The organism is Sphingopyxis indica (assembly GCF_900188185.1).
Taxonomy (GTDB): Bacteria; Pseudomonadota; Alphaproteobacteria; order Sphingomonadales; family Sphingomonadaceae; genus Sphingopyxis; species Sphingopyxis indica.
The window spans coordinates 1-53929 of sequence record NZ_FZPA01000010.1 but is presented as its reverse complement, the minus strand read 5'-3'; the positions used below and the strand labels follow the sequence as shown (position 1 = coordinate 53929).

Below are 53929 nucleotides of genomic sequence, written 5' to 3'. Positions count from 1 at the left end.
TGTTTTCCCTGTCGTCACCCCGGACTTGATCCGGGGTCCACTCCGGCGCCGTTGGAAAGGATGCCGGATCAAGTCCGGCATGACGAAGTGGGGGAAATTGACTTGCGCGCCCCCGAGGTGTATTATATTCATAACTCACCAAGGAGACATCCCATGCGCCTCGCCTTCCTCATCCCCCCGATGCTCCTCCTCGCCGCGTGCGGGCAGGGCGAGGACAAGAAGGACGCGACCGAAATCGCGATCAACGCCGATGGCGACGACGGTGGCGTCCAGATCAAGACCGGGCAGAATGGCGGCAAGCTGACCATCGGCGGCAAGGACGGGACGGCCGTCAACATCAACATCCCCGATTTCGTCGATTTCGACATCGAGGGCGATTTCGACATCGACGGGGTCAAGCTCTATCCGGGCAGCAAGATCACCAGGGTCGACATCGATGCCAGCGACAAGGGCGGCAATGACAAGGCGACGGTGAAGCTCGGCTTCACCTCCCCCGCCGCGCCCGCGAAGGCCGCCGACTGGATGGCAGGCGAGTTCGCGAAAAAGGGCGTCAAGGTCACGCGCGACGGCGACACGCTTGCGGGCAAGGACGAGGACGGCGACGATTTCACCATTGCCTTCGCTCCCGACGGCGCGACCAGCAAAGGCACGGTGAAGATCGTTTCGAACTGACGGCGCGCAAACACACGTCGTCATTGCGACCCCGGCGAAGCCGGGGGAAGCAATCCAGAGCGGTTTACGCACGCTCTGGATTGCCGCGTCGCCTTCGGCTCCTCGCAATGACGGGAGAAAGAATCAGCCGCTGTTCCTGAGCGCCGTCGCGATCGCGTTGATCGTCAGCTGGATGCCCTCGGCGATGCGCGGGTCGGTTTCGCCCGCGCGGTGGCGCTTCATCAGCTCGATCTGGAGCAGGTTCAGCGGTTCGATATAGGGCAGGCGCAGGCGGATCGACGCCTCGAGCGCGGGGCTCTTTTCGAGCAGCCGCGACTGGCCGGTGATGCGCAGCAGCCCGTCGTGCGCGCGGTTCCAGCCGTCGCGGATCGCCGAAAAGATCGCCTCATGCCCGTCGACCTCGCCCGCGAGCGCCGCATAGCGCGCCGCGATCCCCATATCCGACTTGGCGAGCACCATCTCCATATTGCCGAGCAGCGCGGCAAAGAAGGGCCAGCTTTGCGCCATGTCGGCGAGCAGCGCCTGGTCCTCGAACGCCGCGAACGCCTCGCCGGTCCCGTACCAGCCGGGCAGCATGGTGCGCGCCTGCGCCCAGCTGAATACCCAGGGGATAGCGCGCAGATCCTCGATCGCGGTGCTTTTCTTGCGGCTCGACGGACGCGACCCGATTTTCAGCGTCGCAATCTCGGCGATCGGCGTCATCGCGCGGAAGAAGTCCTTGAACGCCGGCGTGTCGTACACCAGCCCGCGATAGGCGCCGAGCGCGCGGCCCGACAGCGCATCCATGGCCTGCGTGAAACGCCCCGCGTCCTTCTCGCTCAATTTCTCCGGCTCGAGGCTCGCGAGCAGGCTCGCCGATACCATCGCCTCGAGGTTCGTCGCGGCGCTTTCGATCGTCCCGAACTTCGCGGCGATCACCTCGCCCTGTTCGGTGATGCGGATGCGCCCCTGCACCGTGCCGGCGGGCTGCGCGCGGATCGCGGCGAAAGCGCTGCCGCCGCCGCGCCCGACCGCACCGCCGCGGCCGTGGAACAGCTGCATCGCGTTGCCCGCCGCCGCGAACACCGGGGTCAGCGCCTGCGACGCCTGATAAAGTCCCCAGGTCGAGGTCAGATAGCCGCCGTCCTTGTTCGAATCCGAATAGCCGATCATCACTTCCTGATGCCCGCGCGCCGCGACCTGCGGGCCGACCTCGGGCATCGCGAAATAGCGCGCCATGATGTCCGGCGCGCGGCCGAGATCGTCGATGGTCTCGAACAGCGGCACGACCATCAGGTTCGTCGCCCCCGCCTCGGCACCGCCGCGCCACAGCCCCGCTTCGCGCGCCAGCACATGGACTTCGAGCAGGTCGGAAAGATCCTGCGCCATCGAGATGATCCACTGGCAGATCGTCTCCTGCCCCAGCCGCTGCCGCACCTCGGCGGCGGTGTGGATGATCGCAAGCTCGCCCGCGGTCTCTTCGCTCCATTCGTGCCACGCGGCGGCAAGCGGCCGGTCGCTCCTCAGCTCGGCGGTGAGCAGCGCGACACGCTCCGCTTCGGACAGCGCCGCATAGTCGTCGCACACGCCCGAGACGCTGAGCAGTTCGGCGAGCACGCGCTCGTGAACCGCACTGTTCTGCCGCATGTCGAGCGTCGCGAGGTGGAAGCCGAACACCTCGACCGCGCGGATCAGCCGCCCGAGCGCGCCGATGCTGCCGAGCTGGCCTTCGCCGCTCGCCGACAAGCCGTTCGCGATGACGACAAGATCGCGCCGGAAATCGGCGGGCGCCGCATAGGCTTCGCCCGCGAGCCGCGACGGACGCGGCGGCGGCTGGCCGACGATCCCGGCATAGGTTGCGCACAGCCGGGCATAGATGCCCGACAGGGCGCGGCGATAGGGTTCGTCGCGGCGGCTCGGCGCTTCGTCGCCGCTCGCCTCGGCGAGCGCCTCGACCGCGTCGGGGACCGTCGCGAGACCCGACGACACCGACAGCTCGGCGCCGAGCGCATGGACCGCGTCGATATAATGGCCGAGCACCGCGGCGGCGTTGCGGCTGGTCGCAAGGCGCAGCGTTTCGGCGGTGACGAAAGGGTTGCCGTCGCGGTCGCCGCCGATCCAGCTCCCGACGCGCAGGAAGCTCGCCGGACGCTGCCCCAGCTCCTTTTCCCAGCGCGCATAGAGTTTGGGCACTACGGGCAGGAAGACGTCGCGCAAATAGGTCAGCGCATTGTCGATCTCGTCGGCGACGAACAATTTTTCGGTGCGCAAGGGGCGCGTCTGCCACAAGAGCACGATCTGGCGCCGGATCGCCTCTTCGACGATATCACCCTGCGGCGTCTCCTCGACCCCGGCATCGCGCAGCTGCATCAGCTCGGCGATGCGGTTCTTGTGGTCGAGCATCGACTTGCGGCGCACCTCGGTCGGGTGGGCGGTCAGGACCGGCGCGATCAGCGCGGCGTCGAGCAGCCCGGCGACGGCCGCCGCGTCGATGCCGTCGGCGTCGAGCCGCACCAGCGCCGCGGCGACCGTCGCCTCGGGCTCGGCGGCGACCCCCTGCCGGTCCTCGGCGAGGTTGGCGAGCATCGAAAAGAGCATGAAGCCGCGCACAAAGGCTATCGTGTCGTCGAGGCTCAGCGCCTCGAGCCCCGGGTCGATCGCGTCGGCGCCCGCAAGGCCGCGGTGGCGGTCGACGCTCGCCGAACGGATATATTCGGTCTGGCGGAACAGCTTGTCGCCGCCATAGGCGCGAATGACGTCGCCGAGGATACGCCCGAGATAGCGAATATCGGGATTTTGCGAAATCTGGATCGGAGGGCCCATGGCCGCGAATGCTGCACCTGCGAAGATGCGGGGTCAAGGGCGGGGCAGGCGCATAGCTATGCGCCGCGCAAGATTCAGCGTGTCATAACGAGCATCAGCGTGCCCATATCGACCGTCGCCCCCGTATCGAACGCAACGCTGTTGCGCGTGTCGGTGACGAACATCAGCTTGCCCTCCCCATCGCTGATCCGCGCCGCGACGGCATAGCTGTGGCGCGGGTCGATTTGGGCGCGATCGACGGTGAGCGAAAAGGCGAAGGGCACCTGCTTGCCGTCCGCGGCGAATTCCTGCCGCGCGAGCGTGCGCGCGGGCGCGTCGGCGAGGCTGACATCGTCGAGCCGCACCTCGATCCGCGCGCTCGGCGGCAGCGCGACCCGCTCGCGATAGGCGATGCTGCCGGTAAGGGTGATCATGCCATCGGCGGGCGGCGTCGAGGCGCAGGCGGCGAGAGGCAAGCCCAGGGCGAAGATCGCGGCGAAACGGAGCATCCTCTTCTCCCCCTTCGGTATCTCAGCCCTCCAGCTCGACGTCCCAATAGAGCCAGTCGATCCAGCTTTCGTGCAGATAATTCGGCGGAAAGGCGCGGCCATTGTCCTGGAGCTGCCAACTCGTCGGGCGCCACGGCTGGCGATAGAGCGGCATATGCGCCTGTTGCGGCGTGCGGCCGCCTTTCCTGAGGTTGCACGGCGCGCAGGCGGTGGTGACATTTTCCCAGCTCGTGCGCCCGCCGAGGCGGCGCGGCACGACATGATCGAAGGTCAGGTCCCGGCCAGACCCGCAATATTGGCACGCGAAACGGTCGCGCAGGAACAGGTTGAAGCGGGTGAAGGCCGGATGCTCCGACGGCTTCACATATTGCCTGAGCGCGATCACGCTCGGGATCGGCATCGAGCGCGTCGGCGAATGGATTTCGCGCGCGTAATTTTCGACGATGGTGACGCGGTCGAGGAAAACCGCCTTGACCGCGGTCTGCCACGGCCACAGGCTCAACGGGTAATAGCTCAGCGGCGTATAATCGGCGTTGAGGACGAGCGCGGGACAGCTATCGGGATGCCGGGCGAGATCGGGATGGAACATGGCTTGGTAACGCTGCCCCTCATGCTGCGCGGGATGGCGCGCCACTGCCTTTCCCGAGTGACAGCATCATTACATGCCGAATCCGATTCGCACGTCAAGGGGGGTTTTGTCGCAAGATATGGAAGGATTGCGGCTTTCAGGACACAGTATCTGGATTCGGCCCCCGCGCCATGCTGACCCGCTTCGCCCCCAGCCCGACCGGCGAACTCCACCTCGGCCACGCCTATAGCGCGGTTCTGGCGCACGATGCCGCGCACCGCGCCGGCGGCGCGTTCCTGCTCCGCATCGACGATATCGACGGCGCCCGCTCGCGCGAAGAGCATGTTGCCGCCGCGATCGCCGACCTCGACTGGCTCGGGCTCGAGCGGGATGGCGCGCCGGTGCGCCAGTCGCAGCATCTCGGCGACTATGCCGCGGCGCTCGACCATCTGCGCGCGCGCGATCTCGTCTATCCCTGTTTCTGCACCCGCGCCGACATCGTGCAGAGCCTCGCCGCGCCGCACGGCCCCGCCGGGCCGGTCTATCCGGGCACCTGCCGCCATCTCGGCGCCGACGAACGCGCGCTCCGGATCGCCGGCGAGCCGCATTGCTGGCGGCTCGACATGGCGCGCGCCGCCGCGCTCGCCGGGCCGCTCGCATGGGAGGAGGCCGGGCAAGGCCTGCGCGCCGCCGATCCCGCCGCACACGGCGATGTCGTGCTCGCGCGCAAGGATGCGCCCGCGAGCTATCATCTCGCGAGCACGATCGACGATGCCGCGATGAAAGTGACCGAGGTGATCCGCGGCGCCGACCTGATCGCCTCGACCGACGTCCACCGGCTGCTCCAGGCGCTGCTCGGCCTGCCGACCCCCGCCTATCGCCACCACGCGCTCGTGTGCGGAGCGGACGGGAAAAGGCTCGCGAAGCGCGACGCCGCCGCGACGCTCGCCACCTTGCGTGAAGCGGGCGTCGACGGGCACGCGCTCGCCGCCGATTTGCACGCCGGGCGGCTTCCGGCTGGATATTCGCTGCGAAATCCCTAAATAGGACCGATGCAAGTTCTGCTCATCCTCGCGGTGGTCGCTGCCGCCGGCCTCGTCCTCTTCGCGCTCGCGCGCGGCCTCTTCTATTTTTCGCAGGGACATCGCGCGGCAATGGAGGGCAATGCCCACGAAAATCAGCTGATGCAGAACCGGATGATGATGGCGCGCATCAAATGGCAGGCGATCACGATCATCCTGCTCGTGCTGATCGGCCTCCTCGCCGCGGGCAGCTAGGGAATGATTCGCGTCATTGCGAGCGAAGCGAAGCAATCCAGAGCGGTTTGCCGGCCGCCTGGATTGTTTCGCTTCGCTCGCAATGACGAAGTTGGTCGATCCACGGCGCGCCAGATCGCCAGCCGCCACCCTTGATGGTCAAGCTCAACAAGATCTACACGCGCACCGGCGATGCCGGCACGACCGGCCTCGTCGACGGCTCGCGCATCGCCAAGTCGGCACCGCTGATGGCAGCCGTCGGCGACGTCGACGAAGCGAACAGCTGGGTCGGCCTCGCGGTCGCTGCCTTGCCCGAAGGCGCCAGCGAAGCCGCGATGCTCACGCGCATCCAGAACGAGCTGTTCGACCTCGGCGCCGACCTTGCGACGCCCGCGGATGCCGAGCATGGCTTTGGTCCGCACGACATGGCACTGCGCATCGTGCCACGCCAGATCGAGCGGCTCGAGGCCGAAATCGACGCGATGAACGAAACGCTCGCGCCCTTGAACAGCTTCATCCTGCCCGGCGGGACCGAGGCGGCGGCGCGGCTCCACCTCGCGCGCGCGGTCGCGCGCCGCGCCGAACGCGCCGCGGTCGCAGCCGCCGAAACGCGCGACCTCAACCCCCTCGCGCTCGCCTATCTCAACCGCCTCTCCGACCATCTTTTCGTGATGACGCGCGCGATCAACGCCGCGGCGGGCTGCGACATTTTGTGGAAACCCGGCGCAACGCGCTGAGCTTCTGCCCACCCGCACATCGTCGTCTTTCAGGCAGGCTTCGCCTCGCGGCTGAAAATCGTTCCCGAAATGTTCTGGACATCGCGCCGCGGCGTAACCATAATCCCCCTGTCCCCGAAACCGAATCGTCGCCGGAGGATTGCTCGAACATGGCCAGCCGAACCGATGCTTCGCCGATTGTCGCTCGCACCGATCCGGCCGAAGCGCTGAGCCGACGCTTCGCCGCGCTGCGCCGCCTGTCGGCCGATCTCGCGGCGCCGCTGTCCGACGCCGACGCGAGCGCGCAGTCGATGGACGACGCCTCGCCCGCCAAATGGCATCTTGCGCATACGAGCTGGTTCTTCGAAACCTTCGTGCTGCGCGATCATCTCGCGGGCTATTCCCTCTACGACGATCGTTTCTCCTATCTGTTCAACAGCTATTACGAGGCCGAAGGGCCGCGCCACGCGCGTCCGCGCCGCGGGCTGCTGACCCGCCCGTCGCTCGCCGAGGTGCTGCGCTGGCGCGCGCACGTCGATGCCGCGCTGCTCGACGCGCTGCCCCGCCTGTCGCCCGCGGCGCTCGCGCTCGTCGAACTCGGCATCCATCACGAGCAGCAGCATCAGGAGTTGCTGCTCACCGACATCAAGCATCTCTTCGCGCAGAACCCGCTCGGCCCCGCAATGTGGCGCGACGACGGTGCAATCGCGAATGAAGTTGCGCGGCTTTCCGCCGACAAGCTGCGCTGGGTCCGCGGCGCGGAGGGCATGGTCTCGGTCGGTCATTCGGGCGAGGGTTTCGCCTTCGACTGCGAAGGCCCGCGCCATCCGGTGCTGCTCGCCCCGCACGCGCTGGCGCACCGGCCGGTGACCAACGGCGAGTGGCAGGAATTCATCGCCGACGGCGGCTATCGCACGCCCTCGCTCTGGCTCAGCGACGGCTGGGCGTGGGTGCAGGCGGATGCGATCGACGCGCCCGCCTATTGGCGGGACGGGCGTTATTTCACCCTGTCGGGCTGGCGCGCCATCGACCCCGCCGCCCCGGTGACGCACATCAGCTTCTATGAAGCCGACGCCTTCGCAAACTGGGCCGGGGCGCGCCTGCCGACCGAATCCGAATGGGAAGCGGCCGCCGCGGCGCTCGATCCGTCGGGCGGCGACCAGCTCGATGCCGCGGGGCCTGTCCAGCCCGCCGCAGCGGACGACGACGCGCCGCTGCAACAAATGTTCGGCAGCGTCTGGGAATGGACCGGCAGCGCCTATCGCCCCTATCCCGGCTTCCGCGCTGCGCCCGGCGCGGTCGGCGAATATAATGGCAAGTTCATGAGCGGCCAGTTCGTCCTGCGCGGCGGCAGTGTCGCGACCCCGCGCGGGCATTGCCGCGCCTCCTACCGCAATTTCTTCTACCCCCACCAGCGCTGGCAGTTCACCGGCGTGCGGCTCGCAAAGGATCTTTGATATGGGAGTCGTTCGTCATTTGCGTCAGGTCGATGCCGATCATGCCGGCGTCGATGTGGCCTTTCGCGCCGACGTCCATGCGGGGCTGTCGCAGGCACAAAAGGCGATCCCCGCGCGCTGGTTCTATGATGCGACGGGCTCGGCGCTGTTCGAGGACATCACCGCGCTTCCCGAATATTATCCGACACGCAGCGAAACCGATCTGCTGAAACGCCACGCCGCCGATCTGGCGCAGGCGATCGGGCCGGGCCGCGCGGTCGTTGAACTCGGCTCGGGCAGTTCGACCAAGACGCCGCTGCTGCTCGACGCGATTTCGCCCGCGGCCTATGTGCCGGTCGATATTTCGGGCGACTTCCTGCGCGACAGCGCCGAACAGCTCGCCGAACGCTTCCCCGGGCTTCCCGTCTATCCGGTCGAGGCCGACTTCACTCAGCCGGTGCCGCTGCCGCGCGAAATCTGCCCGCTGCCGAAGCTCGGCTTCTTCCCGGGTTCGACGATCGGCAACATGGTCGCGCGCACCGCAATCGACCTGCTGCGTATCTGGCGCAAGGCGCTGGGCGACGGGTCGCAGCTGCTGATCGGGATCGACCGGATCAAGGACCGCGAGACGCTGATCGCCGCCTATGACGACCCCGCCGGGGTCACCGCGGCGTTCAACCTCAACCTGCTCGAGCGGATCAACCGCGAACTCGGCGGCGACATAGCGACCGCGAATTTCACCCATCGCGCGGTGTGGAACGACGTCAACGCCCGGATAGAAATGCATCTCGTCGCCGAATGCGACATGGATTTCACGGTCGACGGGCGCGCCTATCATATGGCGAAGGGCGAGACGATCCACAGCGAGAACAGCCATAAATACGGCCCGCGCGACGCGAGCCTGCTGCTGCGCGCCGGCGGCTGGACCCCGGTTGCGAGCTGGGACGATGCCGATCCGGCCTTTGCGCTGATCCTCGCCGAAGCGACCGAATTCCGCTCCGCCCCTTGACGGGCGGGGTCGATTACCTAGTGCGGGACTATTCAGCTGCCGTCATCCGGGCGAAGGCCGGGATCTCTCCGTTTCGGTAAAGCGCACCGGCGGGATCCCGGCCTTCGCCGGGATGACGAACTTGGTTTCGAGGGTTTCTGTGGAGATTTGGCTATGATCGTCGGCGTTATCGGGGCAGGGCAGATGGGCGCGGGGATCGCGCAGGTTTCGGCGGGCGCGGGGCACGACGTCCTGCTCGCCGACATCGACCTCGCACGCGCCGAAGCCGGCAAGGCGGGGATCGCCAAGGCGCTCGGCCGCCTCGTCGCCAAGGAGAAGATGAGCCGGGACGACGCCGACGCGCTGCTAGGCCGCATCGCCCCTGTCGCCGACCATGCGGCTTTCACCCCCGCCGACCTCGTCGTCGAAGCCGCGACCGAGCGCGAGGACATCAAGCGCGCGATCTTCGAAAGCGTCGGCCGGCATCTCTCGGACAAGGCGATCCTCGCGAGCAACACCAGCTCGATCCCGATCACCCGGCTCGCGCAGGCGGCGCCCGACCCGGCGCGCTTCATCGGCGTCCATTTCTTCAATCCCGTCCCCGTGATGGGGCTGATCGAGCTGATCCGCGGCCTTGCCACGAGCGACGAGACGCTCGCCGCGGTCGAGGCCTATGGCCGCGGCCTCGGCAAGGAGATCGTCCACGCGAACGACGCGCCGGGCTTCATCGTCAACCGCGTGCTGATGCCGCTGATCAACGAAGCGATCTTCGCGCTCGGCGAAGGCGTCGCGACGATGCAGGACATCGACGCCGGCTGCCGCCTCGGCCTCAATCATCCGATGGGGCCGATCACGCTGGCCGATTTCATCGGCCTCGACACCTGCCTCGAAATCATCCGCGTGCTGCAAAGCGGCACCGGCGACCCCAAATTCCGTCCCGCACCTTTGCTCGTCCAATATGTCGAGGCGGGCTGGGTCGGCAAGAAGGCGGGGCGCGGCTTCTATGACTGGACGGGGCCGGAGCCCGTGCCGACGCGCTAGACGATCGTCGGGAGCCGGTTAGGGCGCGGCGCGCATCATCCTGTGTCCAGGCAAGGGAGGACCGATCATGCAGGATAAGGCTTTCGCGGTATTGGCCGCAACATCACTGGGTCTGGCGTTTCCCGCCCACGCGCAACAAGGCGCGCCCGAAAGCTCGACGCTGGAAAAGACCGGCGACATGGTAACCGAGCCCTTCGACGGCAAGGAAATCCCAGCGAAACTGATAGCGGTTCAGGACGACCCCTATTCGCTCGCAGGTCTTGGGAAATGCGCAGCGATCATTCGCGAGGTCGAGGAACTCAACGCGGTGCTCGGCCCCGATGCGAACGAACGCGCCGGAAAGGACGATGGCGACAAGACCGAGGCGACCGTCGGGCGCGTCGCGGGTTCGGTGGCGGGATCGTTCATCCCCTTCGGCGGGGTGATCGGCGAGATTACAGGCGCCAACGACGAACGCCGCCGCTATGCCGCCGCCCTCTACGCGGGCACGGTGCGCCGCGGCTTTTTGAAGGGCGTCGGGCTCGAACGCGGCTGCAAGGCGCCCGCGCGACCCTGAAGACTACAGAGGAGGGGGACATGAAGGTCGATAATATCCGCCCATTCGCGGTCGCGGTGCCGCAGGCGGCGCTCGACGATCTCAAGGACCGTCTCGCGCGCACGCGCTGGCCCGAGAAGGAAACCGTCGCCGACTGGGACCAGGGCGTGCCGCTCGCCTATGCGCACGAACTCGCCGACTGGTGGCGCGACCATCACGACTGGCGCCGCGTCGAGGCGCGGCTCAACGCCTGGCCCAATTTCCTCGCGACGATCGACGGGCTCGACATCCATTTCCTGCACGTCCGTTCGGCCAATCCCGACGCGCGACCGCTGATCCTGACCCACGGCTGGCCGGGGTCGGTGCTCGAATTTCTGGACGTGATCGAGCCGCTCTCGGCCGACTTCCACCTCGTGATCCCCTCGCTCCCCGGCTACGGCTTTTCGGGCAAGCCGGCGCAGGCCAAATGGAGCGTCGAGCATATCGCCGATGCGTGGAACGCGCTGATGCTCGCGCTCGGTTACGACCGCTATCTGGCGCAGGGCGGCGACTGGGGCAGCGCGGTCACCTGCGCGATCGGCGTCGCGCACGGCGCGCATTGCGCGGGAATCCACGTCAACATGGTCGTCGGTGCGCCGCCGCCCGAGATGATGACCGACCTCAGCGACACCGAAAAGGCCTATCTCGCCCGCTTCGACTGGTATCGAACGAAGGACAGCGGTTATTCGACCGAGCAAGCAACGCGGCCGCAGACGATCGGCTATGCGCTCACCGATTCGCCGGTCGGGCAGATGGCGTGGATCGTCGAGAAATTCCACGGCTGGACCGATTGCGGGCACCAGCCCGGCGGCCGGTCGATCGGCGGCCATCCCGAAAACGCCCTATCGCGCGACGCGATGCTCGACACCGTCAGCCTCTATTGGCTGACCGCGAGCGCCGCCTCTTCCGCGCGGCTCTATTGGCACAGCTTCCGCAGCTTCGTCGGCGGCGAAATCCATGTGCCGACCGCGTGCAGCCTGTTCCCGAATGAGATCATGCGCCTGTCGCGCCGCTGGGCGGACAAGCGCTATCGCAACATCGTCTATTGGAACGAGGTGGAGCGCGGCGGTCATTTCGCCGCCTGGGAACAGCCCGAACTCTTCGTCGCCGAACTGCGCGCCGGCTTCGGTGTCATGCCGATCTGACGATCAGGGGGCTGCGGCCGTCAGCGGCGCCGTGAATGACAGCATCAGCCCGGCGAGCGCCGCCGACATCAGGTTCGACAGGCTGCCCGCCAGCAAAGCCTTGAGCCCGAGGCGCGCGATCATCGGGCGCTGGTTGGGGGCAAGCCCGCCGGTCACCGCCATCTGGATCGCGATCGAGCTGAAGTTGGCGAAGCCGCACAAGGCAAAGGTCGCGATCGCGACCGAGATCGGCGAAAAGCCCGCCTGTTCGCGGCCGAGGTCGATGAAGGCGACGAATTCGTTGAGCACGACCTTGGTCCCGAACAGCCCGCCGACATCGGCGCTTTCGCTCCACGGCACGCCCATCAGCCACATCACCGGGCGAAAGATCGCGCCGATGATCGCCTGAAACGACAGATCGGGATAGCCGAACCAGCCGCCGATCCCCGCGAGCAGCCCGTTGGCGAGCGCGACGAGCGCGACGAAGGCGAGCACCATCGCGCCGACCGCGACCGCGAGCTTGACGCCGGTCTGCGCGCCCTGCGCCGCCGCCATGATGATGTTCGCGGGCTTTTCCTCGTCGTGCGTCGCCTCGGGCATGATCACCGGTTCGATCCCGAGGTCCTTGGGATCGTCGGGCATCATGATTTTCGCCATCAAGATGCCGCCCGGCGCCGACATGAAGCTCGCGGCGAGCAGATAGGGCAAGAGCTGCGATCCGATCATGCTCGCATAGGCGCCGAGGATCGTGCCCGCGACCCCCGCCATGCCGACGGTCATGATCGTGAAGAGCTGCGACGGGGTCAGGCTCGCGAGATAGGGACGGATGACGAGCGGACTCTCGCTCTGGCCGACGAAGATGTTCGCCGCGGCGCCGAGGCTTTCGACCTTGGTGATGCCGGTGACCTTCTGGATCGCGCCGCCGACCCACTGAATCACCAGCTGCATGATGCCGAGATAATAGAGGATCGAGATCAGCGAGGCGAAGAAGATGATCACCGGCAACGCGGCGATCGCGAAACTGTTCGCGCCCATTTCGGGCGAGGCGAGCGGGCCGAAGATGAAGTCGGTCCCCGCCTTTGCATAGCCGAGCAGATTGGTGACCCCGTTCGACATGCCCTGAATCACCGCGCGTCCCCATGGCGTGCCGATGACAAGCAGCGCGAATCCGGCTTGAAGCAGAAAGGCAGGAATCACGACGCGCGGGCGAATCCAGCGGCGGTTCGACGAGAAAGCGAGGGCGATCGCCAGCAACGCGGCGATCCCCAGCAAACCGATCAGACGTTCCATAAAGCTCGTGCGTCCCCCGCGAGTTAAGACGCCTGTCTAGCGGGCTTTGCCGCGGGGGCAAGGGGCGCGCGCGCCTATGGGCTCTTCGGGTGCTTGGCGGCGCGATTTTTCTCTGCAATTGTCATACGCTAAATCGGGGAAGGGGGGTATTATGCGTTGGATATGGGTGTTTCTGCTGGCGACATGTCTGTGCCCTGTCGGGGCGGCTGGCGCCGATGATGGGGCGGCCGCGCCCGCCGCGGGCGACTTTATTCCGCTTCCGACCGAAGTTTTCGCTCAGCTTCCTTTCATCGAAGACGCCCAGCTGTCGCCCGACGGAGGGCGCGTCGCCGGCCTGATTGCAGCCGATGGCGCGCAGCAAATTCGCATGATGGACCTTGAAGGAAAACGCGAAGACGATGTTGCAGTCGCGATCCCCGACCAAACCGAAGTGGCTTGGATTCGCTGGGTCGGGAACGACAACATCATCGTCGGACTCCACGCACTGCTGCCGGTCGATATCGACAATTGGTACATATCGCGACTGATCGCGATCAACCGCACGAGCCGGAAGATCACGAAGCTGCTGTGGGATCTCAACGGACAGAATGCCGCCGATGTCCTTTGGATACCGAGCGACGGGAGCACGCAAATTCTGGTCACGGGACAGAATAGCATTTATGAATCCGCCGAATTCTGGCCCGCCGTCTATCGCGTCGATGTGACGAACGGCCGCAAGCGCATCGTCGAGCGCGGGCGCAGTTCGGTTCTCGACTGGGGCGCCGACAACCGCGGACAGGTCCGCTACGCGGTCGGTTATCGCGATCATTCCACCCGATCGACCCTGCTCTATCGTTCCGAAAACGACCATGGGTTCAAGCTGATCGACACCGCACGGTTGCGCGACGAAGACGAGCTGGACCTGCCCTTTCATTTCCTTCACGGCACCGACCATGGATATATGATCCGTCCCGCGCCCGATGACCGCATGGTGGTCGCCGAAGTGGACCTGCTGACCGGAGAGGCTGTGCGGACGGTGCATGCCGAACCCGATGCCGATATCGAAGGCGTGCTGATGTCGATCGACGGCACGAAGATGATCGGCGTCCATGTCTCCGATCGCGACCGTCCGGTCCGCTGGATAGACCCCGTGATGGCAGCGAACCAGAAGGCGCTCGATGCTATGTCGCCCAATGCGACCGCACGGATCATAAGTTATAGTGCCGATCTGCAGAAATTGCTCGTGCGCTTCAGCACTCCCGACAATCCCGGCCTGCTCTTTTACTATGATGCGGGCACGGGCATGGCGACGCGACTGGCGTCCTACAATGAGCAACTCGGCGCCAAGCGGCTGTCGCGTGCGAAATTCGTCACCTATCGCGCGCGCGACGGGCTGGAGATCGAAGCGGTGCTGACGATGCCGCGTGGAGGCGGCAAGTCCAACCTGCCATTTGTCGTGATGCCGCATGGCGGCCCATGGGCACATGACGATCTTGGCTACGACTATTGGGCTCAATTTCTTGCCGAGCGCGGCTATGCCGTGCTGCAACCCAATTTTCGCGGCTCGACCGGCTATGGCGAGGCATTTCTTAAGGCGGGACAGGGTCAGCTCGGCTATGCCATGCAGGACGATGTCAGCGACGGCGTGCGCTGGGCTGTCGCCCAAGGGATCGCCGATCCCAAGCGCGTTTGCATCGTCGGAGCCTCCTATGGCGGCTATGCCGCGATGTGGGGCATCGCCAAAGATCCCGATCAATATCGCTGCGCTATTTCGATCGCGGGGGTGTCGAACCTGCGGCGTGAGGTCAACGATTTCGGTGGCAACGTCCGCGAACGCCTCTACCGCGGTCAGTGGCAAAAAATGACTCCCGATTTCGCCACGGTATCGCCGATCAACGCGGTCGACCGGATCAAGGCGCCGCTGCTGCTGATCCACGGCAAGAAGGATGTGACCGTCGACGTCGTCCAGTCGGCGAAAATGTATTCGGCGATGGTGAAGGCGGGAAAGGAGGTCGAATATCTTCCGATCCCGCTCGCCGATCACTATTTCACGCGCGAGGCCGATCGGCTGACCTTGCTGACCGCAATCGAAGCCTTTTTGCGCAAGCACAACCCGCCCGATTGAGCACTATCTTCCCCCGCGCGGCAAAAGCGACTATCGCGCGCCGATGGAAAGCTCGACCTCGCGCGCCGTCGCGCCCTCGCTGTTGCTCTTTGCGATACTCTATGGCGGCATGGTCCCGCTCGGCGGCTTTCTGGGCGCCAAGCAGGTCGCGCTCGGCCCGCTCGCGGTCGAGGCGGGCATCTTTCCCTTCCTGACGCTGATCGCGATTTCGAGCGGCATCGCCGAACTCCACGGGCGCGCCGTCGCCGACCGCCTCGTCCGGCTCGGCTTCATCCCGCTCGTCGTCGCAATTCTGCTCGCGCTGTTCGTGCTGCAACTGCCGACCGACGAGGGCATGTACGAGCCCGCGAAAGAGGCTTTCCCGATCATCGTCGGGCAGAGCTGGCGGATGATGGCGGCGGGGATCGTCGCCTATGGCGTCTCGGTCAGCTTGAACGTCTGGATTTTCGCGCGGATGACCGCGAACAACGGCCGGCTGCTGCCGCTGCGCGGCTTCGTCGCCGCTGCGCTCAGCCAGATCGTCGACACGTTGCTCTTCATCACCATCAGCTTCTATGGCGTGCGCCCGATCGCCGACCTGATGCTCGGGCAGATGATCGCCAAGGTTGTGCTGTCGGCGGTGATGGTGCCGCTGCTCGTCACTGCGGTGGTCGCGATCGGCCGCCGGCTCGACGGCACGGCCGCCCCCGAAGGAGCGCTCGCATGACCCACGCCCCCGATCCCGCAAAAATGCCCGACCTGCTCGCCAAGGCCGAAACGCTCGTCGAGGCGCTGCCCTATCTGCAGCGCTATGCGGGCGAGACCTTCGTGATCAAATATGGCGGTCACGCGATGGGCGATCCCGAGGCGCAGCGCGACTTCGCCGAGGATGTCGTGCTGCTGAAAGCCGTCGGCATCAACCCGGTCGTCGTCCACGGCGGCGGGCCGCAGATCGGCGCGATGCTGAAACAGCTGGGGATCGAATCGACCTTCGTCGGGGGGCTGCGCGTCACCGACGCAGCGACCGCCGAGGTCGCCGAAATGGTGCTCGCGGGCAAGATCAACAAGGAGATCGTCGGCTGGATCGCCGGGCTCGGCGGGCGCGCGGTCGGCATTTCGGGCAAGGACGCGAACCTCGTCCTCGCAGAGAAGGTGCATCGCAGCGAACCCGACCCCAATTCGGGAATCGAGCGTCACGTCGACCTGGGCTTCGTCGGCGAGCCGGTCGCGGTCGATCCGACGATCCTCGCCAATCTGACCAAGGATAATTTCATCCCCGTCGTGGCGCCGGTCGCGCTCGGCGCCGACGGCGACACCTATAATATCAACGCCGACACGATGGCGGGGGCGATCGCGGGCGCGCTCGGCGCCAAGCGCTTCTTCCTGCTCACCGACGTCGCCGGGGTGCTCGACAAGTCGGGAACGCTGCTCACCGACCTCGACCGTGCAGGCATCGACGCGCTGAAGGGCGACGGGACGATCACCGGGGGCATGATCCCCAAGGTCGACACCTGCCTCGCTGCCGTCGATACCGGCGTCGAGGCGGCGGTGATCCTCGACGGGCGCATCCCGCACGCGATGCTGCTCGAAATTTTCACCGCCAGGGGTGCAGGCACGCTCATTCACCGCTAACATCGCCGCCATCGACCTTTCGGCCGGAGACCTTGCCTTGTATTTCATGCTTCTCGATATTCTGTCGATCCTCCTCAATGTGCTGTGGTGGATCATCATCGTCCAGGCGGTGATGTCGTGGCTGATCGCCTTCAACGTCATCAACACGCACAACGCCTTCGTCGGCCAGCTCTGGTATGTGCTCGAACGGATCACCGAGCCGCTTTATCGCCCCTTCCGCCGCATCATGCCCGATTTCGGCGGCATCGACCTGACGCCGATGGTCGTGCTCATCCTGATCATCATCCTCCAGGGGCCGGTGATGTCCTATCTCTATCGGCTCGGCATGAATGCCGGGGTGATGTGACCATGGCGGCGGGGGCGCATGTGATCGACGGCAAGGCGTTCGCCGCCGGTCTGCGCGCGCGCGTCGCGGACGCGGTGCCCGCGTTCGAGGCGGCGGTCGGGCGCGTCCCCGGCCTCGCCGTGGTGCTCGTCGGCGACGATCCGGCGAGCGCGGTCTATGTCGGATCGAAGGGCAAGGCGACCCTCGCCGCCGGCATGGCGAGCTTCGAGCATCGCCTGCCCGCCGACGCGACGCAGGACGAGGTCGAGGCGCTGCTCGCGCGGCTCAACGCCGACGACAGGGTCGACGGCATCCTGCTCCAGCTTCCCCTGCCCGCGCATCTCGACGAACAGGCGGCGGTCGCGACGATCGACCCCGACAAGGATGTCGACGGGCTGACCCCGGTCAGCGCGGGGCGCCTCGCGCTCGGTATTGCGGGGCTCGTGCCCTGCACCCCGCTCGGTTGCCTGATGCTGCTCAAGGACCGCCTCGGCGACCTGTCGGGCAAGGACGCGATCGTCGTCGGGCGCTCGATCCTCGTCGGCAAGCCGATGGCGCAGCTGCTGCTCGGTGCCAATTGCACCGTGACGATGGCGCACAGCCGCACGAAGGATCTCGCCGGTCTCGTCCGCCGCGCCGACATCGTGGTCGCCGCGGTCGGGCGCGCCGAAATGGTCCGGGGCGACTGGATCAAGCCCGGCGCGGTCGTGATCGACGTCGGCATCAATCGCCTCGCGCCCGCCGCGGGCGAGGCGAAGGGCCGGCTCGTCGGCGACGTCGCCTATGCCGAAGCCGCGGCGGTGGCCGATGCAATCACCCCGGTCCCCGGCGGCGTCGGCCCGATGACGATCGCCTGCCTGCTCCGCAACACGCTCGTCGCCGCGCATCGCCGCGCGGGACTCGCCGATCCGGAGGGTTTCTGATGCGCCGCCTGCTGCTTGCCGTTGCCGCCGTCGCAACGCTTTCGGGATGCGCGGGCTCCTCGCCGCGCGGCGACCTCTACAACCGGCCGCTCGCCGCGAACCCGAGCGCCTTCGTCGCCGCCGAGATCGCCTTCGCGCGGCTCGCGCAGGAAAAGGGCCAGTGGACCGCCTTTCGCGAGACCGCGGCCGACGATGCGGTGATGTTCGTGCCGCAACGCGCGCGCGCGCAGGACTGGCTCAAGGGCAAGGCCGACCCCGCGCAGGCGGTGAACTGGCAGCCGCATGCGGTCTATATCAGCTGCGACGGCAACAGCGGCGCGACCACCGGCGCGTGGCAGAAGGGCGCCGAAACCGGCTATTTCACGACCGTCTGGCGGCGCGATCCGCGGGGGGGCGACATGCGCTGGGTGCTCGACCATGGCGCCGATCTTGCGACCCCGCGGGAAGCCCCCGACTTCATCTCGACCAGACAGGCGGCGTGCGGAACACGCCCCGCGGCCGCCGTCACCGCAGCAAATGAGGGCGAGGATATGCAGGTCGGCCTGTCGGGCGACCAGACGCTCAGCTGGACGTCGATCGTGCGGCCCGACGGCTCGCGCCGCATCACGGTGCGGATGTGGGACGGCAAAGCGATGGTGCCGGTCATCGACGATCAGGTCGCGGCGCCCGCCCGGTGATCGACCTCTTCATCTCCGCCTTTGTCACGTTGTTCGTCGTGATCGACCCGCCGGGCTGCGCGCCGATCTATGCAAGCCTGACCGCCGATGCGAGCGCGGCGCAGCGGCGTTCGATGGCGGTGCGCGCGATCGTCATCGCGGGCGCGATCCTCGTCTTCTTCGCGATGTTCGGCGAAGCGCTTTTGAGCTTCCTCCACATCGACCTCGACAGCTTCCGCGTCGCGGGCGGGATCATGCTGTTCATCATCGCGATCGACATGGTGTTCGAAAAGCGCACCGAGCGCCGCGAACAACGCGCCGAACGGGTGATCGCGACCCCCGAGATCGAGGATGTCTCGGTATTCCCCATGGCGATGCCGATGCTCGCCGGGCCGGGCTCGATCGCGTCGGTGATGTTGCTCGTCGCGCAGAATAACGGAGTCGAGCGCGCACTGGTGATCTTCGCCGCGCTGCTCCTCGTGCTCGCGCTGACGCTCGCGGCGCTGCTTGCCGCCGGGCCGATGATGCGGCTGATCGGCGCCAAGGGCGAAGCGGTGATCACCCGCCTCCTCGGCGTCCTCCTCGCCGCGCTCGCCGCGCAGTTCGTGATCGACGGGCTGAAAGCCAGCTTCCCGACGCTCGGCTAGGCGTCCGCCGCCATATGGAAAGGGCGCCGCCTCGCGGCGACGCCCCTTCGGTCCACGGGAATGGACTTTATTGCGCGTTGGCGACGTCGTTCTGGGTCACCGGCGCGATGCGGATTTCGACGCGGCGGTTGCACTGGCGATCAGCCTCGGTCGTCTCGGGCGTGCATTTGAGCTGCGATTCGCCATAGCCCATCGTCGCCATGCGCGCGCGCTGGACGCCGCGGCTCGCCAGATAGTCAGCGACCGACGCCGCGCGGCGTTCGGACAGCCCCTGATTATAGCTGTCGCTGCCGGTCGAATCGGTGTGGCCGTAAATGTCGATATAGGTGCTCGGATATTCGCCGAGGGTCGAGGCCACGCTGTCGAGCGCGCTGCGGAACTGACTCTTCACCACTGCGCTGTTCAGGTCGAAGGTGACGTCGCCGGGCATGTTGAGCACCAGCTGGTCGCCCTGCCGTTCGACGTCGATACCGGTGCCCGCGGTGCGTTCGCGCAGCTTCTTTTCCTGCTGGTCCATATAATAGCCGACGCCCGCGCCGGCGACCGCGCCGATGCCGGCGCCGACGATTTCCTCGGTCCGGCTGTTCTTGCCGCCGATCAGGTCGCCGAGCAGATAACCGCCGAGCGCGCCGCCGACGCCGCCGATCGCGGCCTTCGAAATCTTCTTTTCCCCCGTCACCGGGTCGGTGACGCAGCCGCCGAGCGCGAGGGCGCTTATCGCGGCGAGGGTCGTGAGCTGGATCGTTCCGTTCTTCATCTGTCGCTCCCTATTGTGATGGCGCTGGTCCGCCATCCTTCCATGGCGATAACAGTCGGCCGCGCATCTGGTTCCAAACCGGTCCTGAATGGCGGCTGAGCGATCGGACCCCATTGCGCGGCGCCATTGTGTATTCCCGCATATTTGCCCTATAGCCGCGCGATGACCGATCCTTGCCGGGGGGCGGCGCGCGGGCGCCGGTGACCATCCCATGACCCCTTTTCCTTGGTCGGACGTGGCGATCATTGCCGTCCTCGTCCTGTTGAACGGCGTCTTCGCCATGTCCGAACTGGCGATCGTTTCGGCGCGCGGCCCGCGATTGCAGGCGGCTGAGAAGCGCGGCAGCCGCGGCGCCGCGATCGCGCGCCGGCTCGCCGCCGATCCGGGGCGCTTCCTGTCGACGGTGCAGGTCGGCATCACCCTGATCGGCATTCTGGCGGGGGCCTATTCGGGCGCGAGCCTCGGCCAGCCGGTCGCCGACCGGCTTGCGGCGTGGTTCGGGCTCGACGCCGACAGCGCGCAGACCGCGGGCTTTGCCGTCGTCATCGGCCTCACCACCTATGCCTCGCTGATCGCGGGCGAACTCGTGCCCAAGCAGTTCGCCCTGCGCGCGCCCGAGCGCATCGCAATCGCCATGGCGCTGCCGATGCTGTGGCTGTCGCGCGTCGCCGCGCCGCTCGTCTGGCTGCTCGACGCGAGTTCGGCGCTGGTCTTTCGCCTGTTCGGCCTCAGCCGCGAATCGGAAGACCGGGTAACCGCCGAGGAACTGCACCTGATCGTCGCCGAAGCGTCGAAATCGGGGGTGATCGAGGAAAGCGAGCGCGCGATCATCTCGGGCGTCGTGCGCCTCGCCGACCGGCCGGTGCGCGAAGTGATGACGCCGCGCACCGACGTCGACTGGATCGACATCGCCTCGGACGACGATGCGGTGCGCGCCAAGCTGCTCGAAACCCCGCACACGCGGCTGCCGGTCGCGCGCGGGTCGGTCGACGATATCGTCGGCGTAGTGCAGGCGCGCGACATCGCGGCGGCGCTCTTTCGCGGCGAGCCGCTCGACCTCGAACGGCTGATGCGCCGCGCGGCGGTGATGCACGACCAGATCGACGCGATGGACGCGCTCGAAACGCTGCGCGGCGCCGAAGTGCCGATGCTGTTCGTCCACGACGAATACGGCCATTTCGAAGGACTGGTGACCCCCGCCGACCTGCTGTCGGCGATCGCGGGCGAGTTCGCGTCGGATCAGGATATCGGCAGCGAACCTTTCGTCACCGAGCGCGACGACGGCAGCCTGCTGATCGCGGGGTCGATGCCCGCCGACCAGATGGCCGACCGGCTGGGGATCGAGCTACCCGATGATCGCGACTATGCGACCGCGGCAGGCCACGCGCTCGCGATCCTGAAGCACCTGCCAAAGGAAGGGGAGAGTTTCACCGACCGCGGCTGGCGCTTCGAGATCGTCGACATGGACGGGCGCAAGATCGACAAGCTGCTCGTCAGCGAGCTGCGCAAAGACCGGGACGAAGCCGGCGCCGAATAGGGCGGACGCCGACATTGGAAGGTGGAGAGCGGACAGAGCATCCCACCATGAAACGTCGCCCCAGCGAAAGCTGGGGCCGCCATCCTCTTGTCCCAGCGGCGAAAGACCAGGCCGATAGCGGCCCCAGCTTTCGCTGGGGCGACGGCTGGTATCACCCGAAACGCGCCGCGCCCACCCGCAGCCCAAAAGAAGATGCCCCGGCCGTGGGGGGCCGGGGCATCGGTGTCAGGCTATCAAAGGGACCAACCAATATAGCCTGGCAGGCTTGGGCGCCTTAGCGCAGCAGGTTCATCACGCCCTGCTGGCTCTGGTTCGCCTGCGCGAGCATCGCGGTCGACGCCTGCGCAAGGATGCCGGCAGCCGCGAGGTTCGTCGATTCGACCGAGAAGTCGGCGTCTTCGACCCGCGACTTGGCGTCCGCCAGATTCGTGACGGTCGACGTCAAAGTATCGACAGCGGCTTCGAGGCGGTTCTGCTGCGCACCGAGGTTGGCACGTTCGGTGGCAACCGTCTGGATGCCCGTATCGAGCGTCGCGAGCGCCGCCGAGGCGCCGGCAGCGGTCGACAGGTCGATCGCGTCGACGCCGAGGCCGGTGGCGGTGAGATCACCGATGGTGATGTTCACGGTTTCACCGGTGTTGAGACCCGTCTGGATGTCAAAGCCGGTCGCGACGCTGCCGTCGAGCAGATTGTTGCCGTTGAAGTCGGTACGGCCGGCGATGTCGCCGATCTGCGCGATCAGCGCGGTGACTTCGGTCTGGATCGCGGCGCGGTCGGTCGTCCCGTTCGTGCCGTTGGCCGACTGAACCGCCAGTTCGCGCATACGAACGAGGATGTTCGAGATGCCGGCCATCGCGCCTTCTGCCGTCTGCGCCAGCGAAATGCCGTCGTTGGCGTTGCGGACCGCCTGGTTGAGGCCGCGGACATTGGCGTCCATGCGGGTCGCGATCGCGAGACCCGCGGCGTCGTCCTTCGCGCTGTTGATGCGCTTGCCGCTCGACAGGCGTTCCATGGCCTGCGACTGCATGCGGTTGGCAACACGCGAATTGTTCTGGGCGCGGAGCGCGCTCACATTGGTGTTGATGACAGTCATGATCTTCCTTTCCGGCCCGATGGCCATTCCCGTGGTGTGGGCTCAGCGAGCTTCACGGTTGCAGTAACGGCGCGCCGCCGGGGGGCTTAAGCGCGGCGCGTCAAAAAAATGCCGGAATGAGACACTTCTTCCTGCGCCCCATAAGCAACGCACTGATTTTTCTTATGTAATTTTTTTGGCACATCCTTTGCATTCTTATTTGGGCGCGCGGCACGACGCCGCGACCAAGGACGGATGGAACGGATGAGCACGATTGATCAGAGCCGGCTGCTGCAGATGCGCAGCTCGATCCTCAATCAGAACCAGGCGCTGCAACGCGCCGCGGGGCGCGCCACGACCGGCGGCGCCGAAGCGAGCGAGGGCACGCCCGATTTCGGCTCGGCGATTTCGGCCGCGCTGCAACAGGTCAACGCCCAGCAGGCAAGGGCGAGCGACCTCAGCGAAGCCTATGAGCGCGGCGACACGCACGACATCGTCAGCGTGATGATCGAGCGGCAAAAGGCCTCGCTCGGTTTCGAGACGACCTTGCAGGTCCGCAACAAGCTGCTCTCCGCTTATCGCGACATCATGAACATGCCGGTGTAACCCATGGCCGAAGCTCAACTCCCCGCCCCCGTCGACACCGGCAGCGCTGCGCGGCTTCCCGTGCCCGCCTTCGCGGCGCGATTCGAACCCCTCACCCAGGTCCTTCGCCAGCCCGCGGTGCAGCGCGCGCTGCCCGCGATCGCGACCTCGACCGCGATCGGCATCGCCGCGCTCGCCTGGTTCATGACCCAGTCGGCGCCGCAGACGCAGCTGTTCGCCGGGCTCGACGATGCCGACAAGGCCGCGGTCGCCGAAGCGCTGCAGACGCAGGGGATCGGCCACACGATCGACCCGGTCACCGGCGCGCTGACCGTCGATGCCGACAAGCTCTATCAGGCGCGCATCGCGCTCGCCGGCCAGGGCCTGCCCCGCGCGCAGCCGACGGGCGACAGCCTGATCGCCGCGCTGCCGATGGGATCGAGCCGCGCGATCGAGGGCGAGACGCTGCGCGCCGCGCGCGAGGCCGACCTTGCCCGCACGATCGAGGCGATCGACGCGGTCAAGGTCGCGCGCATCCACATCGCCGCCGCCGAGCCGAGCCTGTTCGTGCGCGACGACAAGCCCGCGACCGCGTCGGTGATGCTGACGCTGCAGAACGGCCGCTCGCTGTCCGACGGGCAGGTGCAGGCGATCCGCTTTCTCGTCGCCTCTTCGGTGCCGGGCATGAACGCCGATCAGGTGTCGGTGATCGACCAGCGCGGCGCGCTGCTCTCCGACACCGCGACGTCCAGCGACATGCAGGCGTTCCAGCTGCAGACGCAGATGGAGGACCGCTATCGCCGCGCGCTCGACAGCCTCCTCGGCCCGATGCTCGGCCGCGACAATTATACGGTCGAGGTCCACGCCGACGTCGACATGTCCGAAAGCCAGGCGACGCGCGAAAGTTTCCCGGAGAACGACCGCGCGCTGACCAGCGAGCGGATCACCAAGTCGGTGAGCGGATCGACCCCGCCCGCGGCCGGCATCCCCGGCGCGCTGTCGAACCAGCCGCCGCCGGCGACGACGCTCGCCCAGACGCCGCCGCCCGCGCCGACGGGCGCGGCTGCGGGCACCGAAAGCAACGAACAGGCCGCGCGCGCCTATGAGGTCGGGCGCGAGATTTCGGTCACGCACCAGCCGCAGGGCCGCCTGCGCCGTGTCTCGGTCGCGGTTGCGCTCAACCAGGGGACGAAGGCGCTCGGCCAGGCCGACCTCGCCAAGATAGAGAATCTGGTGAAGGGCGCGGTCGGCTTCGACGCCGCGCGCGGCGACCAGGTCGCAATCGGCCAGCGCCCCTTCGCGAAGGTCGAGAATGCCGAGCCGGCGTTCTGGGATCAGAGCTGGTTTCTGCCGCTGGTCAAGCAGGTCGGCGCGATCCTCGCCGCGCTGCTCGCCTTCCTGTTCATCGGCCGCCCGATGATCAAGGCCGCGAAGGAACGCGCCGCGGCGCGCGCCGAACGCGACGCCGCGATCGAGGAAACGCTGCTCACCGCGACCGACGCGCCGCCGGCGATCGGCCAGCGCCGCCCCGCGGGCCGCGAGATCACGCTCGAGATGATCGAGGCCGCGCCGAGCTATGAAGCACGCGCCAATCTCGTCCGCGCCTTCGTCCGCCAGGATTCGCAGCGCGCCGCGCTCGTCGTCCGCCAGCTGATGCAGGAGGGCGCCCGTGCCTGACGCGCTCGACTCCGCGCTGGACGCCGCCCCCAAGACAGCGATCGACGGGTCCGCCGCCGCCGCGATCCTGCTGATGCTGCTCGACGAGAGCGAAGCCGCGACGATCCTGAAGCATCTCGACCCCGACGAGGTGCGCAGCCTCGCCAAGGCGATGTTCGACACCGCCAATGCGAGCGAAGGCCAGATCGAGCAGGCGCTCGAACGCTTCGTCGCGCGCAGCCGCTCGGTGAGCGCGCTCGCGATCGGGGCCGACACGCGCATCCGCACCGTCATCAACGAAGCCGTCGGCAACGTCCGCGCCGACAATATCCTCGCGCAGGTCGCGCCGCGCCAGAGCGCCGCGTCGCTCGAAATGCTGCGCTGGATGGACATCGAGGCGATCAGCGCGCTGCTCGCGAGCGAGCATCCGCAGGTCGGCGCGCTGATCCTGTCGGTGCTCGTCCCCGACGTCGCCGCGCGCGCGATCGAGACGCTCGACGAAAGCCTGCAGGCCGATCTGGTGCTGCGCGCCGCCATGCTCACCGCGGTCCCGACCGCGGCGATCGAGGATCTGGAAGCCGTGCTGTCGGCCGCGAACATCGGCGGCCAGCGCGTCGCCAGGCAGCCGGTCGGCGGCCCGACCGACGTTGCCAAGATCATGAAGGTGATGCCGCGCCACCTGTCCGAACGCACGATCCGCGCGCTCAAGAAGCAGGACCGCCAGCTCGCGCAGACGATCGAGGAGGAAATGTTCGTCTTCGACAATCTGCGCGATCTCGACCAGCGCAGCCTCGGCACCGTGCTGCGCAGCGTCGACGCGGCGCAACTCGCGCTCGCGCTGAAAGGCGCCGACGAGGCGATGGCCGACATGTGCCTGGCGACGATGTCGCAGCGCGCGGGCGAAACGATCCGCGACGAAATGTCCGAGATGACGATGGTCAAGCGCAGCGACGTCGAGGATGCGCAAAAGGCGATCATGCAGGTCGTCCGCCAGATGGCGGCGGCGGGCGAGATCGTGATCGCGGGCGGAGCCGACGACTATGTCTGACCGCCGCGCCGAAAAGGGATTTGCGCCGATCGCGCTCACCGCCGCGATGGGCGGTCGCGGCGGCTTTCGCCCGCTATCTTTCGTCTCCGCGCCGCCGGAGTCCGAGCCTGCCGAAGCTGAGCCCGCGCCCGCCGAGATCGAAGCGGCCGAGGATCCGTTCGCGCTCGGCCTCGCCGAGGGGCAGCGGCTCGCCGAGGCGGCCTATGCGACCGAGCGGCATCGCCTGCTCGCGCTGCTCGCCGGTGCCGAGGCGCTGCAGGACGAGCCGAGCGAGGAACTCGCGCAGCTGATCGCCGAGACGGTCGAGCGGCTCGTCCGCCAGATCGTCGACAACGCGCCCATCGACGCCGAATGGCTGAAGAACCAGGCCGAAGTCGCCGCGGCGATGGTCGCCGAGGCCGACAAGGCGCGCACCTTGTGGGTCCATCCCGACGACGCCGCGCTGCTCGTCGACTGCCCGCTCGCGCTCCCCGTCGAGGCCGACGCGTCGATGACGCGCGGCACGGTGCGTATCGAAACCTCGGCGGGCTGGATCGAGCATGGCCGCGCGGTCTATCTCGACGAACTGCGCGCCGCGCTCGGCAGCGAAAGCGTCGCCGCATGACGCGCCGCCTCGCCATGACCGCCGGGCAGCTGCTCGGCCCCGTCGACCTGACGCATGCCAGCCCGCGCCGCATCGGCACGCTCGTCGCGCACGAAGGCATCATGCTCGAGGTGTCGGGCTTTCCGCAGCCGCTCGGCAGCAACGTCCGCATCAAGTCGGCGACGGGCGACCATGTGAACGGCGAGGTCGTCGGCTTTCGCGGCCACCGCAGCCTCGTCCTCCCCTTCGACACCAACATGCCGCTCGTCACCGGCGCGCCGGTCGAACCGCACGGCGCGTCGAGCATGGTCGCGTGCGGCAAGGCGCTGCTCGGCCGCATCATCGACGCGCAGGGCAATCCGCTCGACGGCCGCCCGCCGGTGAAATCGCAGTTCCAGTGGCCGCTCGCCGGGCGCAAGGTCAATCCGCTGCGCCGCGGCCGCGTGACGCGTCCGCTCAATATGGGGGTGCGCGCGATCAACGGCCTGCTCACCGTCGGCGAAGGCCAGCGCGTCGCGATCGTCGCGGGGTCGGGCGTCGGCAAGTCGGTGCTGATGGGCCAGATGATCGCGGGCACCGAATGCGACGTGATCGTCGTCGGGCTGATCGGCGAGCGCAGCCGCGAGGTCAGCGACTTCGTCGAGACCAAGCTGCCCCCCGCAGTGCGCAAGAAATCGGTCGTCGTCGCGGTTCCCGCCGACCATCCGCCTTTGCTCCGCCTGCGCGCCGCGATGCGCGCGACGGCGATCGCCGAAGCCTTTCGCCAGGAAGGCAAGAAGGTGCTGCTGCTGATCGACAGCCTGACCCGCGTCGCGCACGCGCAGCGCGAGATCGGCCTGACGCTCGGCGAACCGCCGACGATGAAGGGCTATCCGCCGTCGGTTTTCGCGCTGATCCCCTCGCTGTGCGAGCGCGCCGGCATCGACAAGGCGACCGGCGGATCGGTTACCGCGCTTTATACGGTGCTCGCCGACGGCGGCGACATCGAGGATCCGGTCGTCGATTCGGCGCGCGCGATCGTCGACGGGCATATCATCCTGTCGCGCGCGCTCGCCGAACAGGGCGTCTATCCCGCGATCGACGTCGCGCGCTCGCTGTCGCGCACGATGGTCGATTCGGTCGATCCCGATCATGCCGCCGCCGCGGCGCGCTTTCGCCAGCTCTGGTCGGCTTACGAGGAGAATCGCGACCTGATGCTGATGGGCGCCTATGTCGCCGGCAGCGACCCGGTGCTCGACGAAGCGATCCGCCGCCGCGCCGACCAGCTCGCCTTCGTCACCCAGCCTGCCGCCGCGCAGGTCGATTTCCAGACATCCCGCCAAATGCTCATCGAAGGATATTCCGCATGACCGCTCGCACCGCACGCCGCAAACGCATCATCCGCGTGCGCTCCGTCGAACATCAGATGGCGGAGGCCAATCTGGCGCGCGCCAATGGCGAACTCGCGAACCTCGTCGAGCTGGCGAGGCGGCTCGAAACGCTGCGCGCCGATCTTGCGGTTGCGAAGGGTGCGGTCGCCGGGCGTGCGCTCAACACGATCGGCGAACTCGCGATGCGGCTCGACGTCGCGAAGGAAAATCTGACCGCGCCGCTCCATCAGGCGAGCGCGCGCCGCGACCGGATGAATGCGCTCGCGCAGAGCGCGATGGTCCGCGAGGAATCGGCGGTGCGCCTTTACGAGCGCAGCCGCAAGTCGGACGAGAGCGAGAACGAGCGCCGCAGCGACGCCAATCGCCCGCACCGCCCGCGCGCCGGTATGCGGCTGCGGATGATCGACGGAGGCCTCGCATGATGAACGCCCTGCCGCAGCAGACATCCGCGCAGGGCGGGCTGATGGCCGTCCTCGCGGGCCTCGGCGCCAAGCCTACGGGCGGCAGCGCCCCCGCGGGCTTCGAGGCGCTGTTCGCCGACATGCCGCTTGCCGAGGGCGTGAGCCCGCTGCCCGCCGAAGCGCTGCAACAGTTCCGGCGCGCGGTCGCCGACGAGGGCAAGGTCGCGCCCGCCGGTGGCGAAGCGGCACCTGCCGATACCGCAACGCCGCAAACGCGACCCGCCGCCACGGGCAATGACGCCGCGGCGGCCGCCGCGCTGTTGATTCGGATCGCCACTGGCGCACCGGCCGGGCAGGCCGCCGTATCGACGCCCGCCGCGACGCAGGCTGTCGCAGGCAAAGGCAAAGCCGATAGCGACGAAAGCGGCGAAGTCCCCGTCGCCGACGAGGAGGCGGCGCCCGCGAACCCGCTGCTCGCCCTCGCCACGCCCGTCGCGGCCGATCCCGCGAAGCCGGTGCAAGCGCAGGATGCGAAACCCGAAGAGGCGCCGGCGCTGCCGCGCCCTGCAAAGCATGAGGCAGCGACGCCGTTCGCCGACACCACGCCTGCCGCCGCGCCGAAGACGGGCAAGGCCGTCGACACCGGCGCCGCGATGGCCGTGCTGTTCGCGCAGCCCGCACCGCAGGCGCACGCCGCGAGCGCTCCGGCCGCCGCCGCCGCGCCCGTCGCCGAGCGCGTGCTCGACATGGGGTCCGACGACGCGTGGATCGCGCAGCTCGCCGCCGACATCGCCGCGACCAAATCACAGGAGGGCGACATCAGCTTTCGCCTGATGCCGCGCCACCTCGGCCGGCTCGACGTCGCGATGACGAGCAGCGAGGGCGGCGTGTCGGTCAAGCTCGATACCCAGCATGAGGCGACCGCGACGCTCGTCCACGCCGCGCAGGGCAAGCTCGTCGACGATCTGCGCCAGCAGGGTGTCCGCGTGACCGGCGCCGAAGTCACCTGCACCCCCGGCGAGACCGGGCGCCAGTCGCAGGGGCAGAGCCAGGGCCGCTCCGCGACCCCCGACGCCGCGCATCTTATCGAAACCGCCACCGCCGAGCACGCCGAACCGCGCGCCGACACCACCCACGGAGCGCGCGCCGCCGATCGCCGCGGCCGCTTCGCCTGATCAGAAAGGGTCCGAACATGACCAAGGATAAAGCCGACAGCCCGAAAAAGGGGGGCAAGATGAAAAAGCTGCTGCTGATCGGCGTCGGCGCCGCCGTGCTGATCGGCGCGGGCGCGGGCGCGGGCATCTATATGGGCGGCGGGCTCGCCGCCGCCGAAGCGCCGAAGCCCGAGGATCTCTATCCCAAGCTCGTCCTGCGCGGCGAAAGCGACGCCGCGCCGGCCGGCGAAGGCGAAGAGGCCGCGCCCAAGGTCGGAACCGTGTCGGTTCCGAACGACCGCTACAAGGTCGATCCGCGCAAATATGAAATCACCTATGTGCCGATCGAACAGGCGTTCACGACGAACCTCGCCGACGGGTCGGCCTTCCTGCAGGTGGGGATCAGCCTGTCGACCTATTATGACGGCAAGATGGTCGCGAATATCCAGCGCCAGATGACGCCGATCCGCTCGGCGGTGCTGATGGTGCTCGCCGAACAGGATCCGGCGCTGCTGTCGACGTCGCAGGGCAAGCAGATGCTCCAGCGCCGCCTGACCGCCGCGGTCAATCAGGTGCTGCGCGACAAGGAGGGCTTCGGCGGCGTCGACAATGTCTATTTCACCACCATGGTGATCCAGTAATGGCGCGCACCAGGACGCTTCCCGCCGGCGACGGCGGCAGCGACGGTGACGCCAGGGCGTCGGTGCTGCTGCGCAAGGCCGAGGACGGCTATGCCTTTCCGGCGCTCGACGGCGTCGCCAACCAGTTTGCGCGCACCTTGCGCGACCTGATCCGCGCGCTCGGCGCGCCCACGGTGCAGGTCGAGCGCGGCGCAAGCGAGCGGATGCGCTTTGCCGACTGGTGCGAAGAGGCCGCGCCGGCGATCTACTGGCGCTATCATGCACCGCCGCTCAAGGGTCCGATGCTGCTCGCCGGCGCACGCGCGCTCGTGCTCCAGCTCGTCGACATCTTCTATGGCGGCAAGGGGCAGCTCGCGGGCAGGCGCGAGGAACTGACCGACGCCGAAGACCGCTTCGCGGCGCGCCTTGGCCGCGACATCGGCGCGCAGCTCGCCGCGGCGTGGGCGAGCACGCTGGCGATCGAGCCGCAGCTCGATTGCGTGACCTGCGAGGCGGCCAAGCTGCAGGCGGTGCGCGCCGACGACGAATTGCTCGTCCATCGCTTCACCCTGCGCGGCGGCGTGCTCGACGGGCATATGATCACCTGCGCCTATCCGCTCGCCGCGCTGCGCGGAATCAGCGGCGGCGAGCCCGCCCCCGAACTCGCCGAAACGCCCGAGGTCGACCCGCTGTGGACCGCGACGCTGTCGCGCGCGCTGAAGGATGTGCGCCTGCCCGTCCGTTCGGTGCTCGCGCGTCCCGAGATTCCGCTGACAAAACTTCTCGCTCTGGAGGTCGGCGATATCATTTCGTTAACCATACCGCGTCACGTTCCGATCACCGTTGCCGGCCGCCACTTCGCGTCGGGCAGCATCGGCGAGGCCAATGGGAACGCGGCCATTTTGATTGATTGTATCGAAAGAGGATCGGACGATGAGTGACATCAGCGACGCCCCGAAAGCGGCCCGCGACCGGCGTGACGCCAAGACGATAGCCGCGGCGCCCAATTTCGACCTGCTCGCGGGGGTATCGCTCCGCGTATCGGTCGAGGTCGGATCGACCTCGATGGCGCTGTCCGACCTGCTGAACCTGACCGAAGGCAGCGTGGTCGAACTCGACCGCGCGGCGAACGACCTTCTCGACATCTATGCCAACGGCACGCTGATCGCACGCGGCGAGATCGTCAACGTCGATGGCCGCTATGGCATCCAGGTCGCCGAAGTCGTCGCGCCCGACCGCGCGCTGACCGGCTTCGAGCGGAGGGGTTGATGCTCGAATATATCCTGCGCCTTTTGATCCTGCTGCCGATCGTCGGCGGCATGGCGTGGGGCAGCCTGTGGCTGTGGAAGCGCGTCCAGATGGGCATGCCGATCGCCGGCGGGCAGAAGCAGGGACGTCCGGTCGAGATGGTCGGCGTGCTCCCGCTCGGGCCGGGGACCAAGCTCGCGGTCGTGGAGTTTGCGGGACAGCAGATTTTGCTCTCGGTGTCGCGAAACGGCGTCACGCGCCTCGCAGACAATAGCCAGGGCGATTTCCATGTCGATTGAGGCGAATGGCACGGAACCTGAAATCCTCCACCTCCCCGAGCGCAGCCGAGGGGCTCGTTCGAGCGGAGCGAGAACCCGTGGCGCACAGGCCTCGACTTCGCTCGGCATGGCCCCTCGTCTTCGCTCGGGGATACGGGTAAAGGGCAACGGACTCTCGCCTCGTCCCCACTGGCTGCGCGCCGCCGCGCTTGCCGGCGGCATCGCGCTGCTCGCCGCGGCCCCCGCCGCGCATGCGCAGGCGGCCGACGGGCTGGCGCGCGCGGTGAACGAGATCGGCGGCGACGGACGTCCGCTGTCGCTGTCGCTGCAAATCCTGCTCCTGATGAGCCTGCTGACGGTGCTGCCGTCGCTGCTGTTGATGATGACCAGTTTCACGCGCATCATCATCGTGCTGTCGATCCTGCGCCACGCGCTCGGCCTCCAGCAGACGCCGCCGAACCAGGTGCTCGTCGGCCTCAGCCTCTTTCTCTCGCTGTTCGTGATGCAGCCGGTGATCAGCGAGGTGAACCGCGTCGCCATCACCCCCTATAGCCAGGAACAGATCGACATCGGCGAAGCCGTCGTGCGCTCCGGCACCTCGGTGCATGGCTTCATGATGGCGCAGACGCGCAAGACCGACCTGATGATGTTCGCCAAGATCGCCAAGGCGCCCGATTATGCGAGCCCGCGGGACGTGCCCTTCTCGATCCTGCTCCCCGCCTTCGTCACCAGCGAGCTCAAGACCGCCTTCCAGATCGGCTTCCTCATTTTCCTGCCCTTCCTCGTCATAGACCTGATCGTCGCCTCGGCGCTGATGTCGCTCGGCATGATGATGCTGTCGCCGACGGTCATTTCGATGCCCTTCAAGCTGTTGCTCTTCGTCCTCGTCGACGGCTGGGCGCTGACGATGGGCTCGCTCGCTTCTTCTTTCGGGACCTAGCGAGATGGAGGCGGACTATTTCATCGGAGTCGCGCAGCAGGCGCTGTGGATTCTCGCGCTCGCCGCGGCGCCGATCCTGATTCCGGTGCTCGTCGTCGGCGTGCTGCTCGGCATGGTGCAGGCGGCGACGTCGATCAACGAACAGACGCTGAGCTTCGTGCCCAAGCTGATCGTCACCGCGATCTGCCTCGCGATCTTCGGCGGCAGCATCCTGGTGCTGCTCACCGACTTCACGCGCGACCTCTATGCGCAGATCCCGGCGCTCGTGCATTAGAGCCGATGAATCCAGCCGACATCCCCAATGTGGAAGCGATGCTCCAGCTGTGGATGCTGGCGATGATCCGCCCCGGCGCCGCCTTCCTCGCCGCGCCGGTGTTCGGCGCCGCCAATGTGCCGGTGCAGCTCCGCCTCGTCATAGCGCTCGCGGTCGGGGTGCCCGCGGTCGCGGCGTCGGGGATGACGCTGCCCGCCGACGGGATCGTGTCGTGGCCCGGCTTCATTCTGGTGATCGGCGAAGTCGTCGTCGGCCTCGCGATCGGCTTCGTGCTCCAGATGGGGCTTGCCGCGGCCCTGCTCGCGGGCGAGGCGATCAGCAATGCGATGGGGCTCGGCTTCGCGTCGATGATCGACCCGCTGAGCGGCACCGCGAGCAGCGCGATCGGCCAGTTCCTCTCGATGCTCGCGACCGCGCTCTTCCTCGCCGCCGACGGGCATCTCGTCCTCATCGACATCATCGTCGACAGCTATAGCGCGCTGCCGCCCGGCAATGCCTTTCCCTCTTTCGGCGCGATCGCCGGCATCTTGCGCTTCGGCAGCCTGATGTTCGCCGCGGGGCTGACGATCGCGCTCCCCGTCGGCTTCGTGCTGATCCTCGTCCAGATGATCATGGGCGTGATCGGCCGCTCGGCGCCCGCGATGAACCTGTTTGCGGTCGGCCTGCCCGCGACGCTGCTCGCGGGCGTCGTGCTGCTCGGCATCGCGACGCCGGTGATGGCCGAAACGCTCGCGCGCATCCTGTCCGACGCGCTCGACATGGCGCGGCTCGTCGCGGCGGGCTGAGCGATGGCGGGCGAGACCGAAAAGGACCAGAAAACCGAACAGCCGACGCCCAAGAAGCGCGCCGATTCGGCGCGCGAGGGCGACGTGCTGATGTCGCGCGAACTCGCGACCGCGCTGATGATGCTCGCGGGCGCCGGCTGGCTGCTCGCCGCGGGCGGCTGGCTGGTCGAGGCGGCGGGCGAACTGGTCAAGCACGGGCTGACGCTGAGCGCCGACGACGTCGCGCATTTCGCGCCGGGCGAAGCGCTGATGCGGGGTGGCACCGGCGTGCTGCTGCCGCTCGCGAGCCTGTTCGCGCTCGCGCTCGTCGCAAGTTTCGCGGGGCCGGCGATGCTCGGCTCGCTCGGCTGGCGCGGCAAGGCGCTCGCCTTCAAGGGCAACCGGATCAATCCGGGCACGGGGCTCAAGCGCATCTTCGGGGTTCAGGGCGTCATCGAGCTCGGCAAGTCGATCGCCAAGGTGCTGCTGCTCGGCGGCATCGGCTATTGGCTCGTAGCCAAGAGCCTGCCCGCCTTCATGATGATGGCGTCGACCGATCTGAACGCCGCGATCGGGCTCGCCGGGCGCGCGGTCGGACACGCGATGCTCGCGCTCGCCGGGGGGCTGGTCATCATCGCGCTGATCGACGTCCCCGCGCAATGGTATCAGCGCAATAAGCGGCTGATGATGAGCAAGCAGGAAGTGAAGGAGGAGATGCGCCAGTCCGACGGCGCCCCCGAACTCAAGCAGGCGCAGCGTCAGCGCGCGCACGAGATTTTGAGCGGATCGGCGCGCAAGGCGGTGTCGGAGGCGACGGTGGTACTTACCAACCCGACGCACTTCTCGGTCGCGCTGCGCTATCGCCCCGGGGTCGATGCCGCACCCGTCGTCGTCGCGCGCGGCCGCGGTGACGTCGCGCTGTCGATCCGCGAGCTGGCGCGCGGTGCTGGCGTGCCGATGCTCGAATATCCGCAGCTCACCCGCGCGATCTATTTCACTGCGCGCGCCGGGCGGACGATCCCCGAGGAGCTGTTCGTCGCGGTGGCGACCGTGCTCGCCTTCGTCTTCCAGCTCGAACGCGCCGCCGCCGAAGGCCGCGCGCAGCCCGCCGTCGACGTCCCGCCGACGCACCGCTTCGACCCCGAAGGGCGGCGGCAGAAATAGCGCGCGGTCGGCTTAATCCTGCCCGCGGCCCGCCGTTAACAAGGGCGAAGGATGGTGCCATGGTCAGCTCAATCGCCAACAGCCTCGGCTTCGGGTCGGGAATCGATACGGTCCAGATCGTCACCGACCTGGCCAATGCGTCGCGCCAGCCGAAGATCGACCGGATGACGACGCTGACGCAGCAGAATCAGGCGCGGATCAGCGCCGTCGCGCAGGCGCGTTCCGACCTCGAAGGCTTCGCCGATTCGCTGAGCCAGATGGTCGAGGACGGCACGCTGCGCAGCACGCCGACCGTTTCGGACGAGAGTGTGCTGACGGCGACCGCCCGCGCGGGGCTGCAGGCCGACAGCTTCGCCGCGACGATCGAGGTCACGCAGCTCGCGCGCGCGCAGACCGCCTATTCGGGCATTGTCGCCGACCGCGAGGCGGCGATCGGCCAGGGAACGATGACGCTGAACGTCGGTGGCACCGATTATACGATCACCATCGACGCGACCAACGACAGCCTCAACGGCCTTGCCGACGCGATCAATGCGAGCGACAGCGGCGTCACCGCGTCGGTCATCGCCGACCAGGGCGGCTATCGCCTGATCGTCAAGGGCCAGACCGGCGAGGCGAACGGCTTCACCCTCGCCGCCGACGCCGGCGCCGATCCGGGGCTTGCGGCCTTCACCTATGGCAGCGGCGGCAGCATGACGCTGGGTCAGGCGGCGACCGACGCCAAATTCACGATCGACGGCGTCGCCTTCAGCCGCGCGACCAACATCGTCGACGACGTCGTCCCCGGCATGTCGCTGACGCTGAAGAAGGCGGCGCCCGGCCAGCCGGTCGACATCGGCGCGAGCCGGCCGCTCGACATGATCCGTCAGACGGTGACCGATTTCGTCGCGGTCTATAACCAGCTCAAGGAAAGCCTGTCGTCGGCGTCGAGCCTGTCGGGTTCGACGATGTCGCTGCGCCAGCTCGAATCGACGCTTTCGGGCCTTGTCGGCACGGTGCTGACGAGCGATCCCAATATCAACAAGCTGACCGACATCGGCATCTATACGACCAAGGACGGCGTGCTCGCGGTCGATAGCGACAAGCTCGAAGCGGCGCTCGCCGCCGACGCCGGCGCGGTCGAGGCACTGTTCAACCCGCGCCGCGACGCGACGCATAGCGAAGCGACCGACCCCGGCATCGCCTTCACGCTCGACGCGATCCGCGACGCCGCGGTCGCGACCGACGGCATCCTCACCCGCGTCGAGGAATCGCTCGACGCGAAGAGCGAGGCGCTCGCCGAGCAACTCGAAAAGATCGAGGAGCGCGAGGAAAGCTATCGCGCGCGGCTCGAAAAACAGTTCGGCGGCCTCGACGCCAAGCTCGCGGCCTTCAAGGCGACGCAATCCTATCTCGAGCAGCAGATCGAGATCTGGAACAACCAGTACAAGAATTAAGGGTTTTCCGCGATGCCGCCGACCGCCTCGACCGTCCGGGCCACGGGCCTCTATCGCCGTCTGCAGCACGAAAGCCGTGCCGCCGCCGCCGACCCCGTCGAACTCGTCCAGATGCTCTACGACGAACTCGAAATCGCGGTCGGCGTGCTCATTTCGATGGTGAACCAGGGCCAGCGCGTCTCGGCGACCGACCCCGCGCACCGCGCCCGCTCTATCCTCATCGGACTCGACGTCGGGCTCGATCGCGACGCGGGCGGCGACGTCGCCGGTTCGCTGTCGCGCGTCTATCGCAGTATGCGCCGCAAGCTCGACGATTCGGTCGCCGCGAACAGCGCCGAGGGCTTTGCCGAGCTGCTCGCCGGCGTCCAGACGATCAGCGCCGCGTGGAAAAAGATCCGCGAGGGATGAATTGATGGGCGATTGGCCCTCCCGCCGATTCCGGTTCGGCACCGGTCGCCCCGAAACACCGGAAAGTCGCACCCGGCCGCCCTAGGTGGGGACGGGCGGCCGGGTGACTTGAAAGGGGTGGACCAGTACCCCTTTTTTCAGCGGGGCTGAACTTTCAGGCAGCGCCGCGGTCAGGCGGCCTGCTGCTGCTGCACGCCATATTTGCGCATCTTCTCGATCAGCGTCGTGCGCTTGAGCGAGAGGAGGCGGGCGGCTTCGGAAATGATGCCGTCGGCAAGGTCGAGCGCGACGTGGATCTGTTCGAGCTCGATCGTCTCGATCTCGCGCTTGAGGTCGATCGGACGGCCCGGCGCGGGCGACTTGCGCGGCGCGACGGGAACGGTCTCGGAGGCGTCGGGCACAGCGACGGGGCCGGTCGCGACCGCAAGGCGCGGCATCGCGGCGGTCGGGTTGAGCAGCATCGCGACGTCGCCCGACCCCAGCGTCTCGCCGCCGTGGAGAACGCTGGCGCGCTCGACGAAATTCCTGAGCTCGCGGACGTTGCCCGGCCAGTTGTGCCGCATCAGCAGCGCAAGCGCGGCTTCGTCGAAGCGGCATTTGGCGTCGGCGGGCATGTTACGCTGAAAATGGCGGATGAGCGCGGGGATGTCCTCGACGCGATTGGCGAGGCTGGGAACCTGGAGCACGACCACGCCGAGGCGGAAGAACAGGTCTTCGCGGAATTTGCCGTCGGCGATCGCAGCGCCAAGATCCTGATGCGTCGCCGAGATGACGCGCACATCGACCTTGCGCATCTCGCTGCTGCCGACGCGGACGATCGTCCGGTCTTCGAGCACGCGGAGCAGCTTGACCTGCATGTCGAAACGCATGTCGCCGATTTCGTCGAGAAAGATGGTGCCGCCGTCGCTTGCCTCGAAATGGCCGATGCGGCGGGCGGTGGCGCCGGTGAACGAGCCTTTTTCATGGCCGAAGAGCTCGGATTCGATCAGCTCGCCCGGGATGGCGCCGCAATTGATCGCAGAGAAGGTCTTGCCGGCGCGCACGCCTTCGTCGTGGATGGCGCGGGCGACAAGTTCCTTGCCCGAACCCGACGGTCCGCAGAGCATGACCGAAGCGTTCGAACGCGCCACGCGGCGGATCATGTCGCGCAGATGCTGCGCGGCGGCGCTGTGGCCGATGATCAGCGTTTCGAGCGCGGCCTGGTCGCCGCGGGCTTGCCTACCCTCAGTCATTGTCATCTCCACTGCGCCCCACCCAGTGGCGCCCCCTTCGATGACTTCGGATATTGGTCATATTGGTAAACAAGCGCTTTACGCTGCGGCCCTAACCCTTTCAAAACAAAGGATTATAGCCACAATGGAAGTAATTGCGGCGGAACTGCGTGGCGCGCTTCCGATATAGTGCCAGTTTGGCGCTAATTCCCCGGACCCGCACCCCAGCCGAGCGTCACCGAGATGCGCCGGTTGCGCGGGTCGAGCCGATTCGAGGGGACATAGGGTTCGCGATCGGCGACCCCTTCGATTCGCGCGAAGCGATCGGACGCGATCCCGCGGAAGACGAGATATTGCCGCGACACCTCGGCGCGTTCGACCGACAGCCGCCAATTGTTCATCCCCGTCTTCGCCGACCAGGGCGCGGCGTCGGTGTGGCCGCGGATCATCAGCTCGTTGGGCAGCCCCGCGACGACCTTCGCCAGTTCGCCGAGGATACGCGAGGCTTCGGGGGTGAGCTGGCTGGTGCCGAGCACGAACATCGAGAAATCGGCATCGTCGACGATGTCGATGCGCAGTCCCTCGCGCGTTTCGGTGAAGCGGATGTTGCGCGCGAGCCGGCGCAGCTCGGCCTTTTCCTCGATCGCGCGCATCAGCGACTGCGCGACCTGCTGGAACTGCGCGCGGGCGCTGGCGCGCGCGCCTGCGGTCGCTTCGCGCGGGCCGCCGGCGGCGTCGCGCGGGATCGTCATCGCCTTGGTTCCGGTCTGCCCGGCTTCGTGCGGATATTTGTCGACCGACACGAGCGATTCGCCGCCGAACAGCCCGTTCGACCCCGCCGTATCCTGTTTCGCCTGCACGATCGTCGGCGCGAAATAGTCGGCGAGCGCCTTGCGCTGCTTTTCTGTCGTTGCGCCGAGCAGCCACATCAGCAGGAAGAATGCCATCATCGCGGTCACGAAGTCGGCATAGGCGACCTTCCACGCGCCGCCGTGATGCGCCGCATGGCCCGCCTCGACCACTTTCTTGACGATGATCGGGCGCAGCGGAGTATTCGGGCGCGCAGCCATCAGCGGCCTCGCATTCCGTCGAAGACCTCGGCAAAGCTAGGCTGGTTGCCATGGTCGACGCCCGAGCGCGCCGCCTCGATCACCAGCGGCTGCGGATGGCCGTGGAGCGAGGCGATGATCAGCTGCTTCACCGTATGATAGATGGCGGCGTCGCTTTCGATCACGGTGCGCGCGCGCGTCGCGAACGGGCCGACGAGGCCATAGGCGAGGAGCACGCCCAAAAAGGTGCCGACGAGCGCCGAACCGATCATCGCGCCGAGGATCTCGGGCGGCTTGTCGATCGAGCCCATCGTTTTCACGACGCCGAGCACCGCGGCGACGATGCCGAGCGCGGGCAGCGCGTCGGCCAGGCTCTGCAAGCCGTCGGCGGGCTTGATCGCATGGTGGTGATGGTTCTTCACCGCATTGTCCATCACCTCCTCGACCGCGTGCGGATCGAGCGTCCCCGACGAGACGACGACGAGGCGCAGCGTGTCGCAGATCAGATGGACGAGCGTCTGATCCTTGAGCAGCTTCGGATATTGCTGGAAGATCGGCGAGTTCGCGGGATCCTCGATATGCGGTTCGACCGCGACCGGGCCTTCGGTGCGCATCATCTTCATCAGCGTCGAGACGAGCAGGATGACGTCGAGATAGTCGTCCTTCTTGTACGTCGGCCCCTTGAACACCTTGCCCATGCCGCCCGCGAGCGCCTTCAGGTCCTTGCCCGAATTGCCGATGATCAGCGACCCCACCGCGGCGCCGCCGATGATCAGCATTTCATGCGGCAGGGCGTGGAGGACGGGCTCGAGATTCCCGCCGGTGAACGCGAAACCCCCGAAAACCAGCAGGATCAAGACGACGATGCCGATGACGGGAAACATGCGCAGTCAACTCCAATCGGGACCTGTCGAGTCCCGGCAAACAAGGGGGTCTGGATGATTAACGGCAGCGGCCGCGAGATATTGAGCGCGTCAGCCCAAAATATCGAAAAGCGTCTGGCGATTGATCCGCGCAAAGGCCGCCTGCGCCGCTTCGAGCGTCAGATTGGTCGCGTTGAGCTGCGCGATCGCCACCGTCAGATCGGTATCCTCGACCGCCGAACGCTCGTCGGTGAGCGTGATGCCGCGGCTCGCAAGGCTGTCGCCGATGCGTTCGAGCCGGGCACCCGACAGGCCGAGCGCGGCATTCTGATCGGCGACATGCGCGATTCCCTCGGCCAGCGCGGTGAGCGAAGCGCCCATCGCCGCCGTGTCGTTCGCGCCGACCGCTGTGGCGGCGTCGCGCAGCATCGTCGACAGGCTGTTGCCGCCCACGAGGAAGGCGTCGGCCGCCGAAGGCACCGGCGCGAAGCTGACGTCGGCGTCGAAGCGCACCACCTTCGGATCGGCGGCAGCGAACAGCGGCTCGCCGTTCGTGTCGCGCGTCGCGGCGAGCGCGTCGATCTCGTCGGCGATCGCGCCGAGTTCGGCGGCGATCACCGCGCGGTCGTCGGCGTTCAGCGAAGCACTCGCAGCCGACAGGGTCAGCTCGCGCGCGCGCGCCATCAAAGCGGAGGTCGATTTGAGCACCCCGTCGGCCTGCGAGACGAGCGCGGCGGCCGCATCGACATTCTTCTGCCACGTCGCCATGCTCGCCTGCGCCTTGCCGATCGTCGCGACGCGGCGCGCGCCGACGACGTCGTCCGATGCGCGCTGGAGGCGCGTGCCGCTCGAAATCTGGATCTGCAACTCGTTGATCCGGTCGGCGAGGCTGGACTGGCGCGCGATCTCGCGCGTCATGCGATTGCCGGTGGCGTTGATCATCCTGACTGTCCTTTTAGACCGAGTTCAGCAGCGTCTGCATCGTCTCGCGCGCGACCTGGATCGTGCGCGCCGCGGCCGAATAGGCCTGCTGGAAGCGCAAGAGCTCGCCCGCTTCCTTGTCGAGATCAATCTCGCTGACGCCCGAGCGCGCCGCGGTTGCGGCGTCGGCGCGCGTCGTCGCGGCGGCATCCTGCGCGCGCGCCGAGGCGGTCGCCTGCGCCTGTTCGGCGACATGGCCTGCCCACAGCGATTCGGGATCATTGGCGCCGCGCAGCGCGCCGAAGGCGAGCATATTGCCGTTGCTCGTCGCCCCGTCGGCGACCGCGACCTGATCGGGGGTCAGGGCCGCGGCGGTGAACGTCGCGGCGCTCGTGCCCGTGAACAGCGCCGCGCCCGGATTGCCCGCGGCGTCGAAACCCGCCTGATGCGCGGCGTTGAGTTGCGCGGCGAAATCCTGTGCCAGCGTGTCGAGCGCGGCGCGCTCGTCGGCGACATGGTTCGCGGCTTCGGAAAGCCCCGCGAGCGATCCGGTTCCGGTGGCGAAGGCGCCGCCGCCGTCGACCGTGTAGGACAGCCGGCCGTCGGCGGCGGTCGTCACCGAAATCGGATGAACCTCGCCGCCGCCGACGAGCAGGTCGCCGCTTCCCGACGCGCGCACCGTCGCGGCGCCGCGGTCGTCGAGCGCGATGTCGATCCCGCCCTGCGCCGACAGCTCGTCGAGCAGCCGGTCGCGCTCGTCGAGCAAGGTCGCCTCGCCGGTCGAGCCGGGGCGCGCCTTGCGCAGCCCGATATTGATCGCCTCGAGCGCGTCGAGGTTCGAATTGAAAGCGGCAACCTCGCTCGTCGCCGCGCCCGAAATGCCGTCGGCCATGTCGGAAAGCTGCCCCGCGGCGGCGCGGAAACCCGAGGCGACGTCGTCGGCGGCCTGGAGGAACTGGCTGCGCAGCGTCCGGTTCGCGGGATCGGCGGTGAGCTGGTCGGCGGTGGTGAACAGCTGGGTCAGCCCGGTGGCGATGCCGTTGCTCTCGTCGCTGAGCGCGCTTTCGACGCGGCTCATCCAGTCGAGCTTCGCCGAGGCGCGCTCGGCATCGCCCGACGAGATGCGCGCGTCGGCGATCAGCCATTGGTCGACCGAGCGGCTGATGCCATTGATGTCGACCCCGCCGGGGTTGATGTTCGCGCGCACGAAGGGGGTGTCGCCCGCCGACTGCGCGCCCTTCAATTGCAGGGTGCGGCGCGCATAGCCCGCCGACTGCGCATTGGCGATATTGTCGCCGATCGTCGCGAGCGCCGCCGAATAGGCGCGCAGGCCGCTGGCGCCGATGGAAAGGAGGTCGCTCACTGGAGGGCTCCGCTCGCGGCGGCGGCGCGGCCGCGGAACTGCGCCTCGACCATCGCGGCGATGCCGAATTGACGCATCGCAGCGATCGAATCGGCGGTGCGCGCGTCGGCCATTTCGCGGAAATTGTCGGTCGCGCTCGATCCGAAGATGTCGTCGCCGAGCTTCGCCTGGCGCATCGACGCCATCAACTGGCGCAGGATCACCGCCTCGAAGGCTTCGGCGGCCTTGCCGAGCCCGCCGTCGTCGCCGCCGCCGGCACCGCCGAGCCGCGGGGTGGCGGCTGCGGGAACGCCGGGGCGGACCGGCTGCGAAATCAGGGTCGTCGTCATATGATCACCAGTTCGGCTGTGAGCGCGCCCGCCTGGGACAACGCCTCTAGGATTGCGACGAGATCGCCCGGCGGCACGCCCATGCGGTTGATCGCATCGACGAGCTCCGAAAGCGAAGCGGTGGGTTTCATCAGGAAGGCGGGGCGATATTCCTCGCTCGCCTCGATATCGCTCGATGGCTCGATCGCGGTCTGGCCGCGGCTGAACGGCGCGGGCTGCACGACCGTCGGCGATTCCTTGATCGACACGGTGAGCTTGCCCTGCGTCACTGCGGCAGTGCCGACGCGCACCGCGCCGTTGATGACGACCGTGCCGGTGCGCGCATTGACGATGACCTTCGCGGGCGGCTCGGCGCGCACGACGTCGAGATTCTCGACCATCGAGACAAGGCGCATACGGTCGTCGCCGGTGCCCCCGGTGCGGATCGCGATGCTCGCGCCGTCGACCATCGTCGCCGCGCCCGGACCGAGCGCGCCGTTGATCGCGTCGGTGACGCGCTTCGCATTGGTCGCGTCGAACTGGTGGAGGTTGAAGAGCAGATGGTCGCCATAGGCGAAGCCGGTATCGACCGCGCGCTCGACCGAGGCGCCGTTGGCGATGCGGCCGCTCGACGGCACATTGACCGTCAGCTTCGATCCGTCGGCGGCATCGACCCCGAGCCCGCCGATGACGAGATTGCCCTGCGCCATCGCATAAATCTGTCCGTCGGCGCCATAGAGCGGCGCGAGGACGAGCGTGCCGCCGCGCAGGCTCTTCGCCTTGCCGATCGCCGACACGGTGACGTCGAGGCGCTGGCCGGGCTTGGCAAAGGGCGGCAGTTCGGCGGTGATCATCACCGCTGCGGCGTTCTTGAGCGCGGGATTGACGCCCGGCGGCAGGGTCAGCCCGAAGCGCGACACCGCGCCCTTCATGCCGAGCGTCGAATAGTCGAGGCTGTCGTCGCCGGTGCCCGCGAGCCCGACGACGATGCCATAGCCGGTGAGCTGGTTCGAGCGCATGCCCTGGAACTGCCCCATGTCCTTGATCCGCGCGGCCGAGGCAGGCGACGCGCAGCCGAGGCAGACGGCGAGCAGGGCGAGAAGAGCGGGGAAGAAGGGATGCCGGGTCACAGGGTCGGTCCTTGCTGGGTCAGCGTCAGAAGGGGCTGATGATGTTGAAGAAGCGCTGCAACCAGCCCTGCCGGCTGGCGCGGGCGATCTCGCCCTTGCCGACGTAGCGGATATTGGCGTCGGCAACGCGCGTCGAGGGGACGCGGTTGTCGGGGCCGATGTCGATCGCGCGCACGATGCCCGAAATCTGCAGCCGTTCGTCGCCGCGGTTGAGGGTGACCAGTTTCTCGCCCTTCACCAGCATCGTGCCGTTCGGATAGACTTCGGCGATCGTCACGCTGATTTCGCCCGCGAGCTGGTTCGACTGCGACGCCTGGCCCTTGCCCGAAAATTCATTGCCGCCGCTCATCCCGATGTCGCTGGGGCTGAAGAAGGAAAGCGGACCCGTGCTCGGCGGCGTCAGGCCGAGGCTGCCGCCCCGCTCGGTCGCCGCGGCATTGCTCTTGGACGCGATCGTGCGCTCGACGAGCTGGATGGTGACGATGTCGCCGACGCGCCCGGCGCGCCCGCCCGAGGTGAGCGGGACATAGCCGCCCTGAAAGATCGAACCGTTCGCGGGCGTCGCCGCCGGCGCTGCCGGAGCGGTCGGTGCGAAGGCGTCGTCGGGCACGTCGTCCTTCGCCGCCGCCGCAGCGGGTGCCAGCACGGCGGCGACGAGCAGGAGTTCAGAGAGTCTGCGTCGCATTTTTCATCATTTCGTCGCTGGCCTGGATCATCTTCGAATTGACCTCATAAGCGCGCTGCGTCTCGATCATGTCGACGAGCTCCTCGACGACGTTGACGTTCGATCCTTCGAGCATCCCGCCGCGAAGCGAGCCGCGGCCTTCCTCGCCCGCGGCGCCGACCTGCGGCGTGCCCGAGGCGGTGGTTTCGACGAGCATATTGTCGCCGATCGCCTGCAGCCCCGAGGGGTTGGCGAAGCGCGCGATCTCGATCCGGCCGAGTTCGACCGCATCGGCCTGCCCCGGCACGCTCGCCGAGACGGTGCCATCGCTGCCGACCGACAGGCCGGTCGCATCCTCGGGAACCTGGATCTGCGGGATCAGCGGCTTGCCGTCCGACGTGACGATCGTGCCGTCCTCGGCGCGCTCGAAATTGCCCGCGCGCGTATAGCCGGTGCGCCCGTCGGGAAGCTCGACCTGAAAGAAGCCCGCGCCGTCGATCGCCATGTCGAGCGCATTGCCCGTCGCCGCGAACGTCCCCTGCGTGTCGATGCGCGACGTGCCCGCAAGCTGGACGCCGGTGCCGAGGTTGAGCCCCGTCGCATAGCGGTTGTCGGCCGCGGCCGTCGCGCCCGGCTGGGTCATCATCTGGTACGACAGCGTTTCGAAATTGGCGCGGTCGCGCTTGAAGCCCGTGGTGTTCACATTGGCGAGGTTGTTCGCGATCACCTGCATCTTGAAGCTCTGGGCATCAAGGCCGGTCCGCGCGACGTGCAGGGCACCGATGGTCATGTCTGTCTCTCCTTAACGGGGCAGCTGCATCAGATTCGCGGTCGCGCTGTCCATTTCGCGCGCGTCGCTGATCAGCTTGAGTTGCGAATCCCACGCCTTGCTCGCCTCGATCATCTCGACGAGCGCGGTGGTCGCGGTGACGTTCGATCCTTCGAGCGAACGGGTGACGATCCGGGCTTCGGGGTCGTCGGGAAGGATGCCGCCATTGTTGACGCGGAACAGGCCGTCGAGCCCCTTCACGACATCGGAGCCCGCGGGGCTTGCGAGGCGGAGGCGGTCGACCTGCTGCGGATTTTCCGGATCGCCGCCGGTGGGCACGATCCATATCCCGCCCTGATCGTCGATCCGGATCGCGTCGGCGGGCGGGATGGTGACCGGCCCCTGCGTGCCCTGGACGGGGCTGCCGTCGCCGGTGGTGAGCAGGCCCGAGGCCGAGAGCATCAGGTCGCCGCGCCGCGTATAGGCCTCTTCGCCGTTCGGCGCCTGGACGACGAGCAGCGCATCGCCCTGCATCGCGATGTCGAGGTCGCGTCCGGTCGCGGTGATCGTGCCATGATGCATGTCGGCGCCGACGACTTCCTCGGACGCGACCGCGCGCCCACCGACCCCGCTGCCCTGAAGCCACAGCGACTGCGCCTCGGCGATTTCGCCGCGGAAACCCGGCGTATTGACGTTCGCGAGATTGTTCGCGATCGCCGTCTGCCGGGCCTGACTGCCCCGCATCGCGGTAAGGCTGGTATAGATGACGCGGTCCATGGCTGGGCTCCGGGCTGGCGGCGATTACGCCGGTCAGTTCATGTTGATGACGGTCTGGGTCAGCGTCGATGCACCCTCGATCGCCTTGGCATTGGCCTGGAAGTTGCGCTGGGCCGCGATCAGCAGCACCAGTTCCTCGGTGATGTCGACGTTCGAGCGTTCGAGCGCGCCCGAGCGCACCGCGCCCATCGCGCCGCTGCCCGGCGAATCGATCACCGGGGCGCCGCTTTCGCCGGTCGACTGCCAGTGCGCGTCGCCGACCGGGCGCAGCCCCTCGGTCGCCGGGAAAGACGCCATCGCGATCTTGCCGAGCTTTTCGGTCGAGCCGTCGGCGAAGGTCGCGCTGACCAGCCCGTCGATGCCGACCGAGACGTTGACGAGGTCGGCATCGGGATTGGTCGACGAAACCTTCGGAAGGACGAGATCATAGGCGCCGCCGAGGCTCGCGTCGGTGACATTGCCGTCGGTATCGACCGGCAGCAGCTGCAGCGTCGATCCGGTGGTGTCGACGACGGTGCCGTCTTCGAGCGGGGTGAAGGCGCCATTGCGCGAATAGGTGACCGCATTGGTGGGCGGCGCACCCTTCACGACGAAAAAGCCTTCACCGACGATCGCCATGTCGAGCGTCTTCTCGCTCGTTTCATACGATCCTTGCGTGAACTGCTGGGTAATGCCGTTGAGGCGCTGCCCCTGCCCCGCGATCGTCTTCGTCGACTGGCTCGGCGACGACGCGAAGATGTCGCCGAACTGTGCGGCGCTGCGCTTGAAGCCGATCGAACCCGCGTTCGCGATGTTGTTCGAGATGACCGACATGTCGGTCTGGGCGCCCTTGAGGCCCGAAAGCGAGGTATAGAATGACATGCGACTTATCCTTCCTGGGTGGCTTCGGTTGCCGGCGTCGCCGGCGTGTCGGTGGCGGCGCGGATCTGTTCGAGCAGCGCCGTCTGTGCGGTGAGTTGCTCGGAGATCTGCGTGAGCGTCTTGTTGGTTTCGCTGACCCCGGCGAGGCTGGAGAATTGCGCCATCTGGGCGACCATCTCGCTGTTATCGACCGGATTGAACGGGTCCTGCTGCGACAGCTGCGCCGTCATCAGCCGCAGGAAGTCGCTCTGGCCGAGTTGCGGCGTGCTGAGCGTGGTCGTCTGCGCCGACGAGCCGGTGCCGCTTATCGAATCGATCGCCATGACTATTGTCCCAACCGCAGGGTTTCGTTGATCAGGCCCTTTGCGGTGTCGAGGACCTGGACATTGTTCTGATATTGGCGCGCGGTCTCGACCATCTCGACCAGCTCGGCGGCGCTGTCGACCGCGGCTTCCCAGACGTTCCCGTCGGCATCGGCGAGCGGATTGTCGGGGTCGTAGCGCTTCGTGGGCGCCATCTTGCTGCTCGTCACCTGGTCGACCGCGACGGTCGCACGGCCCGCGCCGTCCATCACCGTGCGGAACACCGGCTTCATCGAGCGATAGGCCTCGCCCTCGCTGCCCGCGACGGTCCCCGCATTGGCGAGGTTCGACGCGGTGGTGTTCAGGCGGACGAGCTGCGCCGACATGGCGCGCCCGCTGATGTCGAAGATCGAAAGACCCGCGGCCATCGTCATTCGCCCTTCAGCGCGCGCGTCAGCGTGCCGATGCGGCCCTGCAGAAAAGCAAGGCTGGAGCGATAGGCGAGCGCATTTTCGGCAAAGGCGGTCTGCTCGGTCGCCATTTCGACGGTATTGCCGTCGAGCGACGATTGCACCGGCACGCGATATTCGATCGCGCCGTCGGTCGACGTGCCCTGCTGCGCGAGGTCGAGCGCTTTCGCAAAGTCGAGGTCGCGCGCCTTGTAATTCGGCGTGGCGGCATTGGCGATGTTCGAGGCGAGCATCATCATGCGCTGGCTGCGCAGCTGGAGCGCCGTCGCGTGCAGGCCGAAGAGCTTTTCGGAAGCCATCTGTCCATTCCTCCTGTCGATGCGGCCCGTCCGGCGGGGGCCGGGACCGGGCGCGCGATCATCCGCAAGGATTGATGCAATGCGCGTGCCAAATGCCGATTTCCCTTGATTTGCAGCATGTTCTGCCCGGCATTCCTGCGCGGCGGATCGAGCGGCAGGGCGCGACGTCAAAAGATTGACGTGGACAGCGCGGACATTGACGAAACCGGCGCCGGACGCCGCTTGGCACGCATCCTGCACCCCTGCCCGCAACCGTTCGACCGATGAGGAGATGGGCGATGCCCCGCATATGTCTCGCCGCGCTTGCCGCCTTCGCCGTCGCCGTGCCCGGAGCACGGGCGCAGCAGGCGATTCAGGACTGGGATGCGATCGACGCGCTGACCCAGACCGTCGCGGGGGCGATGGGCCGCACCGCGGCGCCGATCGACCGGCGCATCAAGCTGCAGCGCTGCCCCGAACAGGCGGCGATCACCGCGATCGACAGCCAGACGCTCGCGGTGCGCTGCGCCTCGCTCGGCTGGCGCGTGCGCGTGCCGATGACCGGCGGCGCGGGCGCGGCCCCCGGTTTCGTCGCGGCGACCAATGCCCCGCCCGCCGCACCGGTGATCCGCCGCGGCGATGCGGTTCGCGTCTCGTTCGAAACCGCGACCTTCGCGGTCTCCTACAGCGCCGTCGCATCCGAAGACGGCCGCGTCGGCGACACGATCGCGCTGCGCGGCGAGGGCAACCGCAACTCGCTGAGCGCCGTCGTCACCGGCCCCGGCCGCGCCAGCGTCGCGGAGTAAGGTTCGGGGCAGGCGGTTATCTCCGTTGCGCCCGCATTCCCGATTTCGTCATTGCGAGCGAAGCGAAGCAATCCAGAGTGTGCGTAAACCGCTCTGGATTGCTTCGCTTCGCTCGCAATGACGGGATAGCGGATACGAAAGGGGGATAAGCGCCCGGCGGCTGACGCGACAAAGCGCGTTGTGAACCCCACTTCCGCCATTTTTGGCGAAGGATTCTCCTTCGGCTGCCATCGTCGATTTTCCGACGCCTTTTCGGCTTTTTAATTTTTTCCCAACATCGCTTAATCGACCGGCACCCGCGCCGTTAAACCTCATTCGAAGGCGCCGTCGATTTTCCGACGGCCCGCTTTTTGGAGGCGCGCGATGTCTGGAGACAGCAAGATCGGACCGCAGGTGGGGGGCGTGCTGCGCCCGATCGCACTGCGCAAGATCGGCGCCGGATCGGCCGCCGCCACGAGCGGTGCGGCACCCGTGCCGGCCGCTGCCGAGCCCGTGCCCGCCGCGCGCCTGGTCGGATTGACCCAGGCGCTCGCCGACCAGCCCGCGCCGGTCGACATGGCGCGCGTCGCCAGCCTGCGCAGCGCGATCGTCGGCGGCAGCTATAGCGTCGACGTCGGCGCGACCGCCGGCGCGATGCTGGCTTTCTATCGCGGGACCCCCGGCGCATGATCGCCGAGATGGACGCAATGCAGACGCGGCTCGACGCGCTCGTCGACGCGCTCGACGGACAGGACCCGGGCGCGATCGTCGCGGCATCCGAAGCGCTCGCGACCGCGGTGATACTGTTCCAGAGCGCCGACATCCCCGCGGGCAGCGAAATGCGCGCGCGCCTGCTCGTCACGCAGACGCTCAAGCAGCTCGAAGCCGCCGCGATCCGGGTCAACATCCTGAAAGACTGGACACGTCAGAGGATTGACAGAAACCACGCCTTGCGCGGCACCGCACCGCGCGGTGCGGCCCTAAGCTACTGATAATTATATAGAGAATGCCATTTTTCTGAAAATGGCACGATGATTGCTGGTGGTTTCGCGAAAGGACGCGGAACCCCAGATGACACCGATCGACCCTCGACTGACCCAGGCCGGCCTCGCCGTTCCCGTAAGGGATGCGGTGCAGTCGGCGTCGGCGCGCACGGGGATTGATTTCGACTATCTGGTCGACGTCGCGCGCGTCGAGAGCCGCTTCAACCCGACCGCGCAGGCGCCGACCTCTTCGGCGCGCGGCCTCTATCAATTCACCCGGCAGACCTGGCTCGCGACACTCGACCGCCACGGCGCGAGCCACGGGCTCGGCTGGGCCGCCGACGCGATCGGCCGCGACGCCAGCGGACGGCTGTCGGTCGCCGACCCGGCGCTGCGCGAGCGCATCCTCGCGCTGCGCGACGATCCCGCCGCATCGTCGGCGATGGCCGCCGCGCTCACCGCCGACAATCGCGCCGAGCTTGAAAGCCGCTTCGGCCGGCCGATGGAATCGGTCGACCTCTATCTCGCCCATTTCCTCGGCGCCGCCGGCGCGACGCGCTTTCTCTCCGGGCTCGAGGCGAATCCCGACCAGCCGGGCGCAACGATGCTGCCCGAAGCGGCGGCGGCCAATCGCCCGATCTTCTATGCCGGCGACGGCAGTATGCGCAGCCTGTCGGAGATTCGCGCGCTCTTCGCCGCCAAGCTCGCGGAGGGCGGCGGTCCCCAGGATTTCACCCCGGCTCGCGCAACCCGCTGGCACGTCCAGTCGGGCAGCATCGCGAGCGCCGCCGGCGGCAGCCGCCCGCCGCTTCAGATGATGGACATTCAACCCATGCCCAAGACGCTGTCGACGGACTTCGCCGCGAGCGCCTATCGCCGCCTCGCCGCGATGGGAGGCGACGCATGAGCGCCGCCGCCTTCGACCCCGCAAAGGCCGGCCGCGTCGCCGCGACCGCCGCGCTCCCCGCAGGAATGCTCGTCCTTGTCGCGCTGATGGTGATCCCGGTTTCGCCGACGATCCTCGACATCAGCTTCATCGCGAATATCATGATCAGCCTTGCGATCCTGATGGTCGCGCTGTCCGCATCGAAGCCGCTCGACTTCTCGGCCTTTCCGACGGTGCTGCTGCTCGCGACCCTGCTCCGCCTCGCGCTCAACGTCGCCTCGACGCGCGTCGTTCTCGTCCATGGGCACGAGGGCACGCACGCGGCGGGCCATGTCATCGAAGCCTTTGGCCAGGTGCTGATCGGCGGCGACTATATCGTCGGCCTGTTCGTGTTCGGCGTGCTGCTGATCATAAACCTCGTCGTGATCACCAAGGGCGCGGGGCGCGTCTCCGAAGTGTCGGCGCGCTTCACCCTCGACGCGCTGCCCGGCAAGCAGATGGCGATCGACGCCGACTTGGGCGCCGGGCTGCTCTCGCCCGAGGAAGCGAAGGCGCGCCGTCAGGAGGTCGCAACCGAAGCCGATTTCTACGGCTCGATGGACGGCGCCTCGAAATTCGTGAAGGGCGACGCGGTCGCGGGCCTGCTCATCCTGTTCGTCAATATCGTCGGCGGCCTGATCCTCGGCATGGCGAACCATGGCCTCAGCTTTTCCGAAGCCGGCGGCACCTATGTGACGCTGGCGATCGGCGACGCGCTCGTCGCGCAGATCCCCGCGCTGCTGCTGTCGATCGCCGCCGCCGCGATCGTCACCCGCGTCGCCTCGCCCTTCGACCTGTCGGGCCAGATCGGCAGCCAGTTCTCCTCGCCGCATGTGTGGATGGCGGTGGGCGGCATATTGTTCGTCCTCGGGCTCGTCCCGGCGATGCCGCAGATGCTGATCCTGCCCGCCTCCGCGCTCGCCTTTGCGATGGGCTGGCAGATGAAGCGCGCCGCCGACAATGCGGCGGCCGCGCCCGAAGCCGCCGAGCCCGCCGCCGACCCGCACCATATCGCCTGGGCCGACGTCAGCGAGGCGAGCGCGTGCCAGCTCGAGGTCGGCTATGCACTGGTGTCGATGGTCGACGAGCGCAAGGGCGCGCCGCTGATGGGCCGCATCACCGGCATTCGCAAGCAATTGTCGAAGGAACTGGGCTTCGTCATCCCGGCGGTGAAGGTCGCCGACGACCTCTCGCTGCCCGGCAACGCCTATCGCATCTCGGTCGCCGGCGTGATCGTCGGCGAGGACGAGGTCTATCCGAACGAGATGCTCGCGCTCGATTCGGGCGATCTGGTGACCAAGGTGACCGGCCGCCCGTGCAAGGATCCGACCTTCGGGCTCGACGCGCTGTGGATTCCGAAGGCTTCGCAGAATGACGCGATCGCGGCGGGCTATACCGTCGTCGATCCCGCCACGGTGGTTGCGACGCACCTCAACAACAGCATCATCGCCTCTGCCTCCGAGCTGTTCGGGCTCGACGACGCGCAGGCGCTGATCGACCATCTGAAGCAGCATTATCCGCAGCTTGCGGCGAACCTCAGCCCGCAGGGTTATGCGCTGCCGCGCGTCGCCGCGCTGTGCAAGGCGCTGCTCGAAGAACGCGTGCCGCTGCGCGATTTCCGCAAGATCGCCGAGGCGATGGTCGCGCTCACCGGCCAGCAGCTCGGCGACATCGAGCTCGTCGAGGCGGTGCGCCAGCGCATCGGGGCGCTGATCGTTCAGACGATCGTGCCGAGCCGGATGCCGCTGCCCGTTGTCACCTTCAGCCCCGAGATCGAGATGCTGCTCAACCAGGCGGTGCGCGCCAATCCCGGTGCCGAATGGCCGTTCGAGCATGGCATGGCGATGAAGATCGTCGAACAGATCGGCGAGGCGGTCGAGCCGCTGCTGCTCCAGACGCGCAGCTTCGCGCTCGTCGCCTCGCCGCTGTGCCGCTCGCCGCTGTCGCGGCTGGTGCGCGCGACCTTCCCCGACGTCGCGGTGATTTCCTACCTCGAGATCCCGCCGACCAAGGCGACCGAAATCGTCGCGACGATCGGCGCCGAACCCGCGCGCCTGACCGCCGCTGCCGCCGACCAGATGAAGGATGAACCGCATGAGAGCTGAGCGGGCCGAACAATTCGGCGCGGGCCTTTCCGCGCCGCACCCCGCGCCGCGCCATTTCTATGGCGAGAGCGTCGAGGCGCTGGTCGACGAATATGCGCCGCTGGTGCGCAAGATCGCGTGGCAGGTGTTTTCGCGCGTGTCGCGCACGAGCGAGCTCGACGATCTGATCCAGACCGGGCTGATCGCGCTGATCGAGGCGAGCCGCCACTATGAGGAGCGCGGCTATGCCTTCGCCACCTATGCCTCGACGCGCATCCGCGGCGCGATGATCGACCAGTTGCGGCGCGAAGCCGATGTCGGGCGCTCGGCGATGATCGCGGGCAAGCGCATCCAGTCGGTGCGCGCCGCGCTCGAACAGCATCTGATGCGCGCGCCGACGAGCGCCGAGATGGCGGCGGCGTTCGAGATGAGCGCCGAGGAATATCATGCGCTCGAAAAGAGCGCGACGCACGGCCGCTCGACCTCGCTCGACGAGATGCTCGACGCCGGCACCTTCCTCGTCGCCGACGACGCGGGCAGCGCCGACGCGGCGTGCGAGCAGGCCGACATGCTGAAAGCGCTCGAAGCCTGTGTGTCGCGGCTCCCCGAACGCGAGCAGCTCGTCCTCCAGCTTTATTTCTTCGAGGAACTCAACCTGCAGGAGATCGGGCTGACGCTCGACGTCAGCGCGGCACGGGTGTGCCAGATCAAGCGCGATGCGATGGCGCGGATCGAGGCGATGATGCGCGGCATGACCGAATAGCAGGCGGCGGCCGGAACCGGGACACCCGCGCCCCGGGCGCCCCGGCGGCAAAGGTCACGCAGCGCGGCGGCGCCGGTCGTCCCACGCGCGACCGACCTTTTCGAAATAGCTTTCCATCTGCTCCGTCCCCGCGTCGGTCAGGTGGACGAGCGAACGCCGGCGATCCTTTTCGTCGATCATCCGCACGAGCAACCCCTGTTGCTCGAGCGCCGCGATCATGCGCAGCCCCGACGACAGCGGAACCCCGGCGCCGGTCGCAAGGTCGCTGGCGCTCAACTGGCGGCCGTGGATTCGCGCAAGCATCAGGTCGAGCATCATGTCCCAGCTCGGCCCCGACAGCTGCGCCGTGCCGAAATGGCTTCGGCGCATGCGTCGCATCTGGATGCCGAAGGTGATCTGGTCGACCAGCGTCACCGGCCGCTCGTCGGCGCCCGGCACCGCCTCTTCGCCGCGTCCGCCCAGCATATTCTGTATCTGGTCGATCCGCGACTTGATGTCGGCAATATCTTGATTCGTGAACTGCTGCATTTGGTGACCCTCGCGCGCGACCCGCATCACGCCCTGGCGTCACTCCTTCGACCGCTCGATCCCGATGCGTATAAAATGACAAACAGGATCGGATAGGAAATATACATGGAGAGCAGCGCATAGGGCCGCGCCAATATCTCGACGAACATCAACTTCTGCAGATGGCCGAAAATCGCGATCAACTGCCAGCCCGTGATCCAATAGGGCCAGAAGCGGCGCGTCTTCAGCGCGATCAGCCAGAAGCTGGCGAGCGCGATCAGGTCGATCGCGAAGATATTGACCTCAGAGTCTGATTCAAAATTATCGTTCATAATTTCATAGCCTTGCGATGCGGCGAGTGAAGAGTTGTATCGAGGCGACGAAGAGCCATGCGGTTGCC

General features: G+C 67.5%; 62 protein-coding genes. 40 read left to right on the top strand and 22 right to left on the bottom strand.

The window, feature by feature from the left end; translation table 11 throughout:
* Positions 1-153: 153 nt before the first annotated feature.
* Positions 154-672 carry a hypothetical protein gene (locus CHB69_RS13595; RefSeq protein ID WP_089216557.1) on the top strand — a complete coding sequence of 173 codons (519 nt, stop codon included), beginning with the start codon at positions 154-156 and terminating at the stop codon, positions 670-672.
* Between the two features lie 123 nt (positions 673-795).
* Here CHB69_RS13595 and ppc read toward each other — a convergent pair whose 3' ends face one another.
* The 3 genes from ppc to CHB69_RS13580 form a co-directional block, all read right to left on the bottom strand.
* Positions 796-3474 (bottom strand): phosphoenolpyruvate carboxylase, encoded by a 2679-nt coding sequence (ppc, locus tag CHB69_RS13590; RefSeq protein ID WP_089216556.1) that lies wholly within the window; start codon positions 3472-3474, stop codon positions 796-798.
* Positions 3475-3548: 74 nt separating this feature from the next.
* A complete protein-coding gene (locus CHB69_RS13585) occupies positions 3549-3962 on the bottom strand; it encodes a YbaY family lipoprotein (protein WP_089216555.1) in 414 nt (137 codons plus the stop codon).
* A gap of 22 nt (positions 3963-3984) precedes the next feature.
* Positions 3985-4551 (bottom strand): HNH endonuclease, encoded by a 567-nt coding sequence (locus tag CHB69_RS13580; RefSeq protein ID WP_089216554.1) that lies wholly within the window; start codon positions 4549-4551, stop codon positions 3985-3987.
* A 170-nt stretch (positions 4552-4721) separates the two neighbouring features.
* Between CHB69_RS13580 and gluQRS the strand changes: the two genes are divergently transcribed.
* From gluQRS to CHB69_RS13540, 8 genes are all read left to right on the top strand, one after another.
* A complete protein-coding gene (gluQRS, locus tag CHB69_RS13575) occupies positions 4722-5573 on the top strand; it encodes a tRNA glutamyl-Q(34) synthetase GluQRS (protein WP_089216553.1) in 852 nt (283 codons plus the stop codon).
* Between the two features lie 9 nt (positions 5574-5582).
* Positions 5583-5807, top strand: coding sequence for an HIG1 domain-containing protein (locus CHB69_RS13570; RefSeq protein ID WP_089216552.1), 225 nt, complete (start codon positions 5583-5585; stop codon positions 5805-5807).
* Between the two features lie 134 nt (positions 5808-5941).
* The gene (locus tag CHB69_RS13565; RefSeq protein WP_089216551.1) at positions 5942-6523 is read left to right on the top strand and encodes a cob(I)yrinic acid a,c-diamide adenosyltransferase; all 582 of its coding nucleotides are present in this window, start codon (positions 5942-5944) and stop codon (positions 6521-6523) included.
* A gap of 149 nt (positions 6524-6672) precedes the next feature.
* A complete protein-coding gene (gene egtB / locus CHB69_RS13560; RefSeq protein WP_089216550.1) occupies positions 6673-7959 on the top strand; it encodes an ergothioneine biosynthesis protein EgtB in 1287 nt (428 codons plus the stop codon).
* A 1-nt stretch (position 7960) separates the two neighbouring features.
* Complete coding sequence (gene egtD, locus CHB69_RS13555) at positions 7961-8947, top strand: L-histidine N(alpha)-methyltransferase (protein ID WP_089216549.1); 987 nt, start codon at positions 7961-7963, stop codon at positions 8945-8947.
* Positions 8948-9100: 153 nt separating this feature from the next.
* Positions 9101-9967: a 3-hydroxyacyl-CoA dehydrogenase NAD-binding domain-containing protein gene (locus CHB69_RS13550; RefSeq protein ID WP_089216548.1), complete on the top strand. Its 867-nt coding sequence runs from the start codon at positions 9101-9103 to the stop codon at positions 9965-9967.
* A 67-nt stretch (positions 9968-10034) separates the two neighbouring features.
* A complete protein-coding gene (locus tag CHB69_RS13545) occupies positions 10035-10523 on the top strand; it encodes a hypothetical protein (protein ID WP_089216547.1) in 489 nt (162 codons plus the stop codon).
* 20 nt (positions 10524-10543) lie between these two features.
* On the top strand, positions 10544-11686 hold the full coding sequence (locus CHB69_RS13540) for an epoxide hydrolase family protein (RefSeq protein ID WP_089216546.1): 1143 nt from the start codon (positions 10544-10546) through the stop codon (positions 11684-11686).
* A 3-nt stretch (positions 11687-11689) separates the two neighbouring features.
* Here the strand turns inward: CHB69_RS13540 and CHB69_RS13535 are convergent, their stop codons facing one another.
* Positions 11690-12955 carry a NupC/NupG family nucleoside CNT transporter gene (locus CHB69_RS13535; protein WP_089216545.1) on the bottom strand — a complete coding sequence of 422 codons (1266 nt, stop codon included), beginning with the start codon at positions 12953-12955 and terminating at the stop codon, positions 11690-11692.
* Between the two features lie 367 nt (positions 12956-13322).
* On the opposite strand from CHB69_RS13535, the gene CHB69_RS13530 reads away from it, so the two are divergent.
* The 7 genes from CHB69_RS13530 to CHB69_RS13500 are packed head-to-tail and all read left to right on the top strand — an operon-like array spanning position 13323 to position 19221.
* On the top strand, positions 13323-15059 hold the full coding sequence (locus tag CHB69_RS13530) for an alpha/beta hydrolase family protein (protein WP_170935561.1): 1737 nt from the start codon (positions 13323-13325) through the stop codon (positions 15057-15059).
* A 43-nt stretch (positions 15060-15102) separates the two neighbouring features.
* On the top strand, positions 15103-15765 hold the full coding sequence (locus CHB69_RS13525) for a queuosine precursor transporter (RefSeq protein ID WP_089216543.1): 663 nt from the start codon (positions 15103-15105) through the stop codon (positions 15763-15765).
* On the top strand, positions 15762-16670 hold the full coding sequence (argB, locus tag CHB69_RS13520; RefSeq protein WP_089216542.1) for an acetylglutamate kinase: 909 nt from the start codon (positions 15762-15764) through the stop codon (positions 16668-16670). The genes CHB69_RS13525 and argB overlap by 4 nt, the downstream gene beginning before the upstream one ends.
* A gap of 46 nt (positions 16671-16716) precedes the next feature.
* Positions 16717-17016, top strand: coding sequence for a YggT family protein (locus CHB69_RS13515; RefSeq protein WP_170935560.1), 300 nt, complete (start codon positions 16717-16719; stop codon positions 17014-17016).
* Positions 17017-17018: 2 nt separating this feature from the next.
* Positions 17019-17918, top strand: coding sequence for a bifunctional methylenetetrahydrofolate dehydrogenase/methenyltetrahydrofolate cyclohydrolase FolD (gene folD / locus CHB69_RS13510; RefSeq protein WP_089216540.1), 900 nt, complete (start codon positions 17019-17021; stop codon positions 17916-17918).
* Positions 17918-18595 (top strand): hypothetical protein, encoded by a 678-nt coding sequence (locus CHB69_RS13505; RefSeq protein WP_089216539.1) that lies wholly within the window; start codon positions 17918-17920, stop codon positions 18593-18595. The genes folD and CHB69_RS13505 overlap by 1 nt, the downstream gene beginning before the upstream one ends.
* Complete coding sequence (locus tag CHB69_RS13500) at positions 18592-19221, top strand: MarC family protein (protein WP_089216538.1); 630 nt, start codon at positions 18592-18594, stop codon at positions 19219-19221. The genes CHB69_RS13505 and CHB69_RS13500 overlap by 4 nt, the downstream gene beginning before the upstream one ends.
* 67 nt (positions 19222-19288) lie before the next feature.
* On the opposite strand, the gene CHB69_RS13495 is transcribed toward CHB69_RS13500, so the two are convergent.
* Positions 19289-19978 (bottom strand): YiaD family glycine zipper/OmpA-like lipoprotein, encoded by a 690-nt coding sequence (locus tag CHB69_RS13495; protein WP_089216537.1) that lies wholly within the window; start codon positions 19976-19978, stop codon positions 19289-19291.
* Between the two features lie 211 nt (positions 19979-20189).
* On the opposite strand from CHB69_RS13495, the gene CHB69_RS13490 reads away from it, so the two are divergent.
* Positions 20190-21515 (top strand): hemolysin family protein, encoded by a 1326-nt coding sequence (locus CHB69_RS13490; protein WP_089216536.1) that lies wholly within the window; start codon positions 20190-20192, stop codon positions 21513-21515.
* Between the two features lie 274 nt (positions 21516-21789).
* Here CHB69_RS13490 and CHB69_RS13485 read toward each other — a convergent pair whose 3' ends face one another.
* Positions 21790-22608, bottom strand: coding sequence for a flagellin N-terminal helical domain-containing protein (locus CHB69_RS13485; protein ID WP_089216665.1), 819 nt, complete (start codon positions 22606-22608; stop codon positions 21790-21792).
* 243 nt (positions 22609-22851) lie between these two features.
* Between CHB69_RS13485 and fliE the strand changes: the two genes are divergently transcribed.
* The 17 genes from fliE to CHB69_RS13400 all read left to right on the top strand — a co-directional run bounded on the left by fliE (position 22852) and on the right by CHB69_RS13400 (position 36516).
* Positions 22852-23193 carry a flagellar hook-basal body complex protein FliE gene (gene fliE, locus CHB69_RS13480; RefSeq protein ID WP_089216664.1) on the top strand — a complete coding sequence of 114 codons (342 nt, stop codon included), beginning with the start codon at positions 22852-22854 and terminating at the stop codon, positions 23191-23193.
* A 3-nt stretch (positions 23194-23196) separates the two neighbouring features.
* Positions 23197-24849, top strand: a complete 1653-nt coding sequence (fliF, locus tag CHB69_RS13475) for a flagellar basal-body MS-ring/collar protein FliF (protein ID WP_089216535.1) — start codon at positions 23197-23199, stop codon at positions 24847-24849.
* Positions 24842-25876: a flagellar motor switch protein FliG gene (fliG, locus tag CHB69_RS13470; protein WP_089216534.1), complete on the top strand. Its 1035-nt coding sequence runs from the start codon at positions 24842-24844 to the stop codon at positions 25874-25876. Before fliF ends, fliG begins: the two co-directional genes overlap by 8 nt.
* Entirely contained in the window at positions 25869-26480 is a 612-nt protein-coding gene (locus CHB69_RS13465) for a FliH/SctL family protein (protein ID WP_089216533.1), read from the top strand. The genes fliG and CHB69_RS13465 overlap by 8 nt, the downstream gene beginning before the upstream one ends.
* Positions 26477-27808 (top strand): FliI/YscN family ATPase, encoded by a 1332-nt coding sequence (locus tag CHB69_RS13460; protein WP_089216532.1) that lies wholly within the window; start codon positions 26477-26479, stop codon positions 27806-27808. The genes CHB69_RS13465 and CHB69_RS13460 overlap by 4 nt, the downstream gene beginning before the upstream one ends.
* The gene (locus CHB69_RS13455; RefSeq protein ID WP_089216531.1) at positions 27805-28251 is read left to right on the top strand and encodes a hypothetical protein; all 447 of its coding nucleotides are present in this window, start codon (positions 27805-27807) and stop codon (positions 28249-28251) included. Before CHB69_RS13460 ends, CHB69_RS13455 begins: the two co-directional genes overlap by 4 nt.
* Positions 28248-29405: a flagellar hook-length control protein FliK gene (locus CHB69_RS13450; RefSeq protein ID WP_089216530.1), complete on the top strand. Its 1158-nt coding sequence runs from the start codon at positions 28248-28250 to the stop codon at positions 29403-29405. The genes CHB69_RS13455 and CHB69_RS13450 overlap by 4 nt, the downstream gene beginning before the upstream one ends.
* A gap of 17 nt (positions 29406-29422) precedes the next feature.
* The gene (locus CHB69_RS13445; protein WP_089216529.1) at positions 29423-30025 is read left to right on the top strand and encodes a flagellar basal body-associated FliL family protein; all 603 of its coding nucleotides are present in this window, start codon (positions 29423-29425) and stop codon (positions 30023-30025) included.
* Positions 30025-30945: a FliM/FliN family flagellar motor switch protein gene (locus CHB69_RS13440; RefSeq protein ID WP_089216528.1), complete on the top strand. Its 921-nt coding sequence runs from the start codon at positions 30025-30027 to the stop codon at positions 30943-30945. Before CHB69_RS13445 ends, CHB69_RS13440 begins: the two co-directional genes overlap by 1 nt.
* Positions 30938-31273 carry a flagellar motor switch protein FliN gene (gene fliN / locus CHB69_RS13435; RefSeq protein WP_089216527.1) on the top strand — a complete coding sequence of 112 codons (336 nt, stop codon included), beginning with the start codon at positions 30938-30940 and terminating at the stop codon, positions 31271-31273. The genes CHB69_RS13440 and fliN overlap by 8 nt, the downstream gene beginning before the upstream one ends.
* Positions 31273-31551, top strand: a complete 279-nt coding sequence (locus CHB69_RS13430) for a flagellar biosynthetic protein FliO (protein WP_089216526.1) — start codon at positions 31273-31275, stop codon at positions 31549-31551. The genes fliN and CHB69_RS13430 overlap by 1 nt, the downstream gene beginning before the upstream one ends.
* A 106-nt stretch (positions 31552-31657) precedes the next feature.
* Complete coding sequence (gene fliP, locus CHB69_RS13425) at positions 31658-32470, top strand: flagellar type III secretion system pore protein FliP (RefSeq protein ID WP_425442428.1); 813 nt, start codon at positions 31658-31660, stop codon at positions 32468-32470.
* A gap of 4 nt (positions 32471-32474) precedes the next feature.
* Entirely contained in the window at positions 32475-32744 is a 270-nt protein-coding gene (locus CHB69_RS13420) for a flagellar biosynthetic protein FliQ (protein ID WP_089216524.1), read from the top strand.
* 5 nt (positions 32745-32749) lie between these two features.
* Positions 32750-33529, top strand: coding sequence for a flagellar biosynthetic protein FliR (gene fliR, locus CHB69_RS13415; protein WP_089216523.1), 780 nt, complete (start codon positions 32750-32752; stop codon positions 33527-33529).
* A gap of 3 nt (positions 33530-33532) precedes the next feature.
* On the top strand, positions 33533-34672 hold the full coding sequence (locus CHB69_RS13410) for an EscU/YscU/HrcU family type III secretion system export apparatus switch protein (RefSeq protein WP_089216522.1): 1140 nt from the start codon (positions 33533-33535) through the stop codon (positions 34670-34672).
* 59 nt (positions 34673-34731) lie between these two features.
* A complete protein-coding gene (fliD, locus tag CHB69_RS13405; protein ID WP_089216521.1) occupies positions 34732-36108 on the top strand; it encodes a flagellar filament capping protein FliD in 1377 nt (458 codons plus the stop codon).
* Positions 36109-36120: 12 nt separating this feature from the next.
* Positions 36121-36516 (top strand): flagellar export chaperone FliS, encoded by a 396-nt coding sequence (locus CHB69_RS13400; protein ID WP_089216520.1) that lies wholly within the window; start codon positions 36121-36123, stop codon positions 36514-36516.
* 170 nt (positions 36517-36686) lie between these two features.
* On the opposite strand, the gene CHB69_RS13395 is transcribed toward CHB69_RS13400, so the two are convergent.
* From CHB69_RS13395 to CHB69_RS13330, 14 genes are all read right to left on the bottom strand, one after another.
* Positions 36687-37748: a sigma-54 interaction domain-containing protein gene (locus CHB69_RS13395; protein ID WP_245836796.1), complete on the bottom strand. Its 1062-nt coding sequence runs from the start codon at positions 37746-37748 to the stop codon at positions 36687-36689.
* A 182-nt stretch (positions 37749-37930) separates the two neighbouring features.
* Positions 37931-38797 (bottom strand): flagellar motor protein MotB, encoded by an 867-nt coding sequence (locus tag CHB69_RS13390; protein ID WP_089216518.1) that lies wholly within the window; start codon positions 38795-38797, stop codon positions 37931-37933.
* Complete coding sequence (gene motA / locus CHB69_RS13385) at positions 38797-39660, bottom strand: flagellar motor stator protein MotA (protein WP_089216517.1); 864 nt, start codon at positions 39658-39660, stop codon at positions 38797-38799. Before motA ends, CHB69_RS13390 begins: the two co-directional genes overlap by 1 nt.
* Before the next feature lie 90 nt (positions 39661-39750).
* Positions 39751-40581, bottom strand: a complete 831-nt coding sequence (locus tag CHB69_RS13380) for a flagellin N-terminal helical domain-containing protein (protein WP_089216516.1) — start codon at positions 40579-40581, stop codon at positions 39751-39753.
* A 13-nt stretch (positions 40582-40594) separates the two neighbouring features.
* Positions 40595-41923, bottom strand: coding sequence for a flagellar hook-associated protein FlgK (flgK, locus tag CHB69_RS13375; protein ID WP_089216515.1), 1329 nt, complete (start codon positions 41921-41923; stop codon positions 40595-40597).
* The gene (locus CHB69_RS13370; protein ID WP_089216514.1) at positions 41920-42252 is read right to left on the bottom strand and encodes a rod-binding protein; all 333 of its coding nucleotides are present in this window, start codon (positions 42250-42252) and stop codon (positions 41920-41922) included. Before CHB69_RS13370 ends, flgK begins: the two co-directional genes overlap by 4 nt.
* Positions 42249-43361, bottom strand: coding sequence for a flagellar basal body P-ring protein FlgI (locus CHB69_RS13365; RefSeq protein ID WP_425442427.1), 1113 nt, complete (start codon positions 43359-43361; stop codon positions 42249-42251). Before CHB69_RS13365 ends, CHB69_RS13370 begins: the two co-directional genes overlap by 4 nt.
* A gap of 25 nt (positions 43362-43386) precedes the next feature.
* A complete protein-coding gene (locus tag CHB69_RS13360) occupies positions 43387-44046 on the bottom strand; it encodes a flagellar basal body L-ring protein FlgH (protein ID WP_089216513.1) in 660 nt (219 codons plus the stop codon).
* Positions 44027-44815: a flagellar basal-body rod protein FlgG gene (gene flgG / locus CHB69_RS13355; protein ID WP_089216512.1), complete on the bottom strand. Its 789-nt coding sequence runs from the start codon at positions 44813-44815 to the stop codon at positions 44027-44029. Before flgG ends, CHB69_RS13360 begins: the two co-directional genes overlap by 20 nt.
* Positions 44816-44827: 12 nt before the next feature.
* Positions 44828-45571 carry a flagellar basal body rod protein FlgF gene (locus tag CHB69_RS13350; protein ID WP_089216511.1) on the bottom strand — a complete coding sequence of 248 codons (744 nt, stop codon included), beginning with the start codon at positions 45569-45571 and terminating at the stop codon, positions 44828-44830.
* A 33-nt stretch (positions 45572-45604) separates the two neighbouring features.
* A complete protein-coding gene (locus CHB69_RS13345; protein WP_089216510.1) occupies positions 45605-46432 on the bottom strand; it encodes a flagellar hook-basal body complex protein in 828 nt (275 codons plus the stop codon).
* Between the two features lie 5 nt (positions 46433-46437).
* Entirely contained in the window at positions 46438-46755 is a 318-nt protein-coding gene (locus CHB69_RS13340) for a flagellar hook assembly protein FlgD (protein WP_089216509.1), read from the bottom strand.
* Positions 46756-46757: 2 nt separating this feature from the next.
* Entirely contained in the window at positions 46758-47168 is a 411-nt protein-coding gene (flgC, locus tag CHB69_RS13335; RefSeq protein ID WP_089216508.1) for a flagellar basal body rod protein FlgC, read from the bottom strand.
* Positions 47165-47503, bottom strand: coding sequence for a flagellar basal body rod protein FlgB (locus CHB69_RS13330; RefSeq protein WP_089216507.1), 339 nt, complete (start codon positions 47501-47503; stop codon positions 47165-47167). Before CHB69_RS13330 ends, flgC begins: the two co-directional genes overlap by 4 nt.
* Positions 47504-47781: 278 nt before the next feature.
* Between CHB69_RS13330 and CHB69_RS13325 the strand changes: the two genes are divergently transcribed.
* The 6 genes from CHB69_RS13325 to CHB69_RS13300 all read left to right on the top strand — a co-directional run bounded on the left by CHB69_RS13325 (position 47782) and on the right by CHB69_RS13300 (position 53022).
* Positions 47782-48288 (top strand): flagella basal body P-ring formation protein FlgA, encoded by a 507-nt coding sequence (locus CHB69_RS13325; RefSeq protein WP_089216506.1) that lies wholly within the window; start codon positions 47782-47784, stop codon positions 48286-48288.
* Positions 48289-48651: 363 nt separating this feature from the next.
* Entirely contained in the window at positions 48652-48957 is a 306-nt protein-coding gene (locus tag CHB69_RS13320) for a flagellar biosynthesis anti-sigma factor FlgM (RefSeq protein ID WP_089216505.1), read from the top strand.
* On the top strand, positions 48954-49259 hold the full coding sequence (locus CHB69_RS13315) for a hypothetical protein (RefSeq protein WP_089216504.1): 306 nt from the start codon (positions 48954-48956) through the stop codon (positions 49257-49259). Before CHB69_RS13320 ends, CHB69_RS13315 begins: the two co-directional genes overlap by 4 nt.
* Before the next feature lie 79 nt (positions 49260-49338).
* Entirely contained in the window at positions 49339-50157 is an 819-nt protein-coding gene (locus tag CHB69_RS13310) for a transglycosylase SLT domain-containing protein (protein ID WP_089216503.1), read from the top strand.
* On the top strand, positions 50154-52280 hold the full coding sequence (gene flhA / locus CHB69_RS13305; protein ID WP_089216502.1) for a flagellar biosynthesis protein FlhA: 2127 nt from the start codon (positions 50154-50156) through the stop codon (positions 52278-52280). The genes CHB69_RS13310 and flhA overlap by 4 nt, the downstream gene beginning before the upstream one ends.
* Positions 52270-53022 carry a sigma-70 family RNA polymerase sigma factor gene (locus CHB69_RS13300; protein ID WP_089216662.1) on the top strand — a complete coding sequence of 251 codons (753 nt, stop codon included), beginning with the start codon at positions 52270-52272 and terminating at the stop codon, positions 53020-53022. Before flhA ends, CHB69_RS13300 begins: the two co-directional genes overlap by 11 nt.
* A 54-nt stretch (positions 53023-53076) precedes the next feature.
* Here the strand turns inward: CHB69_RS13300 and CHB69_RS13295 are convergent, their stop codons facing one another.
* A complete protein-coding gene (locus CHB69_RS13295; RefSeq protein WP_089216661.1) occupies positions 53077-53550 on the bottom strand; it encodes a MarR family winged helix-turn-helix transcriptional regulator in 474 nt (157 codons plus the stop codon).
* Between the two features lie 26 nt (positions 53551-53576).
* On the bottom strand, positions 53577-53861 hold the full coding sequence (locus tag CHB69_RS13290; protein WP_245836795.1) for a hypothetical protein: 285 nt from the start codon (positions 53859-53861) through the stop codon (positions 53577-53579).
* Positions 53862-53929: the final 68 nt, after the last annotated feature.

Excerpts from the sequence above, each read along its gene's own strand:
- CHB69_RS13595 (WP_089216557.1), top strand. The coding sequence starts at position 154 with ATGCGCCTCGCCTTCCTCATCCCCCCGATGCTCCTCCTCGCCGCGTGC.
- ppc (WP_089216556.1), bottom strand. The coding sequence starts at position 3,474 with ATGGGCCCTCCGATCCAGATTTCGCAAAATCCCGATATTCGCTATCTC.
- CHB69_RS13585 (WP_089216555.1), bottom strand. The coding sequence starts at position 3,962 with ATGCTCCGTTTCGCCGCGATCTTCGCCCTGGGCTTGCCTCTCGCCGCC.
- CHB69_RS13580 (WP_089216554.1), bottom strand. The coding sequence starts at position 4,551 with ATGTTCCATCCCGATCTCGCCCGGCATCCCGATAGCTGTCCCGCGCTC.
- gluQRS (WP_089216553.1), top strand. The coding sequence starts at position 4,722 with ATGCTGACCCGCTTCGCCCCCAGCCCGACCGGCGAACTCCACCTCGGC.
- CHB69_RS13570 (WP_089216552.1), top strand. The coding sequence starts at position 5,583 with ATGCAAGTTCTGCTCATCCTCGCGGTGGTCGCTGCCGCCGGCCTCGTC.
- CHB69_RS13565 (WP_089216551.1), top strand. The coding sequence starts at position 5,942 with ATGGTCAAGCTCAACAAGATCTACACGCGCACCGGCGATGCCGGCACG.
- egtB (WP_089216550.1), top strand. The coding sequence starts at position 6,673 with ATGGCCAGCCGAACCGATGCTTCGCCGATTGTCGCTCGCACCGATCCG.
- egtD (WP_089216549.1), top strand. The coding sequence starts at position 7,961 with ATGGGAGTCGTTCGTCATTTGCGTCAGGTCGATGCCGATCATGCCGGC.
- CHB69_RS13550 (WP_089216548.1), top strand. The coding sequence starts at position 9,101 with ATGATCGTCGGCGTTATCGGGGCAGGGCAGATGGGCGCGGGGATCGCG.
- CHB69_RS13545 (WP_089216547.1), top strand. The coding sequence starts at position 10,035 with ATGCAGGATAAGGCTTTCGCGGTATTGGCCGCAACATCACTGGGTCTG.
- CHB69_RS13540 (WP_089216546.1), top strand. The coding sequence starts at position 10,544 with ATGAAGGTCGATAATATCCGCCCATTCGCGGTCGCGGTGCCGCAGGCG.
- CHB69_RS13535 (WP_089216545.1), bottom strand. The coding sequence starts at position 12,955 with ATGGAACGTCTGATCGGTTTGCTGGGGATCGCCGCGTTGCTGGCGATC.
- CHB69_RS13530 (WP_170935561.1), top strand. The coding sequence starts at position 13,323 with ATGATGGACCTTGAAGGAAAACGCGAAGACGATGTTGCAGTCGCGATC.
- CHB69_RS13525 (WP_089216543.1), top strand. The coding sequence starts at position 15,103 with ATGGAAAGCTCGACCTCGCGCGCCGTCGCGCCCTCGCTGTTGCTCTTT.
- argB (WP_089216542.1), top strand. The coding sequence starts at position 15,762 with ATGACCCACGCCCCCGATCCCGCAAAAATGCCCGACCTGCTCGCCAAG.
- CHB69_RS13515 (WP_170935560.1), top strand. The coding sequence starts at position 16,717 with ATGCTTCTCGATATTCTGTCGATCCTCCTCAATGTGCTGTGGTGGATC.
- folD (WP_089216540.1), top strand. The coding sequence starts at position 17,019 with ATGGCGGCGGGGGCGCATGTGATCGACGGCAAGGCGTTCGCCGCCGGT.
- CHB69_RS13505 (WP_089216539.1), top strand. The coding sequence starts at position 17,918 with ATGCGCCGCCTGCTGCTTGCCGTTGCCGCCGTCGCAACGCTTTCGGGA.
- CHB69_RS13495 (WP_089216537.1), bottom strand. The coding sequence starts at position 19,978 with ATGAAGAACGGAACGATCCAGCTCACGACCCTCGCCGCGATAAGCGCC.
- CHB69_RS13490 (WP_089216536.1), top strand. The coding sequence starts at position 20,190 with ATGACCCCTTTTCCTTGGTCGGACGTGGCGATCATTGCCGTCCTCGTC.
- CHB69_RS13485 (WP_089216665.1), bottom strand. The coding sequence starts at position 22,608 with ATGACTGTCATCAACACCAATGTGAGCGCGCTCCGCGCCCAGAACAAT.
- fliE (WP_089216664.1), top strand. The coding sequence starts at position 22,852 with ATGAGCACGATTGATCAGAGCCGGCTGCTGCAGATGCGCAGCTCGATC.
- fliF (WP_089216535.1), top strand. The coding sequence starts at position 23,197 with ATGGCCGAAGCTCAACTCCCCGCCCCCGTCGACACCGGCAGCGCTGCG.
- CHB69_RS13465 (WP_089216533.1), top strand. The coding sequence starts at position 25,869 with ATGTCTGACCGCCGCGCCGAAAAGGGATTTGCGCCGATCGCGCTCACC.
- CHB69_RS13460 (WP_089216532.1), top strand. The coding sequence starts at position 26,477 with ATGACGCGCCGCCTCGCCATGACCGCCGGGCAGCTGCTCGGCCCCGTC.
- CHB69_RS13455 (WP_089216531.1), top strand. The coding sequence starts at position 27,805 with ATGACCGCTCGCACCGCACGCCGCAAACGCATCATCCGCGTGCGCTCC.
- CHB69_RS13450 (WP_089216530.1), top strand. The coding sequence starts at position 28,248 with ATGATGAACGCCCTGCCGCAGCAGACATCCGCGCAGGGCGGGCTGATG.
- CHB69_RS13445 (WP_089216529.1), top strand. The coding sequence starts at position 29,423 with ATGACCAAGGATAAAGCCGACAGCCCGAAAAAGGGGGGCAAGATGAAA.
- CHB69_RS13440 (WP_089216528.1), top strand. The coding sequence starts at position 30,025 with ATGGCGCGCACCAGGACGCTTCCCGCCGGCGACGGCGGCAGCGACGGT.
- fliN (WP_089216527.1), top strand. The coding sequence starts at position 30,938 with ATGAGTGACATCAGCGACGCCCCGAAAGCGGCCCGCGACCGGCGTGAC.
- CHB69_RS13430 (WP_089216526.1), top strand. The coding sequence starts at position 31,273 with ATGCTCGAATATATCCTGCGCCTTTTGATCCTGCTGCCGATCGTCGGC.
- fliP (WP_425442428.1), top strand. The coding sequence starts at position 31,658 with ATGGCCCCTCGTCTTCGCTCGGGGATACGGGTAAAGGGCAACGGACTC.
- CHB69_RS13420 (WP_089216524.1), top strand. The coding sequence starts at position 32,475 with ATGGAGGCGGACTATTTCATCGGAGTCGCGCAGCAGGCGCTGTGGATT.
- fliR (WP_089216523.1), top strand. The coding sequence starts at position 32,750 with ATGAATCCAGCCGACATCCCCAATGTGGAAGCGATGCTCCAGCTGTGG.
- CHB69_RS13410 (WP_089216522.1), top strand. The coding sequence starts at position 33,533 with ATGGCGGGCGAGACCGAAAAGGACCAGAAAACCGAACAGCCGACGCCC.
- fliD (WP_089216521.1), top strand. The coding sequence starts at position 34,732 with ATGGTCAGCTCAATCGCCAACAGCCTCGGCTTCGGGTCGGGAATCGAT.
- CHB69_RS13400 (WP_089216520.1), top strand. The coding sequence starts at position 36,121 with ATGCCGCCGACCGCCTCGACCGTCCGGGCCACGGGCCTCTATCGCCGT.
- CHB69_RS13395 (WP_245836796.1), bottom strand. The coding sequence starts at position 37,748 with ATGACTGAGGGTAGGCAAGCCCGCGGCGACCAGGCCGCGCTCGAAACG.
- CHB69_RS13390 (WP_089216518.1), bottom strand. The coding sequence starts at position 38,797 with ATGGCTGCGCGCCCGAATACTCCGCTGCGCCCGATCATCGTCAAGAAA.
- motA (WP_089216517.1), bottom strand. The coding sequence starts at position 39,660 with ATGTTTCCCGTCATCGGCATCGTCGTCTTGATCCTGCTGGTTTTCGGG.
- CHB69_RS13380 (WP_089216516.1), bottom strand. The coding sequence starts at position 40,581 with ATGATCAACGCCACCGGCAATCGCATGACGCGCGAGATCGCGCGCCAG.
- CHB69_RS13370 (WP_089216514.1), bottom strand. The coding sequence starts at position 42,252 with ATGACGACGACCCTGATTTCGCAGCCGGTCCGCCCCGGCGTTCCCGCA.
- CHB69_RS13360 (WP_089216513.1), bottom strand. The coding sequence starts at position 44,046 with ATGCGACGCAGACTCTCTGAACTCCTGCTCGTCGCCGCCGTGCTGGCA.
- flgG (WP_089216512.1), bottom strand. The coding sequence starts at position 44,815 with ATGACCATCGGTGCCCTGCACGTCGCGCGGACCGGCCTTGATGCCCAG.
- CHB69_RS13350 (WP_089216511.1), bottom strand. The coding sequence starts at position 45,571 with ATGGACCGCGTCATCTATACCAGCCTTACCGCGATGCGGGGCAGTCAG.
- CHB69_RS13345 (WP_089216510.1), bottom strand. The coding sequence starts at position 46,432 with ATGTCATTCTATACCTCGCTTTCGGGCCTCAAGGGCGCCCAGACCGAC.
- CHB69_RS13340 (WP_089216509.1), bottom strand. The coding sequence starts at position 46,755 with ATGGCGATCGATTCGATAAGCGGCACCGGCTCGTCGGCGCAGACGACC.
- flgC (WP_089216508.1), bottom strand. The coding sequence starts at position 47,168 with ATGACGATGGCCGCGGGTCTTTCGATCTTCGACATCAGCGGGCGCGCC.
- CHB69_RS13330 (WP_089216507.1), bottom strand. The coding sequence starts at position 47,503 with ATGGCTTCCGAAAAGCTCTTCGGCCTGCACGCGACGGCGCTCCAGCTG.
- CHB69_RS13325 (WP_089216506.1), top strand. The coding sequence starts at position 47,782 with ATGCCCCGCATATGTCTCGCCGCGCTTGCCGCCTTCGCCGTCGCCGTG.
- CHB69_RS13320 (WP_089216505.1), top strand. The coding sequence starts at position 48,652 with ATGTCTGGAGACAGCAAGATCGGACCGCAGGTGGGGGGCGTGCTGCGC.
- CHB69_RS13315 (WP_089216504.1), top strand. The coding sequence starts at position 48,954 with ATGATCGCCGAGATGGACGCAATGCAGACGCGGCTCGACGCGCTCGTC.
- CHB69_RS13310 (WP_089216503.1), top strand. The coding sequence starts at position 49,339 with ATGACACCGATCGACCCTCGACTGACCCAGGCCGGCCTCGCCGTTCCC.
- flhA (WP_089216502.1), top strand. The coding sequence starts at position 50,154 with ATGAGCGCCGCCGCCTTCGACCCCGCAAAGGCCGGCCGCGTCGCCGCG.
- CHB69_RS13300 (WP_089216662.1), top strand. The coding sequence starts at position 52,270 with ATGAGAGCTGAGCGGGCCGAACAATTCGGCGCGGGCCTTTCCGCGCCG.
- CHB69_RS13295 (WP_089216661.1), bottom strand. The coding sequence starts at position 53,550 with ATGCAGCAGTTCACGAATCAAGATATTGCCGACATCAAGTCGCGGATC.
- CHB69_RS13290 (WP_245836795.1), bottom strand. The coding sequence starts at position 53,861 with ATGAACGATAATTTTGAATCAGACTCTGAGGTCAATATCTTCGCGATC.